This is a genomic window from Acinetobacter sp. TY1 (assembly GCF_048551395.1).
Classification (GTDB): domain Bacteria; phylum Pseudomonadota; class Gammaproteobacteria; order Pseudomonadales; family Moraxellaceae; genus Acinetobacter.
On sequence record NZ_JBLYZK010000020.1, the window covers coordinates 1 to 56,390 of the forward strand.

48 protein-coding genes and 1 pseudogene are annotated in these 56,390 nt (G+C 36.1%); 25 read left to right on the top strand and 24 right to left on the bottom strand.

Going from position 1 to position 56,390, the window contains the following annotated elements:
• Nucleotides 1-221: 221 nt before the first annotated feature.
• Nucleotides 222-785 (bottom strand): peptidylprolyl isomerase, encoded by a 564-nt coding sequence (locus ACK2M2_RS11515; RefSeq protein WP_409512424.1) that lies wholly within the window; start codon nt 783-785, stop codon nt 222-224.
• 168 nt (nt 786-953) lie between these two features.
• Here ACK2M2_RS11515 and ACK2M2_RS11520 point away from each other — a divergent pair, with 168 nt between their 5' ends.
• Complete coding sequence (locus tag ACK2M2_RS11520) at nt 954-1,661, top strand: acetoacetate decarboxylase family protein (protein WP_419348572.1); 708 nt, start codon at nt 954-956, stop codon at nt 1,659-1,661.
• A 67-nt stretch (nt 1,662-1,728) separates the two neighbouring features.
• On the opposite strand, the gene ACK2M2_RS11525 is transcribed toward ACK2M2_RS11520, so the two are convergent.
• Complete coding sequence (locus ACK2M2_RS11525) at nt 1,729-2,793, bottom strand: alpha/beta hydrolase (protein WP_419348574.1); 1,065 nt, start codon at nt 2,791-2,793, stop codon at nt 1,729-1,731.
• A 213-nt stretch (nt 2,794-3,006) separates the two neighbouring features.
• On the opposite strand from ACK2M2_RS11525, the gene ACK2M2_RS11530 reads away from it, so the two are divergent.
• From ACK2M2_RS11530 to ACK2M2_RS11550, 5 genes are all read left to right on the top strand, one after another.
• Nucleotides 3,007-3,483 carry a hypothetical protein gene (locus tag ACK2M2_RS11530; RefSeq protein ID WP_419348576.1) on the top strand — a complete coding sequence of 159 codons (477 nt, stop codon included), beginning with the start codon at nt 3,007-3,009 and terminating at the stop codon, nt 3,481-3,483.
• Between the two features lie 677 nt (nt 3,484-4,160).
• Nucleotides 4,161-4,703, top strand: coding sequence for a nucleotide exchange factor GrpE (gene grpE, locus ACK2M2_RS11535; protein WP_409512428.1), 543 nt, complete (start codon nt 4,161-4,163; stop codon nt 4,701-4,703).
• Between the two features lie 117 nt (nt 4,704-4,820).
• Nucleotides 4,821-6,761 (top strand): molecular chaperone DnaK, encoded by a 1,941-nt coding sequence (gene dnaK / locus ACK2M2_RS11540; RefSeq protein WP_409512429.1) that lies wholly within the window; start codon nt 4,821-4,823, stop codon nt 6,759-6,761.
• A gap of 589 nt (nt 6,762-7,350) precedes the next feature.
• Nucleotides 7,351-8,268, top strand: coding sequence for a matrixin family metalloprotease (locus ACK2M2_RS11545; RefSeq protein WP_419348580.1), 918 nt, complete (start codon nt 7,351-7,353; stop codon nt 8,266-8,268).
• Between the two features lie 104 nt (nt 8,269-8,372).
• Nucleotides 8,373-8,750, top strand: a complete 378-nt coding sequence (locus ACK2M2_RS11550) for a hypothetical protein (RefSeq protein ID WP_409512431.1) — start codon at nt 8,373-8,375, stop codon at nt 8,748-8,750.
• A gap of 84 nt (nt 8,751-8,834) precedes the next feature.
• Here ACK2M2_RS11550 and ACK2M2_RS11555 read toward each other — a convergent pair whose 3' ends face one another.
• The 4 genes from ACK2M2_RS11555 to ACK2M2_RS11570 all read right to left on the bottom strand — a co-directional run bounded on the left by ACK2M2_RS11555 (nt 8,835) and on the right by ACK2M2_RS11570 (nt 12,849).
• A complete protein-coding gene (locus ACK2M2_RS11555; protein ID WP_419348656.1) occupies nt 8,835-10,127 on the bottom strand; it encodes a lytic murein transglycosylase in 1,293 nt (430 codons plus the stop codon).
• 502 nt (nt 10,128-10,629) lie between these two features.
• Nucleotides 10,630-11,751, bottom strand: coding sequence for a 5-(carboxyamino)imidazole ribonucleotide synthase (locus ACK2M2_RS11560; RefSeq protein ID WP_419348583.1), 1,122 nt, complete (start codon nt 11,749-11,751; stop codon nt 10,630-10,632).
• Nucleotides 11,752-11,807: 56 nt separating this feature from the next.
• Nucleotides 11,808-12,320, bottom strand: a complete 513-nt coding sequence (gene purE, locus ACK2M2_RS11565; RefSeq protein WP_409512433.1) for a 5-(carboxyamino)imidazole ribonucleotide mutase — start codon at nt 12,318-12,320, stop codon at nt 11,808-11,810.
• A 181-nt stretch (nt 12,321-12,501) separates the two neighbouring features.
• On the bottom strand, nt 12,502-12,849 hold the full coding sequence (locus ACK2M2_RS11570; RefSeq protein ID WP_419348587.1) for a DMT family protein: 348 nt from the start codon (nt 12,847-12,849) through the stop codon (nt 12,502-12,504).
• 754 nt (nt 12,850-13,603) lie between these two features.
• Between ACK2M2_RS11570 and mpl the strand changes: the two genes are divergently transcribed.
• A complete protein-coding gene (gene mpl / locus ACK2M2_RS11575) occupies nt 13,604-14,971 on the top strand; it encodes a UDP-N-acetylmuramate:L-alanyl-gamma-D-glutamyl-meso-diaminopimelate ligase (RefSeq protein WP_419348659.1) in 1,368 nt (455 codons plus the stop codon).
• A gap of 70 nt (nt 14,972-15,041) precedes the next feature.
• Here the strand turns inward: mpl and ACK2M2_RS11580 are convergent, their stop codons facing one another.
• Nucleotides 15,042-15,326, bottom strand: a complete 285-nt coding sequence (locus ACK2M2_RS11580) for a GNAT family N-acetyltransferase (protein WP_419348590.1) — start codon at nt 15,324-15,326, stop codon at nt 15,042-15,044.
• A gap of 60 nt (nt 15,327-15,386) precedes the next feature.
• Nucleotides 15,387-15,674, bottom strand: a complete 288-nt coding sequence (locus tag ACK2M2_RS11585) for a GNAT family N-acetyltransferase (RefSeq protein WP_409512437.1) — start codon at nt 15,672-15,674, stop codon at nt 15,387-15,389.
• A gap of 161 nt (nt 15,675-15,835) precedes the next feature.
• Here ACK2M2_RS11585 and ACK2M2_RS11590 point away from each other — a divergent pair, with 161 nt between their 5' ends.
• The gene (locus ACK2M2_RS11590; RefSeq protein WP_419348594.1) at nt 15,836-17,029 is read left to right on the top strand and encodes a sugar transporter; all 1,194 of its coding nucleotides are present in this window, start codon (nt 15,836-15,838) and stop codon (nt 17,027-17,029) included.
• 360 nt (nt 17,030-17,389) lie between these two features.
• The gene (locus ACK2M2_RS11595; protein WP_409512467.1) at nt 17,390-18,355 is read left to right on the top strand and encodes a TerC family protein; all 966 of its coding nucleotides are present in this window, start codon (nt 17,390-17,392) and stop codon (nt 18,353-18,355) included.
• A 368-nt stretch (nt 18,356-18,723) separates the two neighbouring features.
• Here the strand turns inward: ACK2M2_RS11595 and ACK2M2_RS11600 are convergent, their stop codons facing one another.
• Nucleotides 18,724-19,500, bottom strand: coding sequence for a glucose 1-dehydrogenase (locus tag ACK2M2_RS11600; RefSeq protein ID WP_409512439.1), 777 nt, complete (start codon nt 19,498-19,500; stop codon nt 18,724-18,726).
• A 684-nt stretch (nt 19,501-20,184) separates the two neighbouring features.
• Here ACK2M2_RS11600 and guaD point away from each other — a divergent pair.
• From guaD to ACK2M2_RS11620, 4 genes are all read left to right on the top strand, one after another.
• A complete protein-coding gene (guaD, locus tag ACK2M2_RS11605) occupies nt 20,185-21,504 on the top strand; it encodes a guanine deaminase (protein WP_419348597.1) in 1,320 nt (439 codons plus the stop codon).
• Nucleotides 21,488-21,625, top strand: coding sequence for a hypothetical protein (locus ACK2M2_RS11610; RefSeq protein ID WP_419348600.1), 138 nt, complete (start codon nt 21,488-21,490; stop codon nt 21,623-21,625). Before guaD ends, ACK2M2_RS11610 begins: the two co-directional genes overlap by 17 nt.
• 134 nt (nt 21,626-21,759) lie before the next feature.
• Nucleotides 21,760-22,287 (top strand): hypoxanthine phosphoribosyltransferase, encoded by a 528-nt coding sequence (hpt, locus tag ACK2M2_RS11615; protein ID WP_409512442.1) that lies wholly within the window; start codon nt 21,760-21,762, stop codon nt 22,285-22,287.
• A 188-nt stretch (nt 22,288-22,475) separates the two neighbouring features.
• Nucleotides 22,476-22,727, top strand: a complete 252-nt coding sequence (locus ACK2M2_RS11620) for a GlsB/YeaQ/YmgE family stress response membrane protein (protein ID WP_409512443.1) — start codon at nt 22,476-22,478, stop codon at nt 22,725-22,727.
• Between the two features lie 87 nt (nt 22,728-22,814).
• Here ACK2M2_RS11620 and ACK2M2_RS11625 read toward each other — a convergent pair whose 3' ends face one another.
• Entirely contained in the window at nt 22,815-23,516 is a 702-nt protein-coding gene (locus ACK2M2_RS11625; protein WP_419348605.1) for a DsbC family protein, read from the bottom strand.
• Nucleotides 23,517-23,950: 434 nt separating this feature from the next.
• Between ACK2M2_RS11625 and ACK2M2_RS11630 the strand changes: the two genes are divergently transcribed.
• Nucleotides 23,951-25,129 carry an MFS transporter gene (locus tag ACK2M2_RS11630; protein WP_419348608.1) on the top strand — a complete coding sequence of 393 codons (1,179 nt, stop codon included), beginning with the start codon at nt 23,951-23,953 and terminating at the stop codon, nt 25,127-25,129.
• Nucleotides 25,130-25,238: 109 nt separating this feature from the next.
• Here ACK2M2_RS11630 and ACK2M2_RS11635 read toward each other — a convergent pair whose 3' ends face one another.
• The 11 genes from ACK2M2_RS11635 to rpmH form a co-directional block, all read right to left on the bottom strand.
• Nucleotides 25,239-25,604 carry a NirD/YgiW/YdeI family stress tolerance protein gene (locus ACK2M2_RS11635; protein WP_409512447.1) on the bottom strand — a complete coding sequence of 122 codons (366 nt, stop codon included), beginning with the start codon at nt 25,602-25,604 and terminating at the stop codon, nt 25,239-25,241.
• Nucleotides 25,605-26,231: 627 nt separating this feature from the next.
• Entirely contained in the window at nt 26,232-26,687 is a 456-nt protein-coding gene (locus ACK2M2_RS11640) for a hypothetical protein (protein WP_419348611.1), read from the bottom strand.
• A gap of 335 nt (nt 26,688-27,022) precedes the next feature.
• Nucleotides 27,023-29,449: a DUF927 domain-containing protein gene (locus ACK2M2_RS11645; RefSeq protein ID WP_419348614.1), complete on the bottom strand. Its 2,427-nt coding sequence runs from the start codon at nt 29,447-29,449 to the stop codon at nt 27,023-27,025.
• The gene (locus tag ACK2M2_RS11650) at nt 29,446-29,922 is read right to left on the bottom strand and encodes a hypothetical protein (RefSeq protein ID WP_419348617.1); all 477 of its coding nucleotides are present in this window, start codon (nt 29,920-29,922) and stop codon (nt 29,446-29,448) included. The genes ACK2M2_RS11645 and ACK2M2_RS11650 overlap by 4 nt, the downstream gene beginning before the upstream one ends.
• Nucleotides 29,923-29,925: 3 nt before the next feature.
• Nucleotides 29,926-30,162 carry a helix-turn-helix transcriptional regulator gene (locus ACK2M2_RS11655; protein ID WP_419348620.1) on the bottom strand — a complete coding sequence of 79 codons (237 nt, stop codon included), beginning with the start codon at nt 30,160-30,162 and terminating at the stop codon, nt 29,926-29,928.
• Nucleotides 30,163-30,667: 505 nt separating this feature from the next.
• The gene (locus ACK2M2_RS11660; protein ID WP_419348623.1) at nt 30,668-31,924 is read right to left on the bottom strand and encodes a tyrosine-type recombinase/integrase; all 1,257 of its coding nucleotides are present in this window, start codon (nt 31,922-31,924) and stop codon (nt 30,668-30,670) included.
• 203 nt (nt 31,925-32,127) lie between these two features.
• Nucleotides 32,128-33,492 carry a tRNA uridine-5-carboxymethylaminomethyl(34) synthesis GTPase MnmE gene (gene mnmE / locus ACK2M2_RS11665; protein ID WP_419348626.1) on the bottom strand — a complete coding sequence of 455 codons (1,365 nt, stop codon included), beginning with the start codon at nt 33,490-33,492 and terminating at the stop codon, nt 32,128-32,130.
• Nucleotides 33,493-33,598: 106 nt separating this feature from the next.
• A complete protein-coding gene (gene yidC, locus ACK2M2_RS11670; RefSeq protein WP_409512449.1) occupies nt 33,599-35,302 on the bottom strand; it encodes a membrane protein insertase YidC in 1,704 nt (567 codons plus the stop codon).
• 5 nt (nt 35,303-35,307) lie between these two features.
• Nucleotides 35,308-35,634 (bottom strand): membrane protein insertion efficiency factor YidD, encoded by a 327-nt coding sequence (yidD, locus tag ACK2M2_RS11675; protein WP_419348629.1) that lies wholly within the window; start codon nt 35,632-35,634, stop codon nt 35,308-35,310.
• 9 nt (nt 35,635-35,643) lie between these two features.
• Nucleotides 35,644-36,036 (bottom strand): ribonuclease P protein component, encoded by a 393-nt coding sequence (rnpA, locus tag ACK2M2_RS11680; RefSeq protein ID WP_409512451.1) that lies wholly within the window; start codon nt 36,034-36,036, stop codon nt 35,644-35,646.
• A gap of 35 nt (nt 36,037-36,071) precedes the next feature.
• Nucleotides 36,072-36,206 carry a 50S ribosomal protein L34 gene (gene rpmH, locus ACK2M2_RS11685; RefSeq protein ID WP_000831329.1) on the bottom strand — a complete coding sequence of 45 codons (135 nt, stop codon included), beginning with the start codon at nt 36,204-36,206 and terminating at the stop codon, nt 36,072-36,074.
• Nucleotides 36,207-36,888: 682 nt separating this feature from the next.
• Between rpmH and dnaA the strand changes: the two genes are divergently transcribed.
• From dnaA to ACK2M2_RS11710, 5 genes are all read left to right on the top strand, one after another.
• A complete protein-coding gene (gene dnaA, locus ACK2M2_RS11690; protein WP_409512452.1) occupies nt 36,889-38,280 on the top strand; it encodes a chromosomal replication initiator protein DnaA in 1,392 nt (463 codons plus the stop codon).
• 127 nt (nt 38,281-38,407) lie between these two features.
• Nucleotides 38,408-39,556, top strand: coding sequence for a DNA polymerase III subunit beta (gene dnaN / locus ACK2M2_RS11695; RefSeq protein ID WP_419348634.1), 1,149 nt, complete (start codon nt 38,408-38,410; stop codon nt 39,554-39,556).
• A 28-nt stretch (nt 39,557-39,584) separates the two neighbouring features.
• Complete coding sequence (recF, locus tag ACK2M2_RS11700) at nt 39,585-40,667, top strand: DNA replication/repair protein RecF (RefSeq protein ID WP_419348637.1); 1,083 nt, start codon at nt 39,585-39,587, stop codon at nt 40,665-40,667.
• A gap of 52 nt (nt 40,668-40,719) precedes the next feature.
• Nucleotides 40,720-43,188 (top strand): DNA topoisomerase (ATP-hydrolyzing) subunit B, encoded by a 2,469-nt coding sequence (gene gyrB, locus ACK2M2_RS11705; RefSeq protein ID WP_419348640.1) that lies wholly within the window; start codon nt 40,720-40,722, stop codon nt 43,186-43,188.
• Between the two features lie 169 nt (nt 43,189-43,357).
• Nucleotides 43,358-43,723: a hypothetical protein gene (locus tag ACK2M2_RS11710; protein WP_419348643.1), complete on the top strand. Its 366-nt coding sequence runs from the start codon at nt 43,358-43,360 to the stop codon at nt 43,721-43,723.
• Between the two features lie 769 nt (nt 43,724-44,492).
• Here the strand turns inward: ACK2M2_RS11710 and ACK2M2_RS11715 are convergent.
• Nucleotides 44,493-46,430, bottom strand: coding sequence for an ATP-binding cassette domain-containing protein (locus tag ACK2M2_RS11715; protein WP_409512457.1), 1,938 nt, complete (start codon nt 46,428-46,430; stop codon nt 44,493-44,495).
• 185 nt (nt 46,431-46,615) lie between these two features.
• On the opposite strand from ACK2M2_RS11715, the gene ACK2M2_RS11720 reads away from it, so the two are divergent.
• The 5 genes and pseudogenes from ACK2M2_RS11720 (at nt 46,616) to erpA (ending at nt 51,531) form a co-directional block, all read left to right on the top strand.
• Nucleotides 46,616-47,623: a putative solute-binding protein gene (locus tag ACK2M2_RS11720; RefSeq protein ID WP_419348646.1), complete on the top strand. Its 1,008-nt coding sequence runs from the start codon at nt 46,616-46,618 to the stop codon at nt 47,621-47,623.
• A 568-nt stretch (nt 47,624-48,191) separates the two neighbouring features.
• Nucleotides 48,192-48,389: pseudogene (locus tag ACK2M2_RS11725) on the top strand (putative solute-binding protein); the annotation flags it as partial.
• A 409-nt stretch (nt 48,390-48,798) separates the two neighbouring features.
• The gene (locus tag ACK2M2_RS11730; protein ID WP_409512459.1) at nt 48,799-49,806 is read left to right on the top strand and encodes a putative solute-binding protein; all 1,008 of its coding nucleotides are present in this window, start codon (nt 48,799-48,801) and stop codon (nt 49,804-49,806) included.
• Nucleotides 49,807-50,053: 247 nt separating this feature from the next.
• A complete protein-coding gene (locus ACK2M2_RS11735) occupies nt 50,054-51,058 on the top strand; it encodes a putative solute-binding protein (RefSeq protein WP_409512460.1) in 1,005 nt (334 codons plus the stop codon).
• Between the two features lie 137 nt (nt 51,059-51,195).
• A complete protein-coding gene (gene erpA / locus ACK2M2_RS11740; protein ID WP_409512461.1) occupies nt 51,196-51,531 on the top strand; it encodes an iron-sulfur cluster insertion protein ErpA in 336 nt (111 codons plus the stop codon).
• Between the two features lie 112 nt (nt 51,532-51,643).
• On the opposite strand, the gene ACK2M2_RS11745 is transcribed toward erpA, so the two are convergent.
• A complete protein-coding gene (locus ACK2M2_RS11745; protein ID WP_419348651.1) occupies nt 51,644-52,483 on the bottom strand; it encodes an alpha/beta fold hydrolase in 840 nt (279 codons plus the stop codon).
• Nucleotides 52,484-52,616: 133 nt separating this feature from the next.
• On the bottom strand, nt 52,617-53,744 hold the full coding sequence (locus ACK2M2_RS11750; RefSeq protein WP_409512463.1) for an anhydro-N-acetylmuramic acid kinase: 1,128 nt from the start codon (nt 53,742-53,744) through the stop codon (nt 52,617-52,619).
• A gap of 63 nt (nt 53,745-53,807) precedes the next feature.
• Between ACK2M2_RS11750 and tyrS the strand changes: the two genes are divergently transcribed.
• Complete coding sequence (gene tyrS, locus ACK2M2_RS11755; protein WP_409512464.1) at nt 53,808-55,040, top strand: tyrosine--tRNA ligase; 1,233 nt, start codon at nt 53,808-53,810, stop codon at nt 55,038-55,040.
• Nucleotides 55,041-56,390: the final 1,350 nt, after the last annotated feature.

A 56,390-nucleotide genomic window follows, 5' to 3' on the forward strand; every position in this document is an offset into this window, starting at 1 on the left:
TACTTAACAACTCAGCACTTCGCGCTTCGTTCGTTTCCGTCTATCTCGTCGGTATGGGGTGCATTCTATACCATTTCAGTTTGATGACAAGTACTTTTAACCAATTGTTTTATCGTATGTTGTATTTTTAAACGATATACTTTTTAAAAAACAACATATTTCTCATAAGTATTTAATTATAAAGCAGAAACATATTTTTTTATTTCTGCTTTATTTTTAAATTATTTTGTAGGTACTGTTTTGTAGCTAATACTGAGAATTTTAATCGGTTGTTTAGGCACATCTTGATACATACCGTAGCTTCCTGTCGGCACATTAACCATCTTATCGACAATTTCCATACCTTTAGTAACTTTACCAAATACAGCATAACCAGGATTACCTGCAGCTTTATTTAGAAAGTCATTATTTGCAACATTAATAAAAAACTGACTGGTTGCTGAATCTGGATTATTGGTACGTGCCATTGCCAATGTACCACGTGTATTTTTCAGACCATTTGAAGACTCATTTTTAATGGCTGCCTGAGTTGGCTTTTCAATCATTTTTTCATTCATACCACCGCCTTGAACCATAAAGCCTGGGATGACACGATGAAAAACAGTTCCGTTATAAAAATTCGTTTTAGCGTAGTTTTTAAAGTTAGCAACTGATAATGGTGCTTTATCATCATAAAGCTCAATATCAATGTTACCAAGATTGGTTTTAATTTGCATGTCTGTATTGGCAAATGTATGACTCGCAAGAAGTACCAAACCTAAACTTAATCCTATCTTTTTGATCATTCTTTTATTTCCTAAAACGTTTTAAATTCATGATGACTATATTAGTCTGCTTTGAATCATGAAAGTTATTTCGATTACAAACATTGAATAAATATTATCAATAACGTCATACAGTATTTTGCATATCTTCAATAAAAAATACATATTTAAAATGAAGGATTACCTTTTATGAATCAAATAGTTTTAGCACAGCATTTACATACTGAATTGCCTTGGCATCTTTCGGGTGAAGGCTATATTTTAAATTATTGGCTCAATCCACAATTGATTGAGCAGTTTATGCCTTTTGGTTTAAAAAAATCTAAATTCGGTCGCTTAGTTCAAATCATGCTCGTGCGTTATCACAGTTCACCCGTTGGTCCTTATGATGAATTACTTTTTTTAGACCATGCCAGCAATGGTTTAAATATGCATTCGCATATACCTAAAATTTATGTTTCAAGCCAAGCTTCCGTAGATGAAGGGCGCTATCATTGGGGGATTCCTAAAGAACTTGCTCAATTTGAGTGGAGTTTTTCACCAACTCAATTGAGCTGTCAAATTTCGGTGAACAATGAAATACTTAATATTCAACTAAATTTATCTCAAAAAACTTTACCAGTTCAGATCTCTTCTCGTATTTTTCCTGCTCATTTTTTTAAAATTGAACAACAAGATCAACACTACAGCTATCAGTTCGCACCTCATTTTAAAGGTCACTTAGCTTATATTCCTCATGCCGAATGGCAAAACACTCAAAATATTTTCCCCGATCTATCGCAAGCAATTTTTATGAAAGGCTTTTATTCGACTGACTTTCAGCTCACTTTTCCTGAGGCATTAAAAATAAAGTTATCCTCAAGTGAATCGTCTTTAAATGAACAAAGATCATATTAAAAAACCGTTGTTTCATGCTCATTTGAAACAACGGTTCGACTTAAAGCGAAATAAGCTTATTCAACAATTAATATTTATCCCAAAATTTACGGAATTCTTTACACATTTCAATTAAGTTCTTTTTCGCTTTTCTTGAAATTGGCGTCAGATTAATAAAGCCATGTGTTTGATCTTCATATTCATGATAATGCGCTTTGACACCTTCTTGACGTAATTTATAAGCATAAATTTTGCCTTCATCGTGCAGAACATCGTGCCCTGCTGTCACAATAAAAGCAGGTGCAACTTTTTTTAACTGACCATTAATGGGCGAAATAATTGGATCATCAAGCTCCATTTTATGTCGAGTCACATAATAATCCGTCACATAGTCAATATCTTGTCCTGTCAGTACAAGACCATCTTTATAAGCAAAGAAAGATGGATGGCGACTCTTGAAATCTACAGCAGGATAAATCAAAAACTGCGCTGATGGCGCATAGCTTGTATTGACTGCACGTTGTGAAATCACTGCACTGATATTTCCACCTGCACTATCTCCTGCTACCGCAATACGATTTTTTAAAATTTTAAATTGTCGACGATTTTGATAGACCCATGCCAATGCATCTTCACACGATTGAATTAATGCTTTCGGTCCAACTTCAGGTGCCAGCGGGTAATCTATACTCAGTACTTGCGCTTTAGCATGCATGGCAATTAAACGACAAACTTCATCATGCGTGTCAACGCTACCCACCACAAAACCACCACCATGATAAAACACGATCATCGGCAGTTTTTTACCCGGCGCAGGATGATAATGTCGTGCGTAAATACTGCCACTTTGTAAGGGCAAACGAATGTCTTCAACAAATTGAACATGCGTAGGTTTATGAATAATAGACTGCATTTGTGATTCAAAGGCTTTGCGTGATCTCTCAACACTTTCCCCAATAAAACCTACTTTGCCTTGTTTTAACTGCGCTGCCATTAAACATTTGGTAAAGCTATCGAGCTGTGGGTACTGATAGGGATAACCCAATAGTTTAGCTAATGATTCTTGTGCAAATTTCGGTAAGCGATCTAAGGTACGACCTGCTGCACCCTGTCCCTGTTCAATCTTTTCTTGTAAATTTTGTGTAAAAACCATTACTGTTCATTCCTTAATTCTTATCCCTGACTCTTCATATTCTCTACATGATCAGTCTCAATATGACTATATTCTTATACAAGTCATATAATCAACATACAAATAAAACACTTAGATTAAGCTAATCTGACTCTATGTCCTTGTCATTGACAATTTTGCTTTTTAACAGATTTTTTTTTGCTATTGATGTATGAATTATTGGAGGCAATCAACATGATTAAAGCACTTATTGCAACAATCACTACCGCTTTTCTCGCTGTTGGCTGTGTTGCTTTTCCTGAGGATGGCTATTCATCACGTGGCGGTTATTATGGTAACACGAGTTATGGAACGTACGATGACCGAGGTTATAAACGTAACAATCGTCATTATGATGATCGCTATGAACGTGAGCGTGCTTATCGCTTACAACAAGCGCGTATTGAACAAGATCGCCGACAGCGTCAACTTGATCATGAACGTAGGCAATTTGATCAAACTAAACGTGATCAATACCGACTAGATCAAGCCAAATGGCAACAACGCCAACAGGAATGGCAAAAGAAACAACAAAACCACAACCATAACAATGGTCAAATGAATCGCCCAGATCATAAAACTGAGAACAATACATCTAACCTAAATCAAAGCAATAAGAAACGTGATAACCGTCGTGGAGCGTTCAATCATAGCAATAACCAAGACAGATAAGTCTTGATTCGCTCTCTCAAAATATAAAGCTTATACATTAAGCGAGGCATAATGGTATTTATGGCTCGCTTTTATTTTTCTATTTTCTATATAAAAAAGTCAATTCACTTTTTAATTGGCAAAAAAAAAAAGCTTACCCAATTGATTTGGATAAGCCATTAAAACAAAAAAAGAAACTACAGCTATAGATTCTAGTTAAATATAATACAGCGAGTATCCATACATGAAAAATACTTTTTTCACCTCTCTGTAATACCTTTTAAATATTAAATGATCAATCACCCCTGACTTTCAAAAGTTGTACTTAACTCTAAATTTTGATAATTCATGCCCTATTTACAATTATTTTTATATATAAAAATCAAAAATTTAAGATATTAAATTCAACTTATAAACCACACTCATACAATTGGCTTCACTCTATAAAAACTGACAGTTCAAGAATGATCGTTTTGCATACTATCATTCAAAAGTTATAGTCAATGTCATCAAAAATCAGCATTTTTAGACCAATATCGCTAATTAGGTAAATTTAATCGGCATTATTGCTTGAATTTTTATCTCTCGCCCCGATTTCTTTAGTAATCATGAAATTTATCACTCATGGCAGTTCAGAGTGAATATTGAAGCCTAAAGGACTGTACATGTTTAAGAACCTATTTAAAGGGAGCAAATCAATGGCGACTGAGCAAAACGAACAAGCTCAAGATCTTCAACAAGAGCAAATTGCAGAACAAGAATCGGCACATACTGAAACTGAACAAACTGAAGTGACTGCTGAAGATTTACAGCAACAAATTTCAGTTTTAGCCGAAAGCCTAAAACTTGAAAAAGCTCGTACTGCAAATGCTGTATATGAAGCTCAGAAAAGTGTTGAGCGCATTCAACGCGAATCTGAAAAGCACAAAGATACGGTTTTGGAAAAATTTGCCAAAGAGTTGCTTGATACAGTCGATAATTTAGAGCGCGCAATTGCTGCTGCAGGTGAAGACAATGCAATGGTTGAAGGCGTAAAACTAACCCTAAAATCTTTACTCACAACTTTAGAAAAATTTGGTGTTACCGAAGCAGACACAACACGTGGCTTTAATGCTGACCTCCATCAGGCAGTAGGGATTGATCCAACGGCAAAAGCCAATGAAATTGGCACTGTTCTACAAAAAGGCTACACCATCAACGGTCGTTTACTGCGTCCTGCAATGGTCATGGTAGGCGCCTAAGCCTTATAAACTTGAGAGTTTTTAATTTTTTTATGCATTTTGACTTGAAAAATTTTGAATGGCTCTCATATTGAATAACAAGCAAAACACTGTAAAAAAAATTGAGGAATATATCGCATGGCTAAAATTATTGGTATTGATTTAGGTACAACAAACTCTTGCGTAGCTGTACTTGAAGGCGACAAAGTAAAAGTAATCGAAAACGCTGAAGGCGCACGTACAACACCATCTATTGTTGCGTATAAAGATGGTGAAATCTTAGTAGGTCAATCAGCAAAGCGTCAGGCTGTAACCAACCCGAAAAATACACTATATGCAATCAAACGTTTGATTGGTCGTAAGTACCAAGATCAAGCAGTACAAAAAGATATTGGTCTTGTACCATACAAAATTGTTCAAGCTGATAATGGTGATGCTTGGGTTGATGTCAACGACAAAAAACTTGCACCACAACAAGTTTCTGCTGAAATCTTGAAAAAGATGAAGAAAACAGCTGAAGACTACTTAGGTGAAACAGTAACTGAAGCGGTTATTACCGTTCCTGCTTACTTCAACGATGCTCAACGTCAAGCAACTAAAGATGCAGGTAAAATTGCAGGTTTAGAAGTTAAACGTATCATCAACGAACCAACTGCTGCTGCACTTGCGTTTGGTATGGACAAGAAAGAAGGCGACCGTAAAATCGCTGTATACGATCTTGGTGGTGGTACATTTGACGTATCAATCATTGAAATTGCAGACCTTGATGGCGACCAACAAATCGAAGTATTGTCTACAAATGGTGATACATTCCTTGGTGGTGAAGACTTTGATAATGCATTGATCGATTATCTTGTTGAAGAGTTCAAAAAAGAACAGAACTTCAACTTAAAACAAGATCCTCTTGCATTACAACGTTTGAAAGAAGCAGCTGAAAAAGCGAAAATTGAACTTTCTTCATCAACTGCAACTGAAATTAACTTGCCATACATCACTGCTGATGCGACTGGTCCTAAACATTTAGTGATTAGCGTAACACGTGCAAAATTGGAAGGTTTAGTTGCTGATTTAGTTGCTCGTACCATTGAGCCTTGCCGTATTGCGCTTAAAGATGCGGGTCTTTCGACTTCTGACATCTCTGACGTAATCTTGGTTGGTGGTCAATCACGTATGCCAATGGTTCAACAGAAAGTTCAAGAATTTTTCGGTAAAGAACCACGTAAAGACGTAAACCCTGATGAAGCTGTAGCAATGGGTGCTGCAATTCAAGGTGCGGTACTTTCAGGTGACAAAACTGATGTACTTTTACTTGATGTAACTCCGCTTACACTTGGTATCGAGACTATGGGTGGCGTGTTAACAGCAATCATTGAGAAAAACACCACGATTCCTGCGAAGAAATCTCAAGTGTTCTCAACAGCTGCTGACAACCAACCTGCTGTAGATATTTCAGTGTTCCAAGGTGAACGTAAAATGGCTCAGCAAAACAAATTGTTGGGTAACTTCCAATTGGGCGACATTCCACCTGCTCCACGTGGTGTGCCACAAATTGAAGTATCATTTGACATCAACGCCGATGGTATCTTGAAAGTATCTGCGAAAGATAAGAGCACTGGTAAAGAGCAATCTATCCAGATTAAAGCAAACTCAGGTTTGTCTGATGCTGAAATCGAAGCAATGATTAAAGATGCTGAAGCGAATGCTGAAGAAGATCGTAAGTTCGAAGAACTTGCTAAAGCACGTAACGAAGCAGATGCTTTAGTTGCTAGCTCACAAAAAGCAGTAAAAGACCTTGGTGAACAAGTGACTGCTGATGAAAAAACTGCAATCGAAACTGCGGTTTCTGAGCTTGAAGCTTCTACTAAAGAAAATGACGTTGATGATATCAAAGCGAAAACTGAAGCTTTACAAAATATCATCATGCCAATTTCTCAACGTGCTTATGAAGCAGCACAAGGTCAAGGTGGTGCTGAAGGTTTTGATCCTAGCCAATTTGCTGGCGATGCGGGTCAACAACAAAAAGCGGACGATGGCGTTGTAGATGCTGAGTTCACTGAAGTTAAAGATGACAAAAAATAATTTGTCAATTTAACCTTGCTTTAAAATAAAAAAAACCGTACGAAAGTACGGTTTTTTTATGGTTTTAATTTTGAAGACATTCATACTTACAATGTAAAAAAGCATTTTTATTTAATGGTTTAGAATAATGAGATTATATAACTTAATCTAGCTAAATTAAGTTATAAGCTTAAGACTTGAAATTTGTATAAAAATGAGTAAATCCACTAAAGATAAACGAGTCAAAGCTTCTATTATTTTGTTTGCTCAGAACGATATCGATAGCATTTCCGTACAAAAAATTGGGGTGATGAAGAGCAAGTTATGGGTGAATATTTACCAAAAATCACTTATACATCTAAAACCGACTTTGAAGCTAAAGGCTGTAACTAATAACGTACTACTTTCCTCGTAACAATCCCAAGTATGCTGGAAAAATTTCCGACTTTTTTCAGCATTTTTATATCTTCAAATAATGATATAAATTTAAAATACATCATCCGTCTGAGTATTTATCTATAAATAAAGTAATTTACAAACTGACCACTATTCTCGAATACATTATTTTCAGCTAAATTATGAACAACGATAGAATACTTTTATAAAATTTATGCGCTTTTGGTTAATTATTGCAGCCCTTATTTTTACTGCTTATTTTGCATTTCAACGCATGCAACACCCTCAACTCAATCATAATTCTGTGATTGATCGCATTACTCATCCGACCGATACACGTCTGCGTTATCGTATTGGTCATGTTGATCCACGGTTTAATCTTACACAGGAGCAGGTAAAACGACTTACACAACAAGCTGCTGACATTTGGTATGCAGGTGCTAAACAAAGTTTTTTTGTCTATGACCCCAATGCTCAACTAGCAATTAACTTAATTTACGATGAACGCCAGGCAGAATCTTCCGCACGTAGTCAAGAAATGCGTATTTTAGAAAATACACGCCAATATACAGATGCTGAACACTTTAAAGTTCAACAGCTTGAACAAGAATTATTACAAGCGAAGCGAGAGCTTGATATTCAGCAAATAAACTACGAACAACGGTTGAACCAATATAATCAAATGGTCAATGCCCTAAATCAATCACAGCAACGCTATAGCGACAACGTAATGCAACAAATTCAGCAGCAAAAACAACAACTCCAACAACAACAAGTTGAACTGCAAACAAATACCGATATATTTAATCGTAAAGTTGAACATTTAAATCAGAACGTAAATCAGGCAAATTCGATTAATCATCAGTTCAATCAATCAGTTGATCAATTCAATCAGCGTTTTCAACCACGCCAATTTGATAAAGGTGTCTTCAATGGACGTGAAATTAATGTCTATGAGTTTCAGTCTGAAAATGATTTACGTATTACCCTCGCACATGAACTCGGGCATGCACTCGGCTTAAAACATAATGATGATCCTAAAGCGTTGATGTATCCTGTTATGAAAGAACAAAATTTATATCAATTTCAACTAACCAATGCCGATTTAGCCATGTTAAATTCAAGAAAGTAAACCATTTGAGTCAAATACTCTAAATCCATATTTTATATAAGGGTTTGATGCATTTTTTGCTCAACTTATGCTATTGTAAACTGAGTAATTTAAAGGAGATTGCGGTGAGTTATTATCATATTATTCTTGAAGTGAATGATCATATCAGCACGATTGAACAGAGCCGTGACATTGAAATTTTCGATATTACGGAACTTCAACCCTATCTCCATGCGGTTTTATTGCCATATTACAATGAGCAAATGATTGAACTTGAAGATGAAAATATTGAGTTCGAAGATGTGCTACATCTTTCTATTAAACAAACACTCTTGCCCATTCAACACCTAATTGAAGAAGAGCAAAAACAATTACCAAGTGATACAGATATTACAATATCTGCGTATGAAATTTTCAATGATCGTGCTCACACTCAAGATGTAACAGCCGTTATTTTTGATGTATTGGAAGCGGTTAAAATAGACAAAACTGATATCGAATAACTTTACACTTCATCATAAAGAAAATTTTGGATAAAAAACTATAAAAAAGGTCTGCAATTGCAGACCTTTTTTATAATCAATACATTACTTCATCATATTCTGTGCATTTTCATTTCTAAATGCTTTTAGAATTTGCTGTCCTGCACGACCCGTTTGAGTTAAACCTAAACGTGCTTGCTCTGTCTGAATCGCTTGGCGAGTTTTATCACCAATCAAACCATCTGCATCACCAATCGGATAACCTTTTTTCAACAAATAATTTTGAATTTCACGACGTTCTGCACGTGAAGTCCCAGGATCATTCGTCGGCCAAGCGGTTTGGATTGTTCCTTTACCTTGTAAACGATCAGACAAATGTGCGATGGCAAGTGCATAACTTTCAGCAGCGTTATAACCATAAATTGCATCAAAGTTTTTAAACACCAAGAATGCAGGACCATCTTTACCTGCTGGCATCATTAACCCTGCCGATGTATTCCCCGATAAATTTCCTTGAATAATAGGTGAACCATCAATACGGGTAAAGCTACGACTTTCCCATGAGCTGAGAGATTTTTTATTACGACGACTTTCGCCACCGACTGAAGCACTCTCAGGAATATTAACTTCAAAGCCCCATGGCATGCCTGTTTGCCATCCGCCACGTTTCAAAAAATTCGCAGTCGATGCCAAAGCATCTGCTGTACTTGAAACCAAATCACGGCGACCATCACCATCAAAATCAACCGCTAAACTTTCATAAGTCGATGGCATAAATTGCGTATGACCAAAAGCACCCGCCCATGAACCTTTTAGTTGCTCTTCTCTTAAATCGCCACGTTGTAAAATACGCATAGTCGAAAAGAACTCTCCACGGAAATAACCTTGCCTGCGCCCTTCGCAGCTTAATGTCCCAAGTGCTTGTAATAGTGGATACTTACCTGAAATATCACCAAAATTACTTTCTACACCCCAAACAGCAACAACTGTTTCTGCAGGTACACCATAAGCGGCTTGCACTCGATTTAGTACATCTCGGTGCTGTGCCAACATTTCACGACCTTTTGCGACACGCTCTTCATCAACTAAACCTGAAAGATAATCCCAAATGGGGGTTGAAAATTCAGGTTGATAATTCAGTTTTTCAATCACCGAATAATCAGGAGTTAAATTTTGCGTATAACGATCATAAGTCGAACCATTTACACCTGATGAAATTGCAGATGAACGTAAATTTGCCAAACAACTTTGAAAATTATTTTTAGGGTTAAATTCAGCATTCACATTTGGACTACTGATATTTATTGCTGTAGATGGCGTGCCATTTATTATGAGTTCAGCATTTGCTTGATTCACCGTGAATAAAAGTGAACCGCATAAAATTGAAAAACGAAGCATAGTATTCATAATCAGTTTTAACTTTAAATTATGTAAATACCTTATCAGTCTATGAATGAAATGACAGGTATAAATACGTAAAATTTGAATTCATTTGTTTATTTTTAAAATCACAGCATTTTGAATTTAAAAAAATTATCCACACCCAACTTCAGCAATAAGTTTAAATTCAAAGTGGCTTATACTTTAAATTCAAACTTTTCTTTATTTTTAAGTACAAAGTTCTGTGGATAACTTCGACATTCAATATTTTTCACATTATTTTATTTTGAATTCAAAATAAAATTGCACATTTAAATTTATTTTAAATTTAAAATTTGCTGCCATGGTGATATGACTTTATTGTTATTTTTTTATTTGTACTTTTATCTAACGACATTTTTTTATCACCGATCATGCCAAAAAAATGTCTGTAAAAATAAAGGAGGGGCATCATACCGAAATTTAAGAAATAAAAAAGCGATCATTTTCATGACCGCTTTTTTAACAAACAAAGTTGAGTTTAAATGCTCATATCTTCACTGAGTGACAATGGATTCGGCAAAATTTTCGCCAACTGACGACACAAAGTCACCAATTCAGCACTATCATTTGGCATCAGGGTAATATGACCAATCTTACGACCTTCACGTTCAGTCTTATTATAAAGATGTAAATGCGCACCATTGAGTGCCAATACATCTTCAGACTTCGGATGTTGACCAATAATATTGACCATCACCGTTGGACGAACAACTTCAGTTGAGCCTAATGGTAAACCTGCTACAGCACGAATATGATTTTCAAATTGCGAACAAATTGAACCTTCAATCGACCAATGCCCAGAATTATGTACACGTGGCGCCATTTCATTTGCATACAAACCTTTGTCTGTTACAAATAATTCAAGCGTCAACACACCGACATAGTTCAAATGATTGAGCAGGCGAGTAATATAATCCTGCGCTACAGGCTGTAAATCCACACTGTTTGGTGCAGGTACAATCGAGTGTGACAAAATACCATCGTGATGATGATTTTCAGCCAAAGCCCAAGTTTTCACATCGCCGTCTATACCACGTACAGCAATGATCGATACTTCACGTGAGAAAGTTACAAAACTTTCAGCAATGAGTTCACCCGCAGGGCCGAGTTCAGCCCAAGCTTGCTCAATTTGATCAGCTGTACGAAGTACAAACTGACCTTTGCCATCATAACCACCACGTGAGGTTTTAAGAACAATCGGTAACCCAAGTTCTGCAATAGCAACCTTTAACTCATCTAGAGATGTCACTGCCTTATACGGTGCAACAGGAATTGCGAGTTCATCAAACAAGGCTTTTTCAGATAAACGATGCTGTGCAATTGCCAAAGCCTGACGAGGTGGATGCACATCTTTTTGCTGGGTCAATACATCAACATCAGCGAGTGGAGTATTTTCAAACTCTAGGCTGAAAACATCTGCACTGACAATAAAATCCTGTAAACCATTTTCAGCTTGAGTGGAAATCACTTGACCTAAAGCTGCCGATGGGCAATCTGTGTTGGCTTCAAAAAAAGTACATTGAATATTAAGCGGTAATGCAGCTTGCGCCATCATACGACCCAATTGACCACCACCAAAAATACCGATGGTTTTATCCATAACGTATGTCCCGTTTATGCTTGGCTAGTCTAAATAATACTTAAAATTATTAAATATTAGATTTGACCTGGAATGTTTTTGCTCGCAACTTTATCGGTTTGTGCTGCACGAAAATCTGCAACATTTTTTGCAATTTCAGGACGGGTTAAACCCAAGATTTGCGCTGCCATAATTGCGGCATTGGTTGCGCCTGCTGGACCAATTGCCAATGTACCCACCGCAATGCCTGCTGGCATTTGTACGATTGAAAGCAATGAATCTACGCCATTTAAAATAGACGATTTAACTGGAACACCAAGCACTGGAAGATCAGTTTTTGCCGCACACATACCTGGTAAATGTGCTGCACCACCTGCACCTGCAATGATCACTTGAATACCGCGTTCACGCGCAGTTTCAGCGTATTCAAATAAACGGTCTGGCGTACGATGCGCAGATACCACTTCAGCTTCAAAAGGGACACCAAGCTGTTTTAGCATATTGGCAGTGTGTTCTAAGGTTGCCCAATCAGATTGAGAACCCATGATAATTCCAACTAAAGGAGCGTCTTGTACAGCGGCCGCATTCATTGCATATATTCCGTAAACGAATGTAAGGAAGTTTAAATACTGGTGATCAGTGTTTAAATGAATATCAAGAAGCTCACTATTATAGACTGATTTTTCATCTCAAGAAAATTTAACAGACATCGTAGGGCAATATTTTCATTATTTTTTATGGAAATAAGGCGAACTGAGTCAGGTTAATGAATTACTGACTTCTAAAGACAAAATATACACAGCCCAATAAACATAAGCCTGCCCACAAATAATCCAATTTAAATGGCTGTTTAAACAGAAATATCATAAAGGGAACAAAAACCAAGAGTGTGACAACTTCTTGGGTAATTTTCATCTGTCCTAATGCCCAGCCATGTTGTGAGAGCATACGTGTCGCAGGAATCATAAAACTATATTCGAGCAATGCTATGACCCAACCAAATAAAATGGCTTGCCATAACGGCGCATCATGTAAAAATTTTAAATGACCATACCAAGCCAATGTCATAAAACAGTTGGAGATAATAAGAAAGCCTAATGCTAAAAAAGTTAAATTCAATTATTCTTACTCCATAAAAACCAAATCCATTTTTAAAGATTTAAATTCTAATAATCAATTCAAGAGATATTACAAATGAAAAATTTTTTACTTGGTTTAATTGCACTATTTTCTTCCTCGATAAGCAATGCAGAACCATTAAAAGTACATTAAATCAACGAAACTTTTAATGATTTAGCTTATATGTTTAATCATGAACAAATAGATCCTATCTATAAATTGGATTTTTTAAAAAAATAAAGAATTAAACTTCAGCTATGACAGCCTTAAAATTGTAGATCAATACCTTTTAGAAGTCAGAAAAACGGACTTAGATAAATTATCAAATGAACAATTCGCACGTATTGTCGTTAGAGCAGGCGCCTATGTAGGTGAAACGATTAAAAGAAATGACAAATCGAAACAATGGAATTGGGTAAATTTTGAAAATGCACAAAAAATTAATTCTAAATTTTATAATGATAGTGAAAAGTCCCTTTCTTATGCGACCGTATTAACCAATGGTCAACAATTTACTTTTCCATTAAATAAAGTCATAAAGTTCTTAAATAATGATGAAGAAGATAGTCTATATTTCTATGCAGTATCATCGAGTAAATTACAATAACAACCTAAATGCTTTTTTCATTTTTACGATACAAGAAAAACTATCTTTTCCCTTAAAGCCTTGCTATCGTTGCTTTCAAATCAAATGAACATGACAACACCACAACAACAAAGTGATGTGTCTATAAAAGCAGTGGAGTTAAAACGAATGCATCTGCATATCTTAGGTATTTCTGGCACATTTATGGGTTCTTTGGCGCTATTAGCGCGAGATTTAGGACACAAGGTGACAGGTTCAGATCAAAACGTTTACCCACCAATGTCCACCCAGTTAGAAAATGCCGGTATTGATGTGATGCAAGGCTTTGACCGTAGCCATTTACAACCGCATCCAGACTTAGTCATTGTCGGTAATGCCATGAAACGTGGTATAGATGCTGTGGAATATATGCTCGATGTCGGTATGGCATATACTTCAGGTCCACAATTCCTTGCAGATCACGTTTTACAAGGCAAACATGTCCTTGGTGTTGCAGGTACGCACGGTAAAACCACCACTACAACGATGCTTGCGTGGGTACTAGATCAAGCAGGTTTAAACCCAGGATTTTTGATTGGTGGTGTGCCTTTAGGTTTTAGCCAAAGCGCACGTTTAGGTGGTGGAAAATATTTCTGCGTAGAAGCAGACGAATATGACTCTGCATTTTTCGACAAGCGTTCTAAGTTCGTTCATTACCATCCTAAAACTGCAATTTTAAATAACCTTGAATTTGACCATGCAGATATTTTTGATGACTTGGCTGCCATTCAAAAACAATTCCATCACTTAGTCCGTACTATTCCAAGTGAAGGTCGCATCATTGCACCGATCACTGAAACCAATATTGATGAAGTCTTAGAAATGGGCTGTTGGACACCTGTTATTCGTACCTCTTTAGATGCAAACGACTCGGCAGAAGTATATGCAGAACAATTATCTGCCGATGGTTCACATTTCAAAGTGCTACAACACGGTGTAGTTAAAGGTATTGTTCGATGGAACATGACAGGGCAACATTCGGTTGCCAATGCTTTAGCGACCATTGTCGCTGCTGAGCATGTGGGTGTTTCAATTGAAGTGGCGTGTGAAGCATTGTCAAACTTCGGTGGTGTAAAACGCCGTATGGAACTGTTAGATACAGTAAATGGCATTGAAGTTTATGATGACTTTGCACATCACCCAACAGCAATTGATACCACTTTAGAAGGCGCACGTAAACGCTTAGGTGAACGTAAACTTTGGGCGGTTATTGAACCACGTTCAAACACTATGCGTATGGGTTCACATAAAGATGGTTTGGCACATTCTGCTCGTTTGGCGGATGAAGTTATTTGGTATCAACCAGAAGGTTTAGATTGGGATTTACAACCTGTAATTGATGCTTCCCCAAATAAAGCGGTGGTTGCACGTTCACTCGATGACATTATCCAAACTGTGGTTGCGGAAGCTGGTGAGGGTGATGCCGTTGTCATTATGTCGAATGGCGGTTTTGGTGGATTACATCAAAAATTACTTACTGCGTTAAAATCAAAGTAATTTGATAGTGAAATAAAAAACCCGCATCAGCGGGTTTTTTAATGTCTATTTTAATTATTAATAATCAAAATCAAGCAATCACATCAGCATAGCTTTTTTCACGGCGAAACATCACATCGACATAAGAACATGTCGGGACAATTTTTAATTTTTTTTCACGTGCAAAATCTACTAAAGTATCGAGCAACTGACGTGCAATCCCTTGTCCACGCAATGAGTTATCTACCCAAGTATGGTCAGCAATAATTTTATGCTCACCACTCCACACATAACTGATCTCGGCAATACGATTGCTTTGATCATCATTAAGGAAAAATACGCCTTTTTGTTGATTATCTACATGTTTGAATTGCATAAATTCTTTCTCTTTTTCATTCGATTGGTCTAGACACAATTCCACTTTAGCAAAACGGTCTTAGTCTTTCAAAACATCACGAATAGATTCATCTTTATCAAAAACTGATTTTGAAAATGGGCAGAGTGGAATCACTTTCACATTTTTACTACGTGCCATTTCAACCACTTGATCAAGTAATTTACGCCCAACACTTTGTCCACGTAATTCATCAGAAACATCAGTATGATCAATAATCAACATACTTTCACCAGCCCACGTGTACGCCATTTCAGCAAGATGTTGATTATCTTCACCAACAAAAAACTCGCCTTTTTTACCATTATCTTTATGTTTAATTTCTAACATTTTTATTCTCACTTAAGTTAAGACTTTCAATAAAATGCCATAAATGAAATTTTAGTTTTGTTATGTTTTGTCTAGCTTTTCAAATTTTCAAGTCCAATTGCAACTTAACTTTCAATTCATTTCAGCTTAAAATTTAAAGACTCCCACCAAATACATTGACCATGTCAACTCAAAAACAGCAAAGCACACCCAATGAAACACAGCAATGGGTCAGTGTAATTAGCTTGGCTTTTGCCGCCTTTATTTTCAATACTACAGAATTTGTACCTGTTGCTCTCCTCAGCGACATTGGCAAAAGCTTTGCAATGCCTGCAACCGATGTTGGCATTATGATTACGCTGTATGCATGGGTCGTTGCGCCAATTTCACTTCCGATTATGCTTTTGACCAAAAATATTGAACGGCGTTTTCTACTCATTGCATTATTTATTGTCTTTATTGTCAGTCATGTACTGTCCTATTTTGCGTCAAGTTTTAGTTTTTTACTCGTAAGCCGTATTGGCATTGCATTTTCACATGCCTTATTTTGGTCAATTACCGCATCACTCGCTGTCCGAGTTGCACCTAAAGACAAAGAATTCCAAGCGCTCGGGCTGCTTGCCACAGGTACAGCTTTGGCAATGGTTTTAGGTATTCCGTTAGGTCGTATGATTGGTGAGGCTTATGGATGGCGAAATACATTTGCACTCATAGCTTTGGGAGCAGCACTGGTTTGTCTTATTTTGGCAAAAACTTTACCTCGTTTACCAAGTGTTAATTCAGGCTCGCTTAGTAGTCTAAAAACATTCTTTAAGCGTCCAAGTTTAATGATTGTTTTTGCACTCACAATTATTGTGATCACGGCGCAATTCACCGCATACAGTTATATCGAACCTTTTGCTTTAAATGTAGCGCATTTCAGCTCGTCACAAACCACCATGTTATTATTAATTTATGGTGCAGCAGGCTTTATTGGCTCTTATCTATTTGGTAAATTTGGGCAAAAATATCCCAAACTTCCAATTCCGATGAGCAGTGCAATTTTAGCTGTGTCGATGTTATTACTCATGCCACTGGCTACTGATTTTATGAGCTTTAGCATTCTGAGTTTATTTTGGGGAATGGCAATTATCTGCTTTAGCCTTGCTCAACAAGCCAAAACTCTAAATCTAGCATCCGATGCCACCGATGTTGCGATGGCCATTTACTCAGGCTTATACAATGTAGGGATTGGCGGTGGGGCATTGCTAGGTGCATATGCCACAACACATTATGGGTTACACAGTATTGGCATTGTTGGCGGTATTTTGGCAATACTCGGAACTTTACTTGCGATAGTATTGATTCAAAGACAAGACTTTCATCTGAAAAATTAAGTTTTGGATACTTAATTTTTAAATCCGGAAATAACAAACAAAATTTGCACAATGATTTTAAATATGCGATTCTTTCATCATATTTAGAAGTGGCAACATTTCTATAGCAAAATTTATTCGAACAAGGGGAGTAGCCTCCTTCAAATAGTACAAAGATGTTGTTTGTACTATGTCAGAATATCGTCATTACGCATTTTTATTTTTTTCTAAATAAAAAAGCCGGTATCTGAGCATTTTAGAATGAGCATAATTTCTAAAATGTAGGCAAGACCTTGATCATGTTGACACAGATGTTTAATCATCTGGCAGCTGATCAAGGTCTTTTTTATGCCTGATTACTTGCCAGATCAGGAGAATTTTATGGAAACCATCGGTAATCCGTGGCTATATTTGGCGTTCTTTGCCATTGTTGCAGTCATGCTCCTCATCGACTTTATGGGCTTCAAGCAAAAAGAAGGGCAAGAAGTCAAATTAAAAACTGCAGCCTATTGGAGTATTGCTTGGGTCACGATTGCATCACTTTTTGGTGGTGGTCTGTGGCTGTACTTGCAACAAACAGCTGGTATCACCATTGCCAATGCAAAAACAATGGAGTATTTCGCAGGTTATTTACTGGAAAAATCACTCGCAATTGACAATGTTTTTGTTTGGCTAATGATCTTCGCAGCTTTTGCAATTCCACAAGGTTTACAACGTAAAATTTTGCTTTATGGCGTACTCGGTGCAATTGTCTTACGTACTATTTTTATCTTCATTGGTGCATGGTTTGTACAAGAATTCTCTTGGATTCTTTATATTTTCGGTGCGTTCTTACTTTATACAGGTTTCAAATTCCTCAAAGGTCAGGACGAAGAAAATACCAATATCGAAGATATGGCGATTCTCAAATGGTTGCGTAAACACATGCGAATCACGCCAAAACTTGAAGGTGCAAAATTCTTTGTCCGTCAAAATGGCGTACTTTGGGCAACACCATTATTTTTAGTTTTAATTTTGGTTGAAGCATCTGATGTAATTTTTGCGGTGGATTCTATTCCTGCGATCTTTGCTGTAACAAGTGATCCGTTCATTGTATTAACTGCAAACCTCATGGCAATTTTAGGTCTACGTGCGATGTTTTTCTTGTTGTCTGGTGCAGCATCGAAAATGCATTACTTACCGTATGGTCTAGGTATTATTCTCATGTTCATTGGTACAAAAATGTTATTACTTGATGTATTCCACATGCCAATTTGGATTTCATTAGGTTTCATCGTGATTACTTTAGCTATTACTGCTGTGTTATCAATTCGCCATAGTAAAAAATATAACGAAACAACCCTATAACTAACTTTAGCAATCAATAAAACCAGAGAGTCTTCCCATTGGAGGGCTTTTTATTATTCATTTTTATTGCTTCGATCTTCTTTTTATTATTGCGTGTATCAGTAACAATAAAATATCCATTCGATATATTTAATCAATGGTTGCTCAAATGATTGGGGTAAAGAGTTGTGTAAATAAGAGTAATCAACTCGTGGCTAATCACCCTCATTTCTAAAAAATATTTCTGCCAAGTTTAGATCAGTAATGATGCATTTTATTAAATAATCCTGTCATTTTTTGGACTCGTTATTTTCCTTAGCAGGGTCGCTCAAAAAAATAAAAGCCCAAAAATATTTTGGACTTTTATACATTTCAATTTAAATCATCTTTTAATCTAATGTTTGTACACCACCACCATTTACAAATAAAACCTGTCCGCTGACCCATTTTGAAATGGGTGCAGCAAAATACAACACTGCTCCAGCAATATCGTCTGCTTCTCCTAAGCGTTGTAGTGGCGTGTGCGCTAACATTCGTTGCTCTATTTCAGGCGTTAGAACTGAAGCTAGAGCATCTGTACGAATTGCTCCTGGTCCAACAGCATTAATACGTATTTCAGGACCATAATCAAAAGCTAAATTGGCTGTCATATGATTAATTGCAGCTTTAGATGATGCATATGCACTAATTGCAGGGCTTTTATTAATTGAACTCATAGAAGAAATATTAATAATCGAACCTAAACCAGCTTGCTTCATATAAGGTGCGCAGAGTTGAGATAAACGCCAACCACTAAAAACATTAAGCTGAAAAGTACGAGCAAACTGTTCAACGCTCAGATGTTCGGGACTTTCTCGACCTGCACCACCACCACCGGCATTATTCACCAAAATATTAATTTTATGATAATGATTAACCGTCGTTTCAACCAAACGCACTAAATCTTCATCATTCAAAACATTACACTCAACAGCGATGGCTTGAAATCCTTGAGCTTTTATTTCATCTGCAATTTTTTGAGCTGCGTCCAATTTTAAATCTGCAACAACGACACTAGCACCATGTTGGGCCAATAGCTTACAACTTGCGGCTCCAATACCATTACCACCTCCGGTCACAATAGCAACATACTGATCTAAATTTAATAATGAAGAATACGTATTCATATGTAGTACCTTTTTGATGGCTTTTAATTCAGTCTACCCTCTAAAATTAAATTATTATTCATAAAAAATGTAACTTAAATAATCTGTTAAGTTGTACAAATAGAGAATTAAATTTATTTAATCATTATCATTTTTATACAAAATATTGACGAACTTAAAACTATTAATAATCAAGAATAATACCCAATTTTTTACTTGAACTTTATTACAGCGAGTCGATTTAAATCACTTAATGTGTATACCCATGATTGAGTTCTTTCAACTGTATTATTGGAAATGAAAAATAAAAAACTCATTTTGAAAAATTTTAAGCTCAGAAATTATTATTTTATCTTTTATAAACCTAGACAAAAAATAAGATGAATCCGTCCTATACGGGAGAGTAAGCTCACTTCTTTTTAAAGAGCGCTTTATCTGCTACAAATAAAACTGGCTAAATATAAAGCACAAACATCTTATCCTTTAAAAATAATGATTGCAGAAGCAGTTTCAATCAAAAGTAGTTCTGCAACAAACTAATGCAGATGACTACTACCACGTATCCAAACTCATTAAGTGGTAAAATATGATTTTCATGTTACTGCGTAACATGAGTGAATAACTTAGACAAAATCAGACAAAATAGGCAACCCACAATAAAAATCAGCTACAATCAATCGAAAAAATTCAAAACGCAGGTTTAAAATGTCTTCTGTACATACAACAACAGCCATTCGTGGTCGTTTCCTTGATATTCAGAATACAGTTGCCCAAGCACGTGAAATCCACGACCAAGTGCGATATGTAGAAGATGGTCTTATTATTACCCAAAACGGCAAAATTAGTTGGTTTGGTGAATGGGAAGCAGGTCAACAACACATCCCCGAACATACCCAAATTCAACATTATCCTGAACAATTAATTGTTCCAGGTTTTATCGACACGCATATCCATTTTCCACAAACAGAAATGGTCGGTGCTTACGGCGAACAGCTTTTGGAATGGCTGAATACTTATACATTCCCAACTGAAATGCAATTTGCAGATAAAAACTATGCAGATAAAATCGCACAGTTTTTTGTTCATGAATTACTTAAAAATGGTACAACCACAGCATTAGTTTTTTGTACCGTTCATCCCCAGTCAGTTGATGCTTTATTTGAAGCAGCAGAGCAGCATCAAATGCGCTTAATTGCGGGTAAAGTAATGATGGATCGTCATGCACCTGATGAACTAACCGATACGGCAGAAAGCGCCTACCACGATTCAAAAGTCCTCATTGAAAAATGGCATGGTAAAGGGCGTAATCTATATGCCATTACGCCACGTTTCGCACCAACTTCGACACCTGAACAATTGGCAAGAGCAGGGCAGTTAAAAGCCGAATATCCTGATGTTTATGTACATACCCATTTAAGTGAAAATAAAAATGAAATCGCATGGGTAAAAGATTTATTCCCTGAGCAAAAAGGCTATTTAGATGTTTATCATCATTTTGGCTTAACAGGGGAGCGTTCTGTATTTGCACATTGTGTGCATTTAGAAGAGCATGAATGGGATTGTATGCACGATACCGATTCAGCAATTGCCTTCTGCCCAACGTCTAATTTATTCCTTGGTAGTGGCTTATTTCCACTGAAAAAAACATGGGAAAAACAGGTTAAAGTTGGCTTAGGAACAGACATTGGTGCAGGAACATCATTTTGCCAATTACAGACGTTAAATGAAGCTTATAAAGTTCAACAACTTCAGGGTGATAAACTTTCTGCCTTTGAATCGCTCTATCACGCCACTTTAGGTGGTGCAAAAGCACTACATTTGGATGATAAATTGGGCAACTTCAATATTGGTAAAGAAGCTGATTTTGTGGTGCTGAATTTAAAAGCCACGGCATTACAACAACTGCGTCAAGAACGTGCTAAAAATATTGAAGATGCGTTATTTGCACTGCTGACTATGGGTGATGATCGTAACATTCACGCGACCTATATTTACGGAGAAAAGGTATATGAACAAAAATCATGAGCAAGAACACACTCAGCAACAAGTCAATCGACCTATGCAAAAACGATCAAAGCGAACATTATTTTTAATCGGCTCGATATGTGTTGCATGTGCGTTTTTACTTAAACGTGATGCACATTAAAGAACCGTTTACACAATGAATTGTCAAAAAAGATGCATCTTGATTTGATATGTTTTAAAATTGATTCATCTTTTAGGTGTTGCACGTCAACACCTTTTTTATTTTTGCATGATTGATGTTTTTAGGTATTTCCCATGACCATTGAAATGAAAGTAATGATTTCAACTGAAGAAATTCAGGAAAAAGTCAAAGAACTTGGACAAAAAATTGATGCCCATTATGCGAGTAGCGACAAAGAACTCGTTCTGATTGGTCTGTTACGAGGTTCTGTAATCTTCATGGCAGATTTATGCCGTGCAATTAGCAAAGGACACGAACTCGATTTTATGACCGTTTCGAGCTACGGTGGTGGCACATCATCTTCACGTGATGTGAAAATTCTAAAAGACTTAGATGGCGAAATTCGTGGCAAAGATGTCTTGGTCATTGAAGATATTATTGACTCAGGAAATACGCTCAGTAAAGTTCTCGAAATTTTGGAAACACGCAGCCCAAATTCAATTGAACTGTGTACTTTAGTCAGCAAACCTTCACGCCGTGAAATTGAACTTGATGTTAAATTTTTGGGCTTCGAAGTTGAAGATAAATTTATTGTTGGTTATGGCTTAGATTACGATCAAAAGTATCGCCATATTCCTTTTATTGGTGAAATTGGTCTTTAAGACGATACTTTTAGAATTTAAGCGGCGTAAGCCGCTTTTTTTATTTATCGACAAAAGTTCGAACAAAAAGGCAACATGTCTTAGCATAGAATAACTATTTATCATCCCATTATTGATGCATATTGAAGATGTAAATCTATGAAGTTATAAAAATTAGTATTTAAAACTACAGGATAAGGAGAAGACTCATGCTATCACTGATCGGTTCAATTATTATTGGTTTTTTTGCAGGACTACTTGCTCGAGCTATCCATCCAGGGGATGACAAAGCTGGATTTCTTGTCACTATTGCTCTAGGTATCGTAGGTTCATTAGTCGCAACATATGGCGGTCAATTACTCGGAATTTACCCACCTGGATCATCTGCTGGATTCATTGCTTCCGTTATCGGTGCAATTATTGTCTTGGTCATTTACAACTTTGTTTCTAAACGAACCTAACACATAGTTATTAAAAAACTAAAGATAATGTAAAAAATCACCATTTAAATGGTGATTTTTTTTGAATGTTGCATATTTTATATTTTTTTATAAACCCGCTTGTTGCCAAATTTTCTCAATTTCAACTGCAGGGTAGGCACCCAATGCTTTATAACCATTTGAAAAAATAATGGCAGGTGTTCCCTGTAAACCCAGTTTTTTACCTAATTGTAAATTACGTTCTATAGGCGTTGCACAGTCAGCACTTGCTGTTGGTTGGATGCCTTTTTGAATTAAATTTTTCCATGCATAATCTTTATTAGCTGAACACCATACTTGCTTTGATGACTGCACAGATTGTGTCTTAATTGGGTACATAAATGTATAAATTGTAACGTTATTTAAGCTCGCCAAATTGCCTTCAAGAACCTTGCAATATGGGCAATTTGGATCAGAAAATACGGCCAATTGGCGTTTTCCATTTCCTCGAACAGTTTTAATTGCATCTGTAAAAGGAAGACTTTCAAAGTCAACAATGTCTTTTTTCATTGCTAAATCTTTGGTCAAATTACGCTGATCTTTCAAACGAATCATCGAACCAATAAATAAATGTTGTGCATCTTCATTGATATAAACAATCTGATGATCAAGTGTTCCACTATATAAACCTTGCATTTCCGTAGCTTGTAAATTTTCAATTTTAACTTGTGGATATTGCTGTACCAATTTCGCTTTAACGCTCTCAACATTTGCAAAACTACTACTACAAAATGCCAGACTTAGACCCAATGTGATCAATTGTTTTAACATAGACTTTAAATCTAAAAAAATAATTCAGCCGCATTAAAGCATAACCATGAACTCAACTTGTGTGAAAACTGTAGTAAGTGATCAATTAAAGGATCAAAACTAAAAACGATAAATTTTAGGTTCCACGTGAAACAAAATTTCAAATTGCTGCGGTATTAATTTTTACTAAAAGACGTACTAACACATTATGTGCAGACAATTCTTGAAGATTTACATCGACATTCACCACTCTATCCCTAGTTTCTGAAGCTAAAACCACTAAAACTTTACCTCCACCTATTTGTGACACATGAATAATCATATAAATAATAAATTAGACATTGACCTCTATTTGATTAAGTTCTAATCTCAATTTAATCTTCAGTTTTTCATGCCAATCTTCCTTTTTTATTGAAGATCAGCATTCTTCTTTATTTCTGTTGTTACGGATATTTATGAATCCTCAATCTTGGCGACCATTTTATATGGTGAGCCTTGCGCTGTGCGTTGGAACCATCGGTACAGCGCTTGCTAGTCCTTTATATCCAATTTATCAGCAACTTTGGCAACTTTTACCAAGCCAAATCACTTATATTTTTATCGCCTATATGTTCGGCTGTATGACGACATTACTCTTTTTAGGACGTAGTAGTAATAGTTTTGGTTTTATTCGTACCCTACAAATGGGCTTATTCTTCGCTGTTATTGGACTGATTTTTTCAGTTTTTGCAAGTAACACCAGCTTACTCGGATTTGGGCGTTTTATTATTGGTATTGCTTCAGGTCTCATTAGCACCTCTGCAATGCTTGGATTAATTCTGACTATTCCTAGTTCGCACAAACAATATGCTGCACAACTCTGTTCGATTATTACTGTCATTGGCTTCGGTTTAGGACCCTTAATTGGTGGAACAATCGCACAATTTTCTCAAGCACCTTTGGTTACACCCTATATCCCCGTCATCATTGCTGCATTACTCAGTATTGTTGGTTTATCTCGTGTCAAAGTCGCTACTTTTGAGAAACAAGCATTTTCCGTTGCACCCCATTTAGAATTGCCTGCACCCAAATTCAAAACATTATTTTATATTGTAAGTTTTGCCGCCTTCTGTGCATTTGGTTCATTCAGTCTATTTGCCTCTTTAGCACCATCATTTATTCAGGATGTCATTCCGTGGCATGGTCCAATGGTTAGCGGAATCACGATCGCTAGTATTTTGCTAATTTCAGCCTTAATTCAATTCATTTTCAAAACGACCAACATGCATAAGGCACTGAATATTGGTTTAATTTCATTGACTTTAAGTTATGTTGTTTTATCAATGTGTATGGCGATGCATTGGAGTTTTTTATTTTTTATAAGCGTTATTTTTGTCGGAATAGGGCATGGTTTGGCACTACTTGGTGCTTTTGCATTAATCCATCACATGACCCAAACTGAAAACCGTGCCGCAGTTGTGTCTACATACTTATTTATTGCTTACTTTGGAACAATTGTCCCAATTATTTTTGCGGGATGGCTTTCTGATCATTTTGGTTTAAAAATGGGGGTCTTTGGCTTCTGTATTGGCGTTGGATTGTTATGCATCGGCTTGTTATTGAAACATCTGAACGTACAAAAAAACACTGCTTAATCATTATTATTAGATTTTTAAAATAGAAAAAGTAGGCTCACCTTAATAGTGAGTACCTACTTTTTAGGTCTATCACACGATATAAAATTCTTGAACTAAATATAGAAAATTATTTCAAAAATTCAATTTTCACTGCATCAATATCAGTTGGTTTAGTACGGTGTGTATCGACCTCACCTAGAACCTTAATCTTTGTTCCAACTTTAAGCTGTGCAGGTGTTGCCAATTTCTCATCAATTTCAACATTGATCTGACCTGCTGCATCTTTAAGTACATAATGTTCATGTTTAATCTTACGGACAATTGTACCCGTTACACTTACGGCAGTTTCATCTGCTAATTTAAGCGCTTGTGCAGTCGTTACAGGATGCTTTTCAGCTGCTGTAATGATGTGTTGATCTTCTAAGTCATATGCCCAAACCTGCGCAGTAGAAGCCAATAAAATTGTAGAAATTGCTAGAGAAAATTTATTCATTATTTTTACTCCTTTTAAAGAAATTATCTTTACCATAAATAATTTTAGCTTCTGAATAAATGAAATTTACTGAAAAACAACTTTTAATCAAAAAAAAGCTGACTTATGTCAGCTTTTTTATTATTTATGTTAAATATTTTTATTAAATCATCATTTTCCGATACAGAAAGTTATTAACTATTTTTTAAATTAAAAAATCAATAACTTATAAATAGATAAAACATTTAGTGACTAATAGGTGACTATTTTTTCAAAATTACAATTTGTTGGAGTTTTCTACAATCTGAAAAAAATGTAAAGTTTTATCAGGTTTTTAAAGTCTTAAATTTGATCATAATAATTTGTATATATCCGAAAATCATATTTTAGAATGGCAATTTTGACTTCTCTTTTATGGACTGAAAAAAATATTCGTACTGTTCCTGTCATTCTTTTTTAAGGACTCAAAAAATTATACTCGTACTGTTCCGAATACTCTTTTTAGGGCATCCGAAAATTAAATAATCCTTTACATAGATTAAGATTTTTTAGGAATCTAAACAGGCATAAAACAGCAATTCATAGCTTTTAAAGAGTGGAAGTTAATTTTCATACCTCTTTTTATGGACTCGGAAAATTCACTAATATCTAATCTTCAATGACTTTTAGTAATTGTGGGTAATGCAACTCAACAAATTCTCTAACTGCAACAAAATCCATCCCCTTTAACATTTCCAATAATTTTCTAAATCGTAAATAATCTTCTTTATCATAAACTTTAGAAAAATATGTCTGCAATTTCTTTTCTAAAGTTGCTATAGGTCTTTTAGCTATAAAATTCAATTTATAAACATAGGAAATGTGTGATAAAGCACTTTTATATTTCTTCTCTAATCTTAATATATTTGCAAAATCTACATGTACTGAAGCCTCTAAAACCATTGTTGATAATCTATCAAATCCTGATCCGCTTTGAGTCGCATGATTTAGGTAAAGAATCTTTTGCTCATTAAAATATCGCCATGCATCATCAAATTTTTTATCTTTAACAGCTTGTTTACCTTTTTGCTTTTTTGTAGCTGCTTTCCCTAAATAATCAATCATGAATAAATTCCTTTATCTTTTATTCTAAAATCTACACTGATTCGTAATTAAAAGGCAAAAGTTATATCTTTCAATCAATTGAATATTTCTAATTTTCCAAGATACATTTTTTAATTGGGTAACTTAGGTAACACAGGTAACAGCCTTGATAATCATAAGTTTCAGCCTGTTACCTCTAATTATGAACCTAGGTAACATAGGTAACGAATATGAAAAAAACTATCATTGTTACCCTTGTTACCTATTTGTTGTTCAGTAAGGTAACGCTTAAAACCCTTTATTTACCTTATTGTTACCCTTGTTACCTCTGTTACCTCTGTTACCCATACTTTTGACTACTCCCAACTAAAAATAGATTCTTTCACTGCATAGACCTTAACAGGGTTTTTCCGTGATGGGAGTCGAACTGTCTTACTGGTCTTTCCTGTGTCATGCTCTAAAAAATCATGATTTAGCAAAACATTAGCTACTTTCTTGCTATCAAATCCTTTACAGACCTCTTTTTTAAATTGTTCAGGCAATACATAAAAAATCTTACTGCCATTATCAATTTTCCAATAACCAACACGGTTATTAATTTTCTCATCATGATCAGGGTCGGGGGTGATAGCTTCAAATCTACTAGATTCGTTTGCTTCAAAAAAAGCCTTAACATGAGCAATCATTTCTCTATTTGCAAAGTCGCCAACTTGTTCAAAGCCATCTAACCATTGATTAAAAACTTTCAGCACGGCGCTTAATGCTGTACCTGTTTTCCATCCTGTAATATTGGCTCTAGTTGCTAATTCACCACCAATCGCAACCAAAGCAAAATAGTTCGCTACACGGATGATATGACCTTGTGTATGCTGATCTATTAAAGCCTCTCTGTATTGATCTAATAAAGCCCTTGCATCACTCATGATTCGGCGCTTATCACTTGTTAGATACTCAAGCCATGCAATACCTGCAACGCCAAAACAGTCATTCATACGGTGATTTAACTCAATTGCTTGTTTTGCGCCATCTTCCGCAAAATCAATACAATCAAAAATGCCGTGTTCAGATTGATCTATATCAATGTCAGCAAGCCGTATTTCCTGTCCTAATTTAGCTTTTTGACCTTGCTCAAGCATAATTTCTTTCATGGACTTTTCGCCACTAGACAGAAAAATCACTTTCCATTGGTGCATAGGTTTCGCCGTGATTTGTCGTGTCATTCGACCTTTACCTAAACCATTGGCAAGCATATAAACAATATTGCCTAGCTCTCTAGGATTCGCAATTTCGCCGATTTCATCTAACACAAGAAAACTATCATTGTGCATATAAGCCGTATGCTCTAAAGCATTTCCTGTAGCTTTCCAAGTGCGATAGAACTGTTTTGGATTACCCCATACAGAACAAGCAAGGTTTAATGCTGTACTTTTCCCTTTAGATGAACCACCCTTAATATGAAAGCCTCCACCTTGTTGATTTAAAGGGTCAAGTAACTGTCCTGCAAAGGCTGTACACAGTGAGAATACTAATAGGCTGTGATTTTCCACCATTTGCGCTATATGGCTTCTCCAATGTTCTAATGTGCCTTTGCATTGGTATCGGTTATCAATAGGGCTATTCGCTTGATATACGATTAAATCACTATCTAATTTTTGTCCTATCTGCTTATGTGGCAAAACAAATACATCATCATGCCAACCGACACGATCAACACATAATGCATTTTTACCTGTTTGATAGCTCATCAAATAACATTGGAAAAGACTTCTTGATCGGTGATCAGGTGCAATTCTTACACCTTGATAAGCTAAAGCCTTGCGTAATTCAGCCCCATCAGTTTGAAAGAACTCCATTGATAAAGCTTGAACATGCTCTATATGGTTATTATCTTTCCATTTCAGCAATACGCCCCAATTATTACTCGTGTTATCACTTGTTTGGGCAACGACTAACACAGGACTCGATATAAAGCGTTTAAAGGTATCTTTATTTTCTTCAATAAAATAAATTCCATCCTCTAAAATATGAAAATAACCATCTTCCCATTTCATCGGTTTAGCTAAATGACCTTTAGGTATAGGGGGTTGTTTTGGCAAATAGCTGATTGCATCATCAAGAAAACTTTTTACTTCCTCTTTGCTTTCATACTGTAATAATTCACAGATAAAATCATTTCCATCAATTGTATGATATTGATTAATCAGCCTTACTGTGGTGTTTTGCTCCAACTTTTGAAAAGCTAGAGTATTGAAATGTTCAGCTCTAACAGGAATATATATCTGCTCATAACCTGAATTTTCTAATTGATGAATAACAAATTGAATCTGTTCAAAATCAAAAGTTTTTAATTCCGTCAACTCTGTTTTACATAGGTTAGGCATTACAACCAAAACAACTGCATAACCTGTCTGAGCAACTTTGAAAAATGCCTCTAATCCATAGGTGATGATTACAGGCTTATCTTTTTGCAATGCACCAAAGTAAGAAAATCCTTTAGCAATACCATCACAATTTTCGCTGTCCTTAGTTATTTCAATTGTTTGATTATCAAATAACACAGCATATTGAATGCGTTCTAATTCTCCATTTACGATAGGAAGAATCAAAGGCTGTTTTTCAATATCAGTATTACATTGATCAACATATATAGATTGTTCAGGACTGCCAAAACGCTCAATGATAGGGTGACGCTTAAATGCGCCATCTTGTGGATTGAGTAATGTAAAATCTGCTATAATATCAATAGGCTGTGCAAGGCTTGGGGATTTATGAAATGCGTTCATTTTTCCTCCTTATCATTTTCTAAAATGAATAAATCAGGCTGTATTACTTGAATAAGTGCCTTAATTTCCTGTTTATATAATGGTTTTAGTTGTCTACCACCTACACTTAAAAAACGACCTGCATCACTTAAATTGGAATCAAAAATTGAATATTGTTTTAATAGTGAATTAAGTTGTTCTTGTAAATATTTATTGGTGATTTCTAGCTCATGAAGCCTTTGAATAACCCAATAGCGTAATTTCCAACTATAACCCGTAATTAAAGTTTCAATTAATAACTTGGGTAAAACGTATTCGGTATAAGTTTGACCATTTTGGGGGTCAATCCAATTGTGGATATACCCCTTTGGTGAAATATCCAATGCCATGAACATTTTTTGACAATCACGCTTAACGTGTACGTGGCTTTTATTGGTTAGCTTTGCGATTTCACGGCTAGACATTGAAAGTCTATCTTGATTTGAAATATTCATTGCTTAACCCTCTATTGTTGTAATAGAGGCATCACGGCTTGCTATACGTTCAGCAATCCATGCGTCAACTTCAGATTCAATCCAAGCCACTCGTTTTTCAGATAACGATACAGGCTTAGGAAAGCGACCTTTAGCCATTTCTGCATAAATTGATGAAGCACCCATACCAATCTTAACTTGGACTTCTTTACGGCGAATTAAACGCAAATTTTGCGCTTGTTGTTCTAAATTCAATGTCATAAGACACCTCTTTTAAAGGATTGCCTAGACACAAAACAGGTGAAAATAGAAAGGATTAAAAAAGAGTTTTACCTGATTACAAAGCGCAAGCATCCACAACACATACTTTTACAGCATGTTTATGCATTAGAATATAACTCATAACTTTTATTCATTATACTTTCTTACTCAAATCAAGAACAATTAACTCAATCGTTTCACATTTCTAAATTTCCTTTAGTCTTGTGCCTTCTGAATGGCGATTAAAATATTCAGTGAAGCGTCAACTTCACCACGAGCCCGATGCGTCAACATCGGGTTTTTTAATATCTAATGAAATACTTATTCCGTATAAAAGATCAAATTTTATTAATCTCGGATTACCCTGAATTACATTGAATATTTTGTACCTCATTGCATAATATTTTAACTTAGTCATATCAATTTTTCCTATAGATTTTATTTTTTTTATTTCTCATGCTTATATTGAATTCCATATAATACTTCCCGTACAATGCGCCACCTTTTAAACAGCATAACGTTGTTTACTTTCGTTAAAGAAAATCAAATTTGGCTCATAAATCACTGAAAATATAAAGTTACTCCATTTCTGCATCATCTCTTTTCTTTCCTCTGCATACTCTGCTTTGTTATAAACTGCACGTACACCAAACGCCGAATGATTAAGACACTTCTCGATTGCATCACGATTAAACCCTTGTTCGTTTAAATGAGTACTCGCTGTTCTGCGTAAATCATGAATCGTAAAATCAGGTATATCAGTTAATCTAAGGGCATTTTTTTGAGAAGTATTGAAAGCATTGTGACTAAAATGAGTACCTGACTTTCTACCAACAAAAACATAAGGCTCATCACCTGCAATTGTTTTCAGCTCTTTTAATATTTCTATAATTTGGTCTGACATATAGACAACCATTTCACGGCTATTACCTGTCTTACTGTCAGCTTTAGTTACAGGAATAAGCCATATTCTTTTTTCAAAATCTATATGTGACCATTCTGCTTTTAATAATTCAGATTTGCGTAATAAAGTTAGCAAAGATAGCAATAAACCTAGCTTTCTAGGTCTATAGATACGTGAATTCAATAGGGTAGTGTAGAACTTGCGTATTTCATCAGTAGATAGATAACGATCTCTCGACTTACTCTTAAATACATGTCGAGTTGGAATAGCTAAAACTGGATTAAACGGTACAATACCAAGTGTCACAGCATAATCAAACATACGCTTTAATAAGCCTCTAACTTGATTTGCAGAAGCATCATAGCCTTGTTCTTTCTTACGCCATATCACACGGCGAATATCATCTGTCGTGATCTTATTTACAGCAATATTCCCTATAAATGGGTAAATATCATTGTTCAAACATAAAGTCATGTTGTATGTATTTTTACGGTCTTTTGCTATTACGTCTTTCAAATAGCTTTCACCATAATCTTTAAGCAAAACACTTTTTGATTTATTGGCTTTCTTATCTTCTTTTTCTTGTTTAGGTGAAATACCTTTCGCAACTTGCGTAGCTGATTCATCTCTCAACTGTCTAGCATCTTGTAAAGATAAGTCAGGATAGCGACCTAAAACGATTCTTTCCTGTTTACCATTCAAAGAATAGCGATACCACCAAGACTTCACCCCAGTAGTCGTAATATCCAAAAAAAGCCCACTTGCAATTTTATCTTTTGCTGTATAGCGCTTTTCTTGTGCTTTTAGATTTTTAATTTCTCTATCTGTAGAAAAAACGATAGTTTCAGACTTCGCCATATTTAGTCACCATACAATAAAATATAGTCACTCTCATCTTGTGACTTATCAGTGACTAATAAAATCATAGCACTAGATGAATATATAGAACATATGGGAACAAAAAATTAACAATAAAAAAGCACTAAGTATTTAAAACTTAATGCTATTTAATTAACAAAATAACTTATTGGAATGTATTGGAATATTATTAAAATTTGAGATTACTTTCCGATACAAAATGATCCAAAAATCACACCCAATAAATCATCTGCACTAAAATCACCCGTAATTTCACCCAAAGCATTTTGTGCTAGACGAAGTGACTCTGCGACCAACTCACCTGCATGATAAACCGTCAATTGCTCGTGTGCTTCCGCTAAATAGCGTTGAGTGCGCTTCATTGCGTCCAAATGACGAGTTCGTGCAATAAAGGTATCTTCTTCAGGTTGGAAGCCTGCATGCGCTGTAATCGCATCTATCAGCACTTGAACGCCCATTTCCTGCTTTGCAGACACAGTAATATGACGGAAACCCTCTAAATCGTTTAATTCGGGTGCTTGTGTAGTTAAATCACATTTATTGCCAATCAACATCAAACGTTTTGGCTCTATATGTTCAGCAAAATAACTCTTCGCTAATTCTAACGGATTGTCGCCTTGGCTTAGATCATAGACAAGCAATAATAAATCAGCCTGCTCAATTTCTTTAATCGCACGGCGAATACCTTCTCGTTCAACAATATCGCTTGTATCACGTAAACCAGCGGTATCTGTCAGGGTAATAGGTAAGCCGTTTAAACTAATTTTTTCATGCAAAACATCACGCGTTGTACCTGCAATATCAGTCACAATGGCACGGTCATTACCTGCTAAAGCATTTAAAAGAGATGATTTTCCAGCATTCGGCTTACCTGCAATCACCACTTGTAAGCCTTCACGTAACAATTGCCCCTGACGTGCAGATTGTTGAACGGTGGTCACTGACGATTGAACATCTTCAAGCAAATTTAAAATTTTACCATCAGCTAAAAAATCAATTTCTTCTTCTGGGAAATCAATTGCGGCTTCCACATGCAAGCGCAAATGAATTAGTTTTTGTAATACCGTATTGACCTTGTTAGAAAATACACCTTGTAATGAACGAACTGCAGAACGTGCTGCCACTTGTGAAGTTGCATCAATCAAATCGGCAATTGCTTCTGCTTGCACCAAATCCATTTTGCCATTTTCAAAAGCACGCATGGAAAACTCACCCGCTTTAGCCGCTGTTGCACCCAATTCAAGTAAACGAGCGAGCAAAGTATTTTGAATGATTGGACCACCATGCCCTTGTAACTCCACTACATCTTCGCCTGTGAACGAATGTGGGTTCGGAAAGCAAATCACTAAGCCCTCATCCATAACCTCATTGTGCTCATCTAAGAACTGACGAAAACCAGCAAAGCGTGCTTTAGGTAATACTTTTTGTGTCAGTGCTTCAGCAATTGCATAGGCTTTCGGACCTGATAAACGAATAACACCAACACCTCCACGACCAGGTGGTGTTGCAATGGCTGCAATCGTCGTGTTTTGGGCAGGTGTATTCATGAGCAATCTCTAAATTTAGACAATAAAAAATCCGCCTAAGATTACCATCTTAAGCGGATTTTTTCAGCTGTTGCTTGGTGATGAATCTTTATAAAGACTCAATCATTTACACAACCTCTGTCGTTTTTGCTTTGGCTTTTTCAACACTTTTATTGATAAATGATTGCTGAAGAATCGTAATCGAGTTGTTCACGATCCAATATAAAACCAAACCAGCAGGGAAGAACAACATAAATACAGTGAACATAATCGGCATGATTTTGAACACTTTTGCTTGCATAGGATCAGTTGGTTGTGGATTCAATGCTTGTTGCACAAACATGGTCACACCCATAATCAATGGAAGTACAAACCATGGATCCATTGCAGATAAATCTTGAATCCAAAGCATCCATGGTGCATGACGCAATTCAACCGACTCCATCAATACCCAATACAACGCAAGGAAGATTGGCATTTGAAGTAATAACGGTAAACAGCCCGCAAGTGGATTCACTTGTTCACGTTTGTAAAGCGCCATCATTTCTTGAGAGAAACGCATGCGATCTTCACCAAACTCTTCTTTCATGCGTTGCATTTCAGGTGCAATTACACGCATCTTCGCCATAGAACGATAGCTTTTTGAAGATAAAGGCCAAAGAATCAGTTTCACCAAAATGGTTAGCAGAATAATTGCCCAACCCCAATTACCCACAATACCATGGAAGAATTGTAAGCCCATGAACAATAATTTTGCGATTGGCCATAACCAACCATAATCAACAGTTTGGTTCAAACCAACAGCCAAATCACTTAGTTCAGACTGAACTTTTGGACCTGAATAGAATGTCGCATCAATTTCCATTGCTGTGCCAGCAGGAATATTAATTGCTGGCGAAGTAAAGCCAATCACATTTAAGTTATTGTCTTTATTTGATTCAAGTGTCGCTTTAAATGGCTGACCATTAAAGTTACCTGGAATCCAAGCACTCACAAAGTAATGCTGAACAATTGCAACCCATCCACCAGTCGCTTCTTTATTCAATTTTTCTTCAGAGAAATTGGTAAATTTAAGCTTATTGTAATGCTCTTCAGGTGTACCCCACGCACCACCTAAGTAAGTGCCTAGTGTAAAAATCCCTTGATCCGATTTACCTGGATCATCAGAATTATCGCGGATGATGTTACCGTAAAGTTGACCTTGCCACGGTTGTGCACTGCGGTTCGTTACTTTATGACTAACTGTAATTGGATAAGTGCCTTGCTTAAATGTAAAGGTTTTAATCACTTCAACATTATCAGCAGTTTTAAACACTAACGGCACTGAAATCACTTTTTCAACTTTGCCGTCCTTACCTTTTACATCTTTCGCATCAGCAAGTGTATAAGCCGCTTTTTCTGTTTCATACTGAGGACGGGCATTCGGATTATTATCCGTACCATTCAAACCTTTAAAACCAGTTTCTGCGATATATTTACGTGTTGCATCATTTTCAAGCATAACGAAAGAATCGTCACTATTTTTGCTCTTATCATGATTCAGGAGTTCAACACGCTCAATATCACCACCTTTGGGATTGATAGAAATATTATAAAGATCGGTCTTAATCGTGATCAGCTTTTGTGGTGTAGTCTTTGCCGCAGGGGCAGTCGCACCAACTTGTGGCTGATCAGTAGCAAGATGCGCCTGAGTTGTATCTTGCGCAACAATAGCTGCGGGTTTTTGCTCAGATTGACTAGAATGTCCATAGTCTTTTTGCCATGCCAATATTAATAAATACGCAGTGACAAACATGGCCCCGAGAATTGCAAATCTGGCCCATTGTTGCATAACAATTACCCCAAATGGTGTGAATGATTTTGGTTCAATAAACGTCCACGCAAGGGTACAGCAACATGAACCGTTTGAGAATCCACTGGTTGAAATGAAATAAAACGAATTACTTTTTTAGGAATAGGCACAGGATCATAACCAAAACCACCCCAAGGATGACAACGGCATACTCTTTTTGTCGCAAGCCAACAACCTTTTAAGGCACCATGAACGTGAATCGCTTCCAATGAATATTGAGAACAAGTTGGAATATAACGGCAACGAGGTCCAATTAAAGGACTAATCGCAATTTGATAGAAACGAATCAGCCAATGCAGTAATCGAGCCATTGGTCATCTCTAATTTTGAGAGGAAGAGGGAGCTATTTTATGGTGCTTTTTGACAAGGCGTTGCAATTTTTGCCACGCAAATTGTAATTGCTGATGTAATTCAGCATTTGAAATTGTATCAATACCCATTTTTGGCATCACTACAATATCGAGCAACTCAATGTTTTGCTGATGTAAGCGAAAACTTTCCCGAGCAAGCCGTTTTATTCGATTTCTTTCATGCGCACGGCGCACTTTTTTCTTAGCAACAACAATACCCAAACGGCTATGAGGCTGTTCGGTAACTTTTGCTAAAAATAAAAAATGGGGTTGATGCACTTTAAAAAGCGCACCATCAAATACACATTTGTAATCTGCAGCACAACGGATTCTCACCGAAGGACTGAAACTATAAAGTGACATAACACCCAAATCGTAAGCTAAAACTGTTTAATGAATTAAACAGTTAAGCTATGACGACCTTTTGCACGACGACGAGCTAGAACTTGACGACCAGCTTTAGTAGCCATACGAGCACGGAAACCATGAACGCGCTTACGCTTTAATTCAGATGGTTGGAAAGTACGTTTCATATCGAAACTCCAAAAATGATCTTTGTATAAAGGTTCGCGAGTTTATTGTGCATTGTTTGTTCTGTCAATGAATAACCTATTTTATTTTAATAAAAGATTTTTTTTTGATCAATTTACAAAATCAATCAACAATTGATTATCAGGAAGCATAAAAATAGTATTCACAAGCTAAACACATAATTTATATTAAAAATGATAGTTATCAACAGAGATATCAATAGAAATACCCACAACCGTTAAACTTATAAATTTAAACATTCATTTTTAAATTTATATTTCCTATTTGAATTTAAATTTAATTCGCTATGCTAGTTATCCCCAGAAATAAGGGTTATATATAATTAAATTCAAATTTATAAATTTAAATTTATTACTATTAGGGTCTTGGTTTCTTGTGGAAATCAATATTTTATTTTTTAAAATCATTTTCTTATATTGTGAATAACTATGTTTTAATTGTCTTGATAAACTGTGTATAACTTTGGCATTTATTCTATCCACAGCTTGTTTGGAATTTTATCCACAAGGGGATTGAATTTAAAATAATTCACAGAATGTTGTTTTTTTATTCAAGAATTGAATATTAGTTCATGACAGATGTGGATAACTTGGTTAGAATGGCGACCCCTCAATGGTTGAGGGCTGTTTTTAAATTTAAACAGAATTAATTAAGGGGTTTCACATGCTTTGGACCGACTGCTTAACTCGCTTGCGACAAGAGCTCTCTGATAATGTCTATGCGATGTGGATTCGACCCCTTATTGCAGAAGAAGTACAAGATACACTTAAACTCTATGCACCGAATCCTTATTGGACACGCTATATTCAAGAGCATCATCTTGAGTTGATTTCAATTCTTGCTGAACAGCTTTCAGAAGGGCGTATCCGTAAAGTTGAAATTTTAGTAGATTCTCGCCCTGGTGCGATTTTATCTGCAGCTGAACAACCTGCAACAACAACTGCAGCGTTGGACTCGGCACCTGTATCTGTTACACCAATAACAACACGTGTAAAAAAAGAACATGAAACGATTTCACCAAAGAACACGCGTAAACGTGTACTGAACCCATCTTTTACTTTTGCACTGTTTGTTGAAGGTCGTTCTAATCAAATGGCAGCTGAAACATGCCGTAAAGTATTGACCCAATTAGGTGAATCACAACATAACCCATTGTTTTTATATGGACCTACTGGTTTGGGTAAAACTCATTTAATGCAAGCTGTGGGGAATTCTTTACTACAAGCAAAACCGAATGCGCGTGTCATGTATATGACTGCAGAAAGTTTTGTACAAGATTTTGTAAGTTCTTTACAAAAAGGTAAGGTTGAAGAGTTTAAGAAAAACTGTCGTTCACTTGATTTATTATTGGTTGATGATATTCATTTATTGGCAGGTAAAGAAGCAAGTCTTGTTGAGTTTTTCTATACGTTTAATGCTTTACTCGATGAGTCAAAGCAGATTATTTTAACTTCTGATCGTTACCCGAAAGAATTAACAGAACTTGATCCACGTTTAGTTTCACGTTTTTCATGGGGGCTATCAGTGGGTGTAGAACCACCTGATATTGAAACTCGTATTGAAATTTTACTGAAAAAAGCAGAAAGCAGCGGTGTTGATTTACCGCGTAATTGTGCCTTGTTTATTGCACAGCAAGTCGTTGCCAATGTTCGTGAACTTGAAGGTGCGCTGAATAAAGTCGTAGCAATTTCACGTTTTAAAGGTACGAATATTGATCTTGAAGTGGTTCGTGAATCGCTTAAAGATGTATTGGCAATTCGTGCCCGCAACATCAGCACTGAAAATATTCAGCGTGTAGTGAGTGAGTACTTCCGAATTCCCCTCAAAGAGCTTGTTGGACCAAAGCGTACTCGTATTTATGCACGTCCGCGTCAGTTAGCAATGGGATTGGCACGAGAACTTACTGGTGATAGTTTTCCTGAAATTGGAATGGCTTTTGGCGGTCGAGACCACAGTACCGTGATGCATGCATGTGATAAAGTGCAAAGTTTACGTGATGAAGATCCAATTTTTAATGAGGATTATAAAAACCTCATGCGTTTGTTGCAAAGTTGATGTGACAAAGCAGAAATTCGCTCAAAAAATATTCTTAACTTCCAGTTCTTGCAATGCGGCATAATCTGCCGCATAGTACGTCATTCGACAAAAAATTTACCTATATCTAGTTTTAGAGGAATCCATCGTGCGTTTGAAAATCGCGAAAGAAAGCTTAGTTAATGTTTTATCTCATGTAGTGGGTGCTGTTGAACGTCGCCATACTTTAAACATTCTTTCAAACGTAAAAATTCAAGCAAATCAACAAGCTTTAACCATTACAGGTTCAGATTTAGAAGTTGAATTGGTGGCAAGTACAACATTGGCTGATGGTGCATGTTTACAAGCAGGGGAAACCACTGTACCCGCACGTAAGTTGATGGATATCTGTAAATCATTGCCAACGAGCGCATTGATTGATTTACAAATTACCGATGATCAACGCTGTATTTTAAAATCAGGTGCAAGTCGTTTTGTTCTCGGTACTTTACCTGCGGAAGATTACCCATTATTGACCACTGAAAATAGTCAGGGCACGCAAGTTCAGGTTACAGAACGTGAATTGAAACGCTTATTTGAAAAAACATCGTTTGCAATGGCTGTCCAAGATGTTCGTTTTTATTTGACAGGCACGCTGCTTGAGATTGATGAAAATCAATTACGTGCTGTGACAACAGATGGTCACCGTTTGGCATTGTGCGAAACATTGGCATCATCTACAGCAACACAGCCTGTACAGGCGATTGTTCCACGTAAAGCTGTGGGTGAGTTGCAACGTTTACTAAGTATTGAAGATGAACAGTTAACTTTGCTAATTGGTCGTGAATTATTAAACGTCACGATTAATACGCCAAGCCGTGATAAAGAGCAGGGTGATATTACCGTACGTTTCACGACAAAACTGATTGATGGGAAATTTCCTGATTACCGTCGTGTGATTCCACGTGGTGGTGATAAAAAAGTGATTATTGCTCATGATGTTTTTAAGCAATCTTTACAGCGTGTTTCAATTTTAAGTAATGAAAAACTTCGTGGTGTATTCCTAAATTTTGGTGCGGATTCTTTACAGTTGCGTGCTAATAATCCAGAGCAAGATGAAGCAGTTGAAGATTTAGCGATTCAATATGCAGATACACCTATGGAAATGTCATTCAATGCACAATACATTTTAGAAGTTTTAAGTGTTTTGGATGGCGATGATGTGATTATGACCATGACAGAAGCAAACCAATCTGTATTGGTACAAGATCCAACTCAGCAAAATCAAACCTATGTCGTTATGCCGATGCGTGTTTGATTTTTACTCTGATTCTTTAAACTAAATCATGCATATTACACGTTTAAATATACAGCGTGTCCGAAACATCAAAACGGTTGCACTCCATGAGTTGCAGCCGTTTAATGTCTTTTATGGGCAGAATGGTTCAGGAAAAACATCGGTTCTTGAGGCAATTCATCTACTTGCAACGGGACGTTCTTTCCGTACGCATATTCCAAAAAATTATATTCAAAATAATACATCTGATGCAATTGTCTTTGCGCAATCCTCGACTGAAAAAATCGGTATGCAGAAAATGCAAAGTGGTGAACAGTTTATTAAGGTGAATGGTGATACCGTTGCTACTCAAGGGCAACTTGCAAAAATTCTACCGTTACAACTGATTGATCCACTGAGTACCGATATTATTGATCATGGGGCAAAGCCTAGACGTCAGTTGCTTGATTGGCTCATGTTTCACGTGGAGCCTGATTTTTATCATGCATGGCAATATTATTCCAGAGCATTGAAACAACGAAATAGTTTACTGAAAGCAAAGCGTCATTTATCTCTACAAGATTTAGAACCGTGGAATAAAATGCTCAGCGACTATGGAGAGATTTTACATTCTCAACGAATGGAAATTGTGGAGCAATGGAAAAAATATTTACAACAAGACCTTGCTGAATTATTACCTCATTTAAATATTCAATTGGAATATAGTGCGGGGTTTCACGTGGAACAGGGTTTGGCTAATGATCTCATTCAGTATCATCAAAAAGATGTCGATCGGCGTTATACCGAATATGGTCCACATCGGGCAGATTTGCGCTTAAAAACACCTCTAGGTGACGCTGATGTGGTGCTTTCTAGAGGTCAAAAAAAGTTACTAATCATGGCATTAAAACTATCTCAAATCGCCATGTTACATGCCTGTAATAAGGAAACTGTGGTATTATTAGATGATGTGACAGCAGAATTAGATTTAACTGCACAACAGCGTTTAATTAAGCGTTTAAGCCAATTGGGTAGTCAGGTTTTTATGACCACACTAGACCATGAATCAGTCAAAAAACATTTACATGATTTGTCTATTTCATATCGATTATTTTATGTTGACCACGGTCAAGTTCAGGCTGTTGTGCCATGATTTTATATTTTAGCCAGATTTGGACAGACCCACTTTTTATTAGGGAGAAACCATGAGTTCAGAAGATCAATCAGCATCTCAAACAGAACAAACCACTGCAAAGGCTTATGACTCTTCCAGTATCAAAGTTTTACGTGGATTGGACGCTGTACGTAAACGTCCAGGCATGTACATTGGTGACACTGATGATGGTTCAGGCTTGCATCATATGGTTTTTGAAGTGGTCGATAATGCCATTGATGAAGCTTTAGCAGGTTATTGTGACGAGATTAAAGTTACGATTCATGAGGATGAGTCGGTTAGTGTATCGGACAATGGTCGTGGTATTCCAACCGATATTCACCCAGAAGAAGGCGTATCCGCAGCAGAAGTAATTTTAACGATTCTGCATGCAGGCGGTAAATTTGACGATAACAGTTATAAGGTTTCAGGTGGTTTACACGGTGTTGGTGTATCCGTTGTAAATGCACTTTCAAGCAAACTTGAATTGACCATTCAGCGTGCTGGGCATATTCACCAACAAGAATATAAACATGGCGATTCTGTTTATCCGCTTAAAGTCATTGGCGATACAACTGAAACAGGTACTACTGTTCGTTTTTGGCCAAGCGCTGAAACGTTTAGCCAAACTATTTTTAATGTTGATATTTTAGCACGTCGTTTACGAGAGCTTTCATTTTTGAATGCAGGCGTACGTATTGTACTTGCGGATAATCGTATTGGGTCTGAGCATGTATTCGATTACGAAGGTGGTTTGTCTGAGTTTGTAAAATATATCAATCAGGGCAAAACACATCTGAATGACATTTTCCATTTCACCACAATGGCAGATAATGGCATTGGTGTTGAAGTTGCATTACAGTGGAATGATACTTATCAGGAAAATGTTCGTTGCTTTACCAATAACATTCCTCAAAAAGATGGTGGTACGCATCTTGCTGGTTTCCGTGCAGCTTTAACACGTGGCTTAAACAGCTATATGGAAAGTGAAAACTTACTCAAAAAAGAGAAAGTTGCTGTTTCAGGTGATGATGCGCGTGAAGGTTTAACGGCAATTGTTTCAGTGAAGGTACCTGATCCAAAGTTTTCTTCACAAACCAAAGAAAAATTGGTTTCAAGTGAAGTAAAAACGGCTGTTGAGCAAGCGATGAATAAATCGTTCTCTGAATATCTTTTAGAGAACCCTGCAGCAGCCAAATCGATTGCGGGTAAAATCATTGATGCGGCACGTGCACGTGATGCTGCTCGTAAAGCGCGTGAATTAACTCGTCGTAAAAGTGTATTAGATATTGCTGGATTACCAGGTAAGTTAGCAGATTGCCAAGAAAAAGATCCTGCACTTTCTGAATTATACTTGGTCGAAGGTGACTCTGCGGGTGGTTCTGCTAAGCAGGGACGTAACCGTAAGATGCAAGCTATTCTTCCGTTGAAAGGTAAAATCCTGAACGTAGAACGTGCACGCTTTGACAAAATGATTTCATCGCAAGAAGTGGGTACGCTTATTACTGCACTCGGTTGTGGTATTGGTCGTGAAGAATATAATCCCGATAAATTGCGTTATCATAAAATCATTATTATGACCGATGCGGACGTGGATGGTTCACACATTCGTACTTTACTTCTGACTTTCTTCTTCCGTCAAATGCCTGAACTTGTAGAACGTGGTTATATTTATATTGCACAACCACCGTTATATAAACTTAAAAAGGGTAAGCAAGAGCAGTATCTTAAAGATAATGATGCACTTGAAACTTACCTTATTTCAAATGCGATTGATGAACTGAATTTACATATTAGTGCAGAAGCACCTGCTATTCGTGGTGATGCACTAGCTAAAGTGATTGCTGATTATCAAACGTCACAGAAGAGTATTCAGCGTTTAACAGTACGCTATCCAGCGAGTTTATTAGATGGTTTACTTGAGTTGGAAGGCTTTAAGCTTGATCAGAATCATGATGAGTCGTATGTGAAGCAATGGGGCGAGAAATTGGCTGTAGCTATTGCTCAAAATCAGCCTTCATTGCGTCCTGAAATTACATTAGAGCCGTTTGATAAAGAACATGCAGATGGCACGAAAGTGACACACTTTTGGCCACGTGTAACGATTTATGTTCATAATTTGCCACATCATTATTTACTTGATCAGGGCTTACTTGCATCAAATGAATACAAGCGTTTACTACAAAACTCGAAGAGTTGGTTTACTTTACTTGAAGATGGCGCTTATTTGCAAAAAGGTGAGAAGAAAATTAATGTTGCTACATTCCATCAGGTTTGGCAGCATATTTTGTCTGATTCACGTCGTGGCATGATGATCCAGCGTTATAAAGGTCTGGGTGAGATGAATGCTGAACAGCTTTGGGAAACGACAATGGATCCTGAAAATCGTAATATGCTTCAAGTGACCATTGATGATGCGATTGAAGCAGATCGTATGTTCTCTTGTTTGATGGGTGATGACGTAGAACCGCGTCGTGCATTCATTGAAGAAAATGCTTTAAATGCAGATATTGATGCTTAACTGAGCATTAATTCTGCAAAAACCCCGAATAGTTAACTCTCTCGGGGTTTTCTTTTATTTGAATAAAAGTGTCTTCGTAGCGCAATATTTCTTTTATGAAAATGACTTATTTTTATGGCATATTGAATCATCAATCTCTAGATTATTATAAAATAAGAGGCTAAGTATAATGGATAGACAATTAGAACAAACCCGAGATGGTTGGATTAATGCTTTTTTTACGGGAAATTATGAAGTTTTAGTGCAGTTTGAAGCACCATCATTTAAGGTAATTTATGAAAAAGAAGGGATTACTGAAAGTAGTGTAACTCGCTATGAAAAAATTGCACATGCGGTTAAAAATGGTGTGTGGAAGCCACAAAAACCTGAAATTTCGAGTGAGGAATTTGAGTTTGATCGTGAGCAAACTCATTGTAAAGTGACTTTGGAGCTTGAAAATGAATTACGTCAAATTCAAGAATTATGGATCTATGATTCGGATTGGAAAATTATAGAGCTTCGCTTTTGTAAGGTGAGAAAAGTTCAAAATATATAAGTGATTTAAATGGTGTGTGAGTGAGAAAAACATTGTATGGACAGTGTTTTTTTTTGCTTAAAAATTTGATTATTGCTTAGTATCGTTTATTTGATATGTCTAATGAGCGTATTTTTGTAGTAAGAGTTTTTTATGGAAAGGAATTAAGAATACTCAAATTTACTTCCTAAGTAGCTAAAAAATCTCTTTAAAAAGCGATAATAGTCAGTGTTATTCGTCAGAATTGTATGTATTTTAATCAAACATAAAGCTAAAATAATAAAAAATAAGTGTAGAAAATTATTCTAATAATAAAAAGTAGCAGTTTCATGCCATTCATATTCATAAATAGTTTTGTATCAGAGAGAAATTTAAAAATATAAAACAAAAAATCAACACTTATCCACAGGTATTATTTATTGATATATAAATGGCATCGGAATTAATTTTAAATTTAAATTATATTTTTATGCATTGTGGATAACATGATTTCCTTGAGAGAGTTAAGGAGATGAAGGTATTTAGTTATATTGTTTTAAATGCATTAGTTAAGTTGAAATAAAGAATGTTAAAAATGTTCCACGGAAATATATAAATAAAAGTTATGTATTTTTTTTGAAATAAAATCAAATACTTGATCTTAATATTGTTTTATATTAAAGGGGATTCAGGTCAGCAGAGTCATTAAATAAAATATTCATTTTGTAAATAAGAGTGATATTTATTTTTTTACATTTTTCGATAATAAAAAAAGCCGCTAAATAGCGGCTTTTAAGCACAAAATGAAAAATTATTCAAAAGAGCTTTCGAGCTCTTCCAATTCCATCATCAGTTCTAACATTTTTTCTTCAGATTTTTCTAATTTACCCTTGAGGACACTTTGTTCATCCATTAATTTTAGTAAATCATTTTTACGATGGGCTTCATACAGTGCTGAATCACCAAGTAAGGTTTCAATTTCTGCTAAACGAGGCTGGATTTTACTAACTTCAGCTTCAATTTTTTCGATATTTTTACGAATCGGACGACTCAGCTCTCTTTGACGAGCAGCTTCTTTACGTTGTGCCTCTTTATCGCCTTTATTTGAAGATGCTGTTTTCTCAATGACTTGAGATTTAACAGGTTCAGCAGGTTTTTGACCATTTTTCATCATGTCGATACGAGCTTGGCGTAACCAATCTGCATAAGCAACCAAATCGCCATCAAATTCACGGCTTTCACCGCCATGAACTAAAATAAGCTCATCACAAACACTCGCCACCAATTGACGTTCATGCGAAACCAAAACCACAGCACCTTCAAAGTCGGTGAGTGCCATAGTCAAAGCATGGCGCATATCTAAGTCTAAATGGTTGGTCGGTTCATCGAGAATCAAAACATTTGGGCGTTGCCATACAATGAGAGCCAAAGCCAAACGTGCACGTTCACCGCCTGAGAAGCTTTCACTTGGTGTATCCATACGTTCGCCACTAAAACCAAAGCTCCCTAAGAATGAACGTAAGCTTGCTTCACTGATTTTTTTATCGGCAATACGTGCCAATTGCAACATTGGACTCGCATTACCATCCAAAGCATCCATTTGATGCTGTGCAAAATAACCAATATTCAGCAGTTCAGAGTCTTTACGAAGACCTTGCATGAGCTGTAAATCACCAACTAAAGATTTGATTAATGTCGATTTACCTGCACCATTCATCCCGAGTAAACCAATACGACTAGTCGGTGTAATTTGTAAATTCACATTGGTGACAATCAGTTTTTCACCATAACCAATATCTGCATGTTCAAGCTCAAGTAATGGTGAGCTCATTTTTGTTGGTTCGCGGAAACTAAAGGTAAATGGTGTATCCACATGTGCAGCAGAAAGTTCTTGCATGCGTTCAAGCTGTTTAATACGGCTTTGTGCTTGTTTAGCTTTGGTTGCTTGTGCTTTAAAACGATCGATATATTTTTGTAAATGCGCACGAGTTTCAAGCTGTTTTTCATACGCTTGTTGTTGTTGCGCTAGGCGTTCACTACGAGTACGTTCAAAGGTAGAGTAGTTCCCTGTATAGAGAATTAATTCTTGATTTTCAATATGTAAAATATGATCAGTAATGGCATCTAGGAAATCACGGTCATGTGAAATGAGTACCAATGTACCTTCGTAGGCTTTCAGCCAATCTTCTAACCATAAAATAGCATCTAAATCTAAATGGTTAGTCGGCTCATCAAGTAATAATAAGTCTGAACGGCTCATGAGGGTGCGTGCGAGGTTCAAACGCATGCGCCAACCACCAGAAAAACTCGAAACATCAAGTTGTGATTGATGTTCAAAGAAACCTAGTCCTGCCATGAGTTGTGATGCTTTTGAGGGTGCTGTATAACCATCAATTTCATCAAAACGTCCATATAAATGTGCAAGTTCATTGTCATCTAAGTTTTCAGGATGGTCGAGTTTGTTTTGAATTTCCCAAAATTCTTCATCGCCTGAAAGTACAAAATCAATGGCTTTCATGTCTAAGGCTTTAATTTCTTGCGCCATGTGTGCAACGGTCCAAACTGCTGGACGAGTTAAAGAGCCACCATCAGATTCCATACCACCTAAAAGTGCAGAGAAAAGCGTTGATTTACCTGCACCATTGACACCTGTCAAACCAATCTTCCAGCCTGGATGGAGTTGCATAGACGCTTTTTGAAATAAAATTCGTCCGCCACGGCGAATCGAAAGTTGGTCGAGCTGAATCATGGAACGTCATTCTTTTGAACACAAGGTTGGCTATTTTAAAGGATATCTTGAGTAAAACAAAAAAAATTATAAAAGATTGAGTTATCGTTACTTATCGGAAAATAGAGCAAAGGCTCTATTTTTGTGAGAAAAAGTGATTTATTGTTAATTTGTATAAAATACAATCAAAAGTATAAGGAAATACAATGAAAAATGGCGTACTTGCATTGGCTGTCTTAATATCAATGGGAATGACAAGCACTGCTCAGGCAAAACAAGATGTATGTGTATTTGATTTACTGGGCAAGGCCGGTGAATCTTATAAAATGATGGAAGAATGGCGTTTAGCAGCTAAAGGATGGAACGCAGATATTCAATTAATCGCTTATCAGAATGAAGAGCGCGCAGACGAAGATTTTAAAGCAGGTAAGTGTGATGCTGTTTATATGACCACTATGCGTGCACGATCTTATAATAAATTTGCTGGCTCAGTCGATGCATTAGGTGGCGTACCAAGTAATGCAATTGCACAAAAAGCGATTGTTTATGTCCTTGATAAACGTAATATAAAGCGTTTAAAAACCAATATTGATGGTGTGGATTATGAAGTCGGTGGTATTGGGCAAATTGGTCCTGCCTATATTTTTGTAAAAGATAAAAGAATCAATACGATTGAAAAAGGTGTGGGGAAGCGATTCGCTGTTCTTGAATACGATAAAGCCCAAATTGCAATGGTAAAACGTGTGGGAGCAATACCTGTACCTTCTGATGTTTCTGATTTTGTCGCAAAGTTTAATAAAGGTCAGGCAGATATGGTTGGGGCACCTGCTTATGCTTATAAACCTTTAGAAATTGAGAAGGGTTTAGGTCAAACAGGTGCAATGGTTGATTTTCCTGTGCTTAATGTCACTGCTGATTTAATTTTTAATACAGCCAAATTTCCTATGGGTTTTGGTGAACGATCTAGAACTTGGTTTATTAAACAATTACCTCGTCAATTTGCTATGGTAAAGCGCCTTGAAGATGGTATTCCTGCTAAGTATCGGATAGATTTGAGTAAAGAAGAGCGAGAAAAATACCAAAAATTACTCAGAGATGGTCGGATTGAACTGACCAAGCAAGGCATTTATGATGCAAGCATGATGTCGGTGTTAAAACGTGCACGTTGCTCAGTGGATCGTACCAATTTTGAATGCTCATTAGGTGGAGAATAATCGCTTAATTCATACCTAATTTTTGATCATTTCTGAAATAATTCAAAGCCTTTTGAAATTTAATTTTAAAAGGCTCTTTTTTGAAATATGAATTTAAACATACTGTTGTATAATTTTAATTATTTTATATATTAAAATATCTTCATATTATGAAAAATCAGATGATTTAAAATTTACACCTTTAAATAAGTTTAATTAACTGATAATCATCAATAAAATAAAAAAATCTCAAATTTAAATGTGCGCTTTATCGGAAAAAATGTAAGACACCTTTTTTGCAAAAATAAGTCACATTATATTAATAAATTGAAAAAAGTTACATTAAAAAACCTTTCAACCTCTATCTTGTTATTTGATGAGTTTATAAGACTAAAATAATTTTAGAATTAATGTAAACATAAAAATATTAGGTGTGATTTTAATTGATGGATTCATTCTTCGTGAGAGCTTTAACGAAAATGTATAATAAAAATGTAAGTAGTTGAAAATTTTAAATAAATTAATAATACTCGGTTTGAGTGGTGTATTTTTACCGTAGATTGTTCAAGCGAAGCAATCAGTTTGCGTTATGGAAGCTGAAATTCCTGCTAAATATAAACTCGATATTTCAGCTGGAGATAAATTTCGCTATTAAAAATTACTTCGTGATGGACGTATAGAACTCACTAAAAATGGTGTGTATGATGCAATGATGATGTCTGTTTTAAAACGTGCACGTTGTACTATTGAACGAACCAACTTTGAGTGTTCGTTAAGTGGTGAATAATAAGAATGAGTAAAAAATTTGAAAGTATCGGGACATTCAATAAAATACAGTTATTACGACAATAAAAATTGGCTTATTTTATATGCTTTTAGAATATTTTGTTTTTCAGGTTAATTTTTATAAAGTTGAGTACTGTATTGGCGTAATTGCTTATTTCATCATTAAAAATGAATAATTTTATAAATTCCTATGTAAAGACTATGCGATGAAACTGTGAGTTCTTGCAAAGAATATAGAAAAATTGTAAAACTGAATGTACAGTCAAAACATAAGTATATGAAAAATATTAATAAATAAAATGTCTAAAAAAAATGGAGCAAATGCTCTATTTTTTTTATATAAAGCTGATTAATATTGCGCATATGGAGCGTTCTGTATTCCTGAACAATAAATCGAAAAGGATGTAATTATGAAAAAAATTGCCTTAGCAATTGCTGCAACAACAGTGGTCGGTTTTGCATCATCTGCGCAAGCTGCTGTCAATGTATGCGTATTTGACTTGTTAGGTAAGTCTGGCGAATCGTATCAAATGGCTCAGGAATGGGCGCTTTCTGCTAAATCTTGGGGTGCTGATGTTGTTTTACTACCTAAGCAAGACGAAGCAGTAGCGGACAATGATTTCAAAGCAGGTAAATGTGATGGCGTATTTATGACTGCAATGCGCGCACGTCAATACAATAAATTTGCAGGTTCAATTGATTCTATTGGTGGTGTTCCAAGTAATGCGATTGCACAAAAAGCGATTACTTTTGCCTTAGATCCACGTAATGCTGCAAAAATGACGACAACGCTTGGTGGTAAGAAATATGAAGTTGCAGGTATTGCCCCACTAGGTTCTGCATTTATATTTGTACGTGATAAAAGTATCAATTCGATTGAAAAAGCAGCAGGTAAGAAATTTGCTGTTTTAAGCTATGATAATGCTCAAAAAATACTTGTACAGCGTGTTGGTGCACAAGCAGTTCCTTCGGATATTACTAACTTTGTTGCAAAATTTAACAATGGTCAAGTCGATATGGTTGGTGCGCCAGCTTATGCCTACAAACCTCTTGAAATTCAAAAAGGTCTAGGTACAAACGGTGCAATGTTTAACTTTCCGGTATTACAAGTAACAGCAGATTTTGTCATTCGTCCTGAGAAATTTCCAGCAGGCTTTGGTCAAAAATCGCGTGATTATTTTGTAAAAAACTTGCCAAAAAGCTTTGCTATGATCAATCGCTTGGAAGCGACTATTCCTGCAAAATACAAAATGAACCTAACGCCTGAAGATAAATTGAAATACCAAAAGTTGATGCGTGACGGTCGTTTGGAACTGACGAAACAAGGCATTTATGATGCAGGTATGATGTCTGTATTGAAAAAAGCACGTTGTTCTGTCGATAAAGCGAATTTTGAGTGTTCACTTGGCGGTGAATAATAATTAAGATTATTGATTTTTAATAAAAAGTCTAGATTTCGATCTAGACTTTTTAAATTGTATTTTCATGTCATTCTTGCCATTGCGGTTGCTCTTAAATCCAGTATTCTTGTGATGAAAAGTAGAGTGACTTTGTATTCTGAGATCAGATATGAAGTTGTATTTATTGGCTATGCCTACGCTCATTTGGATGATCAGGGCAGATCATGAATAATTAAAAGAGATGATCAAGGAAAGGAAAAAAATAATGAAATTATCCAAAGCTTTATTACTGTCAGCAGGGCTTATGGCAACTGCTTCAGCAACTCAAGCAAAGCAAGTGATGTGTGTATTTGACCTAGTAGGTAAAAGTGGTGATGTTTATACTTTAATGAAAGATTATCAGCTTGCTGCCAAAAGTTGGGGGGCTGATATTGAGTTACGTGTAAATCAAAATGAAGCGGTAATTGCAGAAGATTTTAAAGCGGGTAAATGTGACGGTATTAGTGTGACGGGTATGCGTGGTCGTCAGTTTAATAACTTTACAGGTTCTTTAGATGCAATTGGTGCTATTCCTGATGTAAACCTTGCGGTAAAAGTGATGCAAGGTCTTTCAACTCCTGCATTTGCAAAATACATGACTAGTGGTCAATATGAAGTAGTCGGTGTTATTCCTGTCGGCGATGCTTATCTTATGGTTAATGACCGTAGTATTAATACCGTTGCAAAAGCGGCAGGTAAGAAAATAGCAGTACTTGATTATGATCAAGCACAAAAAATTATGGTTCAGCAAATCGGTGCACAGGCAGTAAGTGCTGATGTAACTAACTTTGGTGCAAAGTTTAACAATGGTCAGGTCGACATTATTGGTGCACCTGCTGCTGTATTTAAACCGTTAGAATTACATAAAGGTTTAGGTACCAAAGGTGCGATTGTCAATTATCCAATTTTGCAAATTACGGGTAATTTGATTATTCGCCCAGATAAATTCCCAGCAGGTTTTGGTCAAAAATCGCGTGATTGGGTAAAATCACAATTACCACGTGCTAACGGTATCATTGGAAAAATGAAGGCTGATATTCCTGCTAAATATTGGATGCAAGTTCCTGCAGGTGATCAACCAGGTTATCAAAAGTTGATGCGTGAATCACGTATTAGCTTGACCAAGCAAGGTGTATATAACAAACAAATGATGAAGTTTTTGTGGCAGTTCCGCTGTAAACAAAATCCGAAAAACTTTGAATGCGCACTTCAGGACGAAAACTACAAGTAAGCTCAAATATATTCAGAGTCTTTTACTCTGAATAAACTTTAAAGTTCGTAGACTGACCATATATTGAGTATGTTATTATACTGAATATATGGTTTTGTCTTTTTAGAACCATCCAGATTGTTTGAGGAAAACCGATCATGAATGCACAAGTGCTTGAGATGACTGATAATGCTGCAAATAAAGTTCGCCAGCTACGTGATAGCGAGGGGAATCAAGATTTGATGTTACGAGTTTATGTGACAGGTGGCGGTTGTTCAGGTTTTTCTTATGGCTTTAATTTTGCAGAAAGCCAAAATGAAGATGATGCCGAATTTTCGAATGGCGATGTGAAAATGCTCGTAGACTCATTGAGTTATCAGTATTTAGTCGGTTCAAAAGTAGATTATCTTGAAGGTTTAGAAGGTTCACGTTTTATTGTAGATAATCCAAATGCAACGACTACATGTGGTTGTGGATCATCATTCTCAATCTAAAATATATGTTGATGTACTGACTGACGAATGAAATAAAAAAGCCCTCAAATAACGAGGGCTTTTTTATGGATTTTATTTGAGTGTGAAATGGTTAAGCGTAAAAATAGGTATGTTATTGAATGCTCGCTAATACATGTTGTGTAAGTTCTTGGGCATTTTGTACAGGAATCCAATGTGTAGCATCCATAATCACTTCTTGGTACGGTGCTTCCACATAGTCTTTATTGAGTTTTACACTTTTTTCACCAATTGCTGTGTCATGTTTGCCCCAAATAAATAAAGTCGGTACAGTCACAGGTTTAGTTAAATTTTTATTTGAACTAAATGGCAGGGCACGATACCAATTTAACGCTGTACTTAGGCGTTTGTCTTGTACCATTTCTTTTTGAAAATCTTTCAATTGTTGCTTATTCATTCCTGAATTTTTTAATAAACCTAGACCAATTCTTGGCAATTTTTCAAAGAGTAGTTCTGGGATTTTAGGTAGTTGGAATAGTCCAATATAATACGATTTGAAAAGCTGATTACTACTGAGCATTGAACGCATAAATGCTGCTTTATGTGGTACTGAAATAGTAATGAGATGCTTAATTTTTTCAGGATAAGTTTGTGCTATTTCCCACGCAACAACTGCACCCCAGTCATGTCCCATCAAATAAGCAGGTTCCTGAATAATATCAAGTAAAGTATTAATATCTTCAACCAACGCTGAGCTACGATAGTCACGACGTTTCGAGGGTTGTGCACCAAGACTATATCCACGTTGGTTGACTGCAAAAGTACGGTAGCCTTGCTGATTGAGAATTTCAGCAGTGTGTTGCCAACTTTGATTGGTTTCGGGAAATCCATGCAGTAATACAAACGGCTTTCCATCTAAAGGACCACGATCTATCACATCAAAAGTCAGTCCATCTCTTTGGTATTGTTCGATGCGTTGTTGTTTCACGTTCATTGTGGAATATTCTCAAAATTATTTTTATTGATAGTGGCAGTTTTATTTTTTTTGTTCACAGCAGTACAGGACAGGCAATAGGCTTTATAGGTCGATCATTGTTCTACAATTTTCGACCTATAACTCAACTATTTTAAACAAAAGTAATTGTACCTAAAATACGATCACCTTTAGCACCTGTCACATTAGGAAGATTACCACTGAGATGTTGATCTGAGCGCATTGCTAACCATGCAAAAGCAGTCGCTTCAACCCAAGTTGGTGCAAGTCCGAGTGCAGACGTTGTTTGCACAGACCAATTATGTTTGCGTAAACGCCAACGGAGTTGTTCAAGCAAATGTGAATTATATGCACCGCCACCACAGACATAGACTTCACCAGTATCCATATTTGAACGATAAATGGCTTTTTTAATTGCACGAGTAGTCAGTTTTAGTAAAGTTGCTTGTACATTTTCAGGTGTATCTTCGAGTTCATCATATTCAAGATCATTGCGCCAATCTGTGATTTTTTCATCTAACCATTCAAGATTAAAGTCTTCACGTCCTGTACTTTTTGGGGGTTCTTTGGAGAAATATTCATGTGACTGTAAACGATCAAGTAGGCTACGAATTGGTTGTCCATACGCTGCCCAATTACCATTTTCATCATAAGGTTGGCCCGTATAGCGGTGACACCATGCATCCATCAAAATATTGGCAGGTCCTGTATCAAAACCATAAACAGCATTGGGTTGACCTGCGGGCAACATGCTGACATTGGCAATACCGCCTAAGTTTAAAATCACCCGATGAATACTTTCATGTTGAAAGAGTGCTTGGTGAAATGCAGGAACCAAGGGTGCTCCTTGGCCACCTGCTGCCATATCACGACGTCTAAAATCGGAAATTACTGGAATTTGCGTGATTTCAGTAATGATGTTGGGATCACCAATTTGTAAGGTAAAACCATGTTCAGGACGATGACGAATGGTTTGCCCATGTGAACCAATGGCTTTAATTTGAGTTTTATCTAGATTATTTTCAGCAATCAATTGGTTTACGCCGTGTCCAATCATAGTAGCCAAAGCCATATCAGCTTTACCCATGCGGTCAATTTCATTGTCATCAGGTAACGTGAGTTCCATCAATTCATCACGTAAATGAGGATCGAAAGGTACGGTTAATGTTGCATGAATGTGGAGTGGATTAAATGAAGCAGCAACAAAATCGACGCCGTCCATGCTCGTGCCCGTCATTACGCCAATATAGATTGTTGTCATGAAATATACTTCGCCTGCATTGTGCTGAAAAAGTGTTAGTATATCGCACAAATTGAACAACATATGTATTTGGGTTTTGTGATGTCAAATTTCCTGCCAGCCGAAGAACAACTTGCCCTCATTCAACGAGGTACACACGAAATTATTTCTGAAGAGGATCTTTTAAAGAAACTCAAAGAAAATCGTCCTTTAAAAATTAAGGCGGGCTTTGATCCTACAGCGCCAGATTTGCACTTAGGTCATACCGTTTTAATCAATAAATTAAAAACGTTCCAAGACTTAGGTCATGACGTGACATTCTTGATTGGTGATTACACTGCCATGATTGGTGATCCAACAGGAAAGAGCGCAACCCGTCCACCATTGTCACGTGAACAAGTATTAGAGAATGCTAAAACCTATCAAGAACAAGTTTTTAAAATTCTTGATCCTGCTAAAACGAAAGTACGTTTTAACTCAGAATGGTTTGCAGAAAAATCTGCGGCTGATTTGATTCAGTTGGCTTCACAGCAAACTGTGGCGCGTATGCTTGAACGTGATGATTTCACCAAGCGTTATAACAACCATCAGCCGATTGCAATTCATGAGTTTTTGTATCCATTGGTACAAGGTTATGACTCGGTTGCACTTGAAGCCGATGTTGAGTTGGGTGGTACAGATCAAACCTTTAACTTATTGATGGGACGTACACTTCAAGGTCGTTATGATCAAGAAGCGCAAGTGTGTATTACTGTACCCATCCTTGAAGGTTTGGATGGTGTAAATAAGATGTCTAAATCTTTAGGCAACTATATTGGCGTATTTGATGCACCGGGTGCGATGTATCAAAAAGTCCTTTCTATGCCAGATAGCCTAATTGAACGCTATTTTGATTTACTCAGCTTCAAATCATTAGATGAAATTGCGGTTCTATTGAAAGAGGTTGAAGAAGGTCGTAATCCTCAAGATGTGAAGAAAATTCTTGCACTGGAATTGGTTGAACGTTTCCACGGTACTGAAGCTGCTGAACATGCCCACAAAGGAGCAGGTAACTTAATTACTGAAGGTGAACTTCCTGAAGGAACGCCTGAAGTAACCATTTCACGTGGTGAGTTTGGTGGTGAAGTTTCGATTATTTCAATTCTTCGTGCCGCAGGCTTAACCAAAAATTCAGCTCAATCTAAAGATGCTGTTGGTCGTGGTGCAGTTAAGGTTGATTGGAATGTAGTTGATGCAGGCTTTATGGTCAAAGAAAATGGTACTTTGATTATTCAGGCAAGTAAGAAAGCAATTGCGAAAGTAACCTTTACTGATTAAGGTAATTTGTTGTTAAGTAATTGAAAAATAAAGGCTGCCAAAAGGTGGTCTTTTTGTATATTTCTTTATCTCTATTAAATATATTGTCATAAAAAAAACATCTATAAAAACAGTGATTAATTTTTTCTATTTTGATTGCATTTGCTAAATAATCTGATTATATTAAGTAACGAAAATTGTGGTTTAAATCACATTTCAGAGGGCACAAGTACAAAATAATAATAACTGCGAAATAATCGGTCAAATCACTAGATTTGACTTTAATAGGGGAATGATTTTGGGAGAGATCGTTTCCCTTTTTCTTTGCTATATGATTCTAACGTATAATATCAATCAACTTTCCTTTTCTTAGATTCTATTTGGATCGATATTTTTGATCGCAAAAACTATAGCAAAATAGCGATTGTTCCACGTGGAGTAAGTTATCTGATAAAAAACTTGAGTATGAAAATGATTTATCATTAATGAGAAAATAGGGTTTAGCTTTGTGAAGATATTTATTCAACAATACTATAAAGCGACAATCGTTATGCTATGAATAAAAGTTCTGACTATAAGATTTTCACTTGTGTTTTTGGTTTAATATATTGATATTTAAAAATTATTATATTCTTCATGGGTATTATCATAAACAAAAAAGGCAGATCCTTGATCTGCAATTTTTATACATAAATAGTCGTGATAAAAAGAAGAGACTTTCAATAAGATGTGTAGCTTAAATATAACTATTTTATAATTTATAAAAACTACATGGTTACTCTAGCGTTTACATGAGTAGGAAATAAAAATTATATCTAATATGGAATAGAGCTATAAAAAAGATTTAAAAATAAGTTAATGCATCTATATATAGATCTAAAAGTGATTTAGAAGACTAAACTTCTACTAGATCACTTTTAAAAACTAGCTTCTATTTATAAATAGGCACTGAAGTGATAGTAGGAATATTGGGATTTTAAATATTTGAGAAAATTGTAGTGTTTCCTATTTTTTATATTTTTAAGGTATGACGATATTGGTATAAGAAAATCAAAAGCCTTATATAGGTATTTTAAAATGCAACTATTTTACTAGAGTAAAAAAGAGCTTGATGTTGAAAGATTAGTTGAATTTGGGGTTTTTGAGGCTTTTATATTGAGATTATTATAAAAGAATCAGATTATTTAGAGTAATTTTGTTGAATAAATAGGCTAAAAGCGAACTAAAAGAGTAATTTGGTATAAAAAAAAGTCGCTTGGCATGAATAATGCATTTTGGGGGTTGCGTTGAGAAAGAAATGGTATAGAATGCACCCCATACCGACGAGATAGACGGAAACGAACGAAGCGCGAAGTGCTGAGTTGTTAAGTA

What these genes read in the sequence shown, in the direction of transcription:
- rnpA (WP_409512451.1), bottom strand. Translation starts at nt 36,036, where the DNA reads ATGTCACTTTATAGTTTCAGTCCTTCGGTGAGAATCCGTTGTGCTGCA.
- tyrS (WP_409512464.1), top strand. Translation starts at nt 53,808, where the DNA reads ATGTATTTGGGTTTTGTGATGTCAAATTTCCTGCCAGCCGAAGAACAA.
- ACK2M2_RS11630 (WP_419348608.1), top strand. Translation starts at nt 23,951, where the DNA reads ATGAATCCTCAATCTTGGCGACCATTTTATATGGTGAGCCTTGCGCTG.
- ACK2M2_RS11520 (WP_419348572.1), top strand. Translation starts at nt 954, where the DNA reads ATGAATCAAATAGTTTTAGCACAGCATTTACATACTGAATTGCCTTGG.
- ACK2M2_RS11635 (WP_409512447.1), bottom strand. Translation starts at nt 25,604, where the DNA reads ATGAATAAATTTTCTCTAGCAATTTCTACAATTTTATTGGCTTCTACT.
- ACK2M2_RS11660 (WP_419348623.1), bottom strand. Translation starts at nt 31,924, where the DNA reads ATGGCGAAGTCTGAAACTATCGTTTTTTCTACAGATAGAGAAATTAAA.
- ACK2M2_RS11750 (WP_409512463.1), bottom strand. Translation starts at nt 53,744, where the DNA reads ATGACAACAATCTATATTGGCGTAATGACGGGCACGAGCATGGACGGC.
- dnaA (WP_409512452.1), top strand. Translation starts at nt 36,889, where the DNA reads ATGCTTTGGACCGACTGCTTAACTCGCTTGCGACAAGAGCTCTCTGAT.
- ACK2M2_RS11595 (WP_409512467.1), top strand. Translation starts at nt 17,390, where the DNA reads ATGGAAACCATCGGTAATCCGTGGCTATATTTGGCGTTCTTTGCCATT.
- ACK2M2_RS11525 (WP_419348574.1), bottom strand. Translation starts at nt 2,793, where the DNA reads ATGGTTTTTACACAAAATTTACAAGAAAAGATTGAACAGGGACAGGGT.
- ACK2M2_RS11645 (WP_419348614.1), bottom strand. Translation starts at nt 29,449, where the DNA reads ATGAACGCATTTCATAAATCCCCAAGCCTTGCACAGCCTATTGATATT.
- yidC (WP_409512449.1), bottom strand. Translation starts at nt 35,302, where the DNA reads ATGCAACAATGGGCCAGATTTGCAATTCTCGGGGCCATGTTTGTCACT.
- rpmH (WP_000831329.1), bottom strand. Translation starts at nt 36,206, where the DNA reads ATGAAACGTACTTTCCAACCATCTGAATTAAAGCGTAAGCGCGTTCAT.
- ACK2M2_RS11620 (WP_409512443.1), top strand. Translation starts at nt 22,476, where the DNA reads ATGCTATCACTGATCGGTTCAATTATTATTGGTTTTTTTGCAGGACTA.
- guaD (WP_419348597.1), top strand. Translation starts at nt 20,185, where the DNA reads ATGTCTTCTGTACATACAACAACAGCCATTCGTGGTCGTTTCCTTGAT.
- ACK2M2_RS11720 (WP_419348646.1), top strand. Translation starts at nt 46,616, where the DNA reads ATGAAAAATGGCGTACTTGCATTGGCTGTCTTAATATCAATGGGAATG.
- ACK2M2_RS11580 (WP_419348590.1), bottom strand. Translation starts at nt 15,326, where the DNA reads ATGCAATTCAAACATGTAGATAATCAACAAAAAGGCGTATTTTTCCTT.
- erpA (WP_409512461.1), top strand. Translation starts at nt 51,196, where the DNA reads ATGAATGCACAAGTGCTTGAGATGACTGATAATGCTGCAAATAAAGTT.
- ACK2M2_RS11610 (WP_419348600.1), top strand. Translation starts at nt 21,488, where the DNA reads ATGAACAAAAATCATGAGCAAGAACACACTCAGCAACAAGTCAATCGA.
- ACK2M2_RS11715 (WP_409512457.1), bottom strand. Translation starts at nt 46,430, where the DNA reads ATGATTCAGCTCGACCAACTTTCGATTCGCCGTGGCGGACGAATTTTA.
- ACK2M2_RS11590 (WP_419348594.1), top strand. Translation starts at nt 15,836, where the DNA reads ATGTCAACTCAAAAACAGCAAAGCACACCCAATGAAACACAGCAATGG.
- purE (WP_409512433.1), bottom strand. Translation starts at nt 12,320, where the DNA reads ATGAATGCGGCCGCTGTACAAGACGCTCCTTTAGTTGGAATTATCATG.
- grpE (WP_409512428.1), top strand. Translation starts at nt 4,161, where the DNA reads ATGGCGACTGAGCAAAACGAACAAGCTCAAGATCTTCAACAAGAGCAA.
- ACK2M2_RS11625 (WP_419348605.1), bottom strand. Translation starts at nt 23,516, where the DNA reads ATGTTAAAACAATTGATCACATTGGGTCTAAGTCTGGCATTTTGTAGT.
- ACK2M2_RS11640 (WP_419348611.1), bottom strand. Translation starts at nt 26,687, where the DNA reads ATGATTGATTATTTAGGGAAAGCAGCTACAAAAAAGCAAAAAGGTAAA.
- ACK2M2_RS11585 (WP_409512437.1), bottom strand. Translation starts at nt 15,674, where the DNA reads ATGTTAGAAATTAAACATAAAGATAATGGTAAAAAAGGCGAGTTTTTT.
- mpl (WP_419348659.1), top strand. Translation starts at nt 13,604, where the DNA reads ATGCATCTGCATATCTTAGGTATTTCTGGCACATTTATGGGTTCTTTG.
- ACK2M2_RS11710 (WP_419348643.1), top strand. Translation starts at nt 43,358, where the DNA reads ATGGATAGACAATTAGAACAAACCCGAGATGGTTGGATTAATGCTTTT.
- ACK2M2_RS11600 (WP_409512439.1), bottom strand. Translation starts at nt 19,500, where the DNA reads ATGAATACGTATTCTTCATTATTAAATTTAGATCAGTATGTTGCTATT.
- hpt (WP_409512442.1), top strand. Translation starts at nt 21,760, where the DNA reads ATGACCATTGAAATGAAAGTAATGATTTCAACTGAAGAAATTCAGGAA.
- ACK2M2_RS11560 (WP_419348583.1), bottom strand. Translation starts at nt 11,751, where the DNA reads ATGGATAAAACCATCGGTATTTTTGGTGGTGGTCAATTGGGTCGTATG.
- ACK2M2_RS11545 (WP_419348580.1), top strand. Translation starts at nt 7,351, where the DNA reads ATGCGCTTTTGGTTAATTATTGCAGCCCTTATTTTTACTGCTTATTTT.
- mnmE (WP_419348626.1), bottom strand. Translation starts at nt 33,492, where the DNA reads ATGAATACACCTGCCCAAAACACGACGATTGCAGCCATTGCAACACCA.
- dnaK (WP_409512429.1), top strand. Translation starts at nt 4,821, where the DNA reads ATGGCTAAAATTATTGGTATTGATTTAGGTACAACAAACTCTTGCGTA.
- yidD (WP_419348629.1), bottom strand. Translation starts at nt 35,634, where the DNA reads ATGGCTCGATTACTGCATTGGCTGATTCGTTTCTATCAAATTGCGATT.
- gyrB (WP_419348640.1), top strand. Translation starts at nt 40,720, where the DNA reads ATGAGTTCAGAAGATCAATCAGCATCTCAAACAGAACAAACCACTGCA.
- ACK2M2_RS11530 (WP_419348576.1), top strand. Translation starts at nt 3,007, where the DNA reads ATGATTAAAGCACTTATTGCAACAATCACTACCGCTTTTCTCGCTGTT.
- recF (WP_419348637.1), top strand. Translation starts at nt 39,585, where the DNA reads ATGCATATTACACGTTTAAATATACAGCGTGTCCGAAACATCAAAACG.
- ACK2M2_RS11735 (WP_409512460.1), top strand. Translation starts at nt 50,054, where the DNA reads ATGAAATTATCCAAAGCTTTATTACTGTCAGCAGGGCTTATGGCAACT.
- ACK2M2_RS11655 (WP_419348620.1), bottom strand. Translation starts at nt 30,162, where the DNA reads ATGACATTGAATTTAGAACAACAAGCGCAAAATTTGCGTTTAATTCGC.
- ACK2M2_RS11555 (WP_419348656.1), bottom strand. Translation starts at nt 10,127, where the DNA reads ATGCTTCGTTTTTCAATTTTATGCGGTTCACTTTTATTCACGGTGAAT.
- ACK2M2_RS11515 (WP_409512424.1), bottom strand. Translation starts at nt 785, where the DNA reads ATGATCAAAAAGATAGGATTAAGTTTAGGTTTGGTACTTCTTGCGAGT.
- ACK2M2_RS11745 (WP_419348651.1), bottom strand. Translation starts at nt 52,483, where the DNA reads ATGAACGTGAAACAACAACGCATCGAACAATACCAAAGAGATGGACTG.
- ACK2M2_RS11650 (WP_419348617.1), bottom strand. Translation starts at nt 29,922, where the DNA reads ATGAATATTTCAAATCAAGATAGACTTTCAATGTCTAGCCGTGAAATC.
- ACK2M2_RS11730 (WP_409512459.1), top strand. Translation starts at nt 48,799, where the DNA reads ATGAAAAAAATTGCCTTAGCAATTGCTGCAACAACAGTGGTCGGTTTT.